Annotated in this window: 53 protein-coding genes and 1 tRNA gene (1 of these 54 running past the window's edge); 7 read left to right on the forward strand and 47 right to left on the reverse strand. The window is 48.8% G+C overall.

Annotation, left to right across the window (positions count from 1 at the left end; all coding sequences use genetic code 11):
• Window positions 1-58 precede the first annotated feature (58 nt).
• The 3 genes from DW826_RS03840 to DW826_RS03850 form a co-directional block, all read right to left on the reverse strand.
• The gene (locus DW826_RS03840) at window positions 59-802 is read right to left on the reverse strand and encodes a lysophospholipid acyltransferase family protein (RefSeq protein ID WP_015553585.1); all 744 of its coding nucleotides are present in this window, start codon (window positions 800-802) and stop codon (window positions 59-61) included.
• A gap of 197 nt (window positions 803-999) precedes the next feature.
• Complete coding sequence (locus DW826_RS03845; protein ID WP_117552080.1) at window positions 1,000-1,545, reverse strand: hypothetical protein; 546 nt, start codon at window positions 1,543-1,545, stop codon at window positions 1,000-1,002.
• Between the two features lie 113 nt (window positions 1,546-1,658).
• A complete protein-coding gene (locus tag DW826_RS03850) occupies window positions 1,659-1,838 on the reverse strand; it encodes a DUF4250 domain-containing protein (protein ID WP_117503544.1) in 180 nt (59 codons plus the stop codon).
• Window positions 1,839-1,962: 124 nt separating this feature from the next.
• Here DW826_RS03850 and DW826_RS03855 point away from each other — a divergent pair, with 124 nt between their 5' ends.
• Window positions 1,963-2,976: an asparaginase gene (locus DW826_RS03855; RefSeq protein ID WP_117470791.1), complete on the forward strand. Its 1,014-nt coding sequence runs from the start codon at window positions 1,963-1,965 to the stop codon at window positions 2,974-2,976.
• Window positions 2,977-3,055: 79 nt separating this feature from the next.
• Here DW826_RS03855 and DW826_RS03860 read toward each other — a convergent pair whose 3' ends face one another.
• The 5 genes from DW826_RS03860 to DW826_RS03880 all read right to left on the reverse strand — a co-directional run bounded on the left by DW826_RS03860 (window position 3,056) and on the right by DW826_RS03880 (window position 9,121).
• Window positions 3,056-4,027, reverse strand: a complete 972-nt coding sequence (locus tag DW826_RS03860) for an oligopeptide/dipeptide ABC transporter ATP-binding protein (RefSeq protein WP_015553589.1) — start codon at window positions 4,025-4,027, stop codon at window positions 3,056-3,058.
• The gene (locus DW826_RS03865; protein WP_117552081.1) at window positions 4,020-5,057 is read right to left on the reverse strand and encodes an ABC transporter ATP-binding protein; all 1,038 of its coding nucleotides are present in this window, start codon (window positions 5,055-5,057) and stop codon (window positions 4,020-4,022) included. Before DW826_RS03865 ends, DW826_RS03860 begins: the two co-directional genes overlap by 8 nt.
• A gap of 17 nt (window positions 5,058-5,074) precedes the next feature.
• Window positions 5,075-6,223, reverse strand: coding sequence for an ABC transporter permease (locus DW826_RS03870; protein ID WP_117515454.1), 1,149 nt, complete (start codon window positions 6,221-6,223; stop codon window positions 5,075-5,077).
• Window positions 6,223-7,173, reverse strand: coding sequence for an ABC transporter permease (locus tag DW826_RS03875; protein ID WP_117470807.1), 951 nt, complete (start codon window positions 7,171-7,173; stop codon window positions 6,223-6,225). The genes DW826_RS03870 and DW826_RS03875 overlap by 1 nt, the downstream gene beginning before the upstream one ends.
• Window positions 7,174-7,324: 151 nt before the next feature.
• Entirely contained in the window at window positions 7,325-9,121 is a 1,797-nt protein-coding gene (locus DW826_RS03880; RefSeq protein ID WP_117552082.1) for an ABC transporter substrate-binding protein, read from the reverse strand.
• An 887-nt stretch (window positions 9,122-10,008) separates the two neighbouring features.
• Here DW826_RS03880 and DW826_RS03890 point away from each other — a divergent pair.
• Genes DW826_RS03890 through DW826_RS03900 form a run of 3 tightly spaced genes read left to right on the forward strand, consistent with a single transcriptional unit; the run spans window position 10,009 to window position 13,420 of the window.
• Window positions 10,009-11,061 carry an amidohydrolase family protein gene (locus DW826_RS03890; protein WP_181967985.1) on the forward strand — a complete coding sequence of 351 codons (1,053 nt, stop codon included), beginning with the start codon at window positions 10,009-10,011 and terminating at the stop codon, window positions 11,059-11,061.
• Entirely contained in the window at window positions 11,039-12,196 is a 1,158-nt protein-coding gene (locus DW826_RS03895) for an amidohydrolase family protein (RefSeq protein ID WP_117552145.1), read from the forward strand. The genes DW826_RS03890 and DW826_RS03895 overlap by 23 nt, the downstream gene beginning before the upstream one ends.
• A gap of 27 nt (window positions 12,197-12,223) precedes the next feature.
• Window positions 12,224-13,420, forward strand: a complete 1,197-nt coding sequence (locus DW826_RS03900; protein WP_117552085.1) for a M20 family metallopeptidase — start codon at window positions 12,224-12,226, stop codon at window positions 13,418-13,420.
• Between the two features lie 136 nt (window positions 13,421-13,556).
• Here DW826_RS03900 and metA read toward each other — a convergent pair whose 3' ends face one another.
• The 5 genes from metA to DW826_RS03925 all read right to left on the reverse strand — a co-directional run bounded on the left by metA (window position 13,557) and on the right by DW826_RS03925 (window position 18,472).
• Window positions 13,557-14,477, reverse strand: a complete 921-nt coding sequence (gene metA / locus DW826_RS03905; RefSeq protein ID WP_117552086.1) for a homoserine O-succinyltransferase — start codon at window positions 14,475-14,477, stop codon at window positions 13,557-13,559.
• Window positions 14,467-16,437, reverse strand: coding sequence for an NAD-dependent DNA ligase LigA (gene ligA / locus DW826_RS03910; protein ID WP_117552087.1), 1,971 nt, complete (start codon window positions 16,435-16,437; stop codon window positions 14,467-14,469). Before ligA ends, metA begins: the two co-directional genes overlap by 11 nt.
• The gene (locus tag DW826_RS03915) at window positions 16,413-17,426 is read right to left on the reverse strand and encodes a pseudouridine synthase (protein ID WP_347472273.1); all 1,014 of its coding nucleotides are present in this window, start codon (window positions 17,424-17,426) and stop codon (window positions 16,413-16,415) included. The genes ligA and DW826_RS03915 overlap by 25 nt, the downstream gene beginning before the upstream one ends.
• 171 nt (window positions 17,427-17,597) lie before the next feature.
• A tRNA-Arg gene (locus DW826_RS03920) sits at window positions 17,598-17,669 on the reverse strand.
• Between the two features lie 221 nt (window positions 17,670-17,890).
• A complete protein-coding gene (locus DW826_RS03925) occupies window positions 17,891-18,472 on the reverse strand; it encodes a hypothetical protein (RefSeq protein WP_117552089.1) in 582 nt (193 codons plus the stop codon).
• A gap of 234 nt (window positions 18,473-18,706) precedes the next feature.
• Here DW826_RS03925 and queA point away from each other — a divergent pair, with 234 nt between their 5' ends.
• Complete coding sequence (gene queA, locus DW826_RS03930; RefSeq protein ID WP_021904860.1) at window positions 18,707-19,732, forward strand: tRNA preQ1(34) S-adenosylmethionine ribosyltransferase-isomerase QueA; 1,026 nt, start codon at window positions 18,707-18,709, stop codon at window positions 19,730-19,732.
• A gap of 195 nt (window positions 19,733-19,927) precedes the next feature.
• Here queA and DW826_RS03935 read toward each other — a convergent pair whose 3' ends face one another.
• Window positions 19,928-20,266: a cupin domain-containing protein gene (locus DW826_RS03935; RefSeq protein ID WP_117470782.1), complete on the reverse strand. Its 339-nt coding sequence runs from the start codon at window positions 20,264-20,266 to the stop codon at window positions 19,928-19,930.
• A 349-nt stretch (window positions 20,267-20,615) separates the two neighbouring features.
• Between DW826_RS03935 and DW826_RS03940 the strand changes: the two genes are divergently transcribed.
• Window positions 20,616-21,563, forward strand: coding sequence for a DUF5688 family protein (locus DW826_RS03940; protein WP_117552090.1), 948 nt, complete (start codon window positions 20,616-20,618; stop codon window positions 21,561-21,563).
• 41 nt (window positions 21,564-21,604) lie between these two features.
• Here the strand turns inward: DW826_RS03940 and DW826_RS03945 are convergent, their stop codons facing one another.
• The 11 genes from DW826_RS03945 to DW826_RS03995 all read right to left on the reverse strand — a co-directional run bounded on the left by DW826_RS03945 (window position 21,605) and on the right by DW826_RS03995 (window position 33,041).
• Window positions 21,605-22,051, reverse strand: coding sequence for a threonine/serine exporter family protein (locus tag DW826_RS03945; protein WP_117552091.1), 447 nt, complete (start codon window positions 22,049-22,051; stop codon window positions 21,605-21,607).
• Window positions 22,048-22,824, reverse strand: coding sequence for a threonine/serine exporter family protein (locus DW826_RS03950; protein WP_117552092.1), 777 nt, complete (start codon window positions 22,822-22,824; stop codon window positions 22,048-22,050). Before DW826_RS03950 ends, DW826_RS03945 begins: the two co-directional genes overlap by 4 nt.
• Window positions 22,825-22,948: 124 nt before the next feature.
• Window positions 22,949-24,946: a ferrous iron transport protein B gene (gene feoB, locus DW826_RS03955; protein ID WP_117552093.1), complete on the reverse strand. Its 1,998-nt coding sequence runs from the start codon at window positions 24,944-24,946 to the stop codon at window positions 22,949-22,951.
• A complete protein-coding gene (locus DW826_RS03960) occupies window positions 24,943-25,173 on the reverse strand; it encodes a FeoA family protein (protein ID WP_117552094.1) in 231 nt (76 codons plus the stop codon). Before DW826_RS03960 ends, feoB begins: the two co-directional genes overlap by 4 nt.
• 140 nt (window positions 25,174-25,313) lie before the next feature.
• Window positions 25,314-27,305, reverse strand: a complete 1,992-nt coding sequence (uvrB, locus tag DW826_RS03965) for an excinuclease ABC subunit UvrB (RefSeq protein WP_117470776.1) — start codon at window positions 27,303-27,305, stop codon at window positions 25,314-25,316.
• 209 nt (window positions 27,306-27,514) lie between these two features.
• Complete coding sequence (bioA, locus tag DW826_RS03970; protein WP_117513677.1) at window positions 27,515-28,714, reverse strand: adenosylmethionine--8-amino-7-oxononanoate transaminase; 1,200 nt, start codon at window positions 28,712-28,714, stop codon at window positions 27,515-27,517.
• Window positions 28,715-28,838: 124 nt separating this feature from the next.
• Window positions 28,839-29,534, reverse strand: coding sequence for a dethiobiotin synthase (gene bioD, locus DW826_RS03975; protein WP_117552095.1), 696 nt, complete (start codon window positions 29,532-29,534; stop codon window positions 28,839-28,841).
• Window positions 29,535-29,537: 3 nt separating this feature from the next.
• Window positions 29,538-30,086, reverse strand: a complete 549-nt coding sequence (locus tag DW826_RS03980; protein WP_117484658.1) for a biotin transporter BioY — start codon at window positions 30,084-30,086, stop codon at window positions 29,538-29,540.
• 285 nt (window positions 30,087-30,371) lie between these two features.
• Entirely contained in the window at window positions 30,372-30,872 is a 501-nt protein-coding gene (locus DW826_RS03985) for an N-acetyltransferase (protein WP_117552096.1), read from the reverse strand.
• A gap of 79 nt (window positions 30,873-30,951) precedes the next feature.
• The gene (locus DW826_RS03990; RefSeq protein ID WP_117552097.1) at window positions 30,952-32,130 is read right to left on the reverse strand and encodes an AI-2E family transporter; all 1,179 of its coding nucleotides are present in this window, start codon (window positions 32,128-32,130) and stop codon (window positions 30,952-30,954) included.
• A 110-nt stretch (window positions 32,131-32,240) separates the two neighbouring features.
• Window positions 32,241-33,041, reverse strand: coding sequence for an RluA family pseudouridine synthase (locus tag DW826_RS03995; protein ID WP_117552098.1), 801 nt, complete (start codon window positions 33,039-33,041; stop codon window positions 32,241-32,243).
• Between the two features lie 276 nt (window positions 33,042-33,317).
• Here DW826_RS03995 and DW826_RS04000 point away from each other — a divergent pair, with 276 nt between their 5' ends.
• Window positions 33,318-33,974: a hemolysin III family protein gene (locus tag DW826_RS04000; RefSeq protein ID WP_117552099.1), complete on the forward strand. Its 657-nt coding sequence runs from the start codon at window positions 33,318-33,320 to the stop codon at window positions 33,972-33,974.
• 144 nt (window positions 33,975-34,118) lie between these two features.
• Here DW826_RS04000 and DW826_RS04005 read toward each other — a convergent pair whose 3' ends face one another.
• From DW826_RS04005 to nusA, 22 genes are all read right to left on the reverse strand, one after another.
• Window positions 34,119-34,790 (reverse strand): hypothetical protein, encoded by a 672-nt coding sequence (locus tag DW826_RS04005; protein ID WP_117513636.1) that lies wholly within the window; start codon window positions 34,788-34,790, stop codon window positions 34,119-34,121.
• 1 nt (window position 34,791) lies between these two features.
• Window positions 34,792-35,193, reverse strand: a complete 402-nt coding sequence (locus DW826_RS04010; protein ID WP_117513638.1) for an ATPase — start codon at window positions 35,191-35,193, stop codon at window positions 34,792-34,794.
• Window positions 35,183-35,635: a DUF4869 domain-containing protein gene (locus DW826_RS04015; protein WP_117552146.1), complete on the reverse strand. Its 453-nt coding sequence runs from the start codon at window positions 35,633-35,635 to the stop codon at window positions 35,183-35,185. The genes DW826_RS04010 and DW826_RS04015 overlap by 11 nt, the downstream gene beginning before the upstream one ends.
• A 50-nt stretch (window positions 35,636-35,685) precedes the next feature.
• Window positions 35,686-38,436, reverse strand: coding sequence for an ATP-dependent RecD-like DNA helicase (locus DW826_RS04020; protein ID WP_181967986.1), 2,751 nt, complete (start codon window positions 38,434-38,436; stop codon window positions 35,686-35,688).
• Between the two features lie 163 nt (window positions 38,437-38,599).
• Window positions 38,600-38,821: a helix-turn-helix transcriptional regulator gene (locus DW826_RS04025; protein ID WP_117552147.1), complete on the reverse strand. Its 222-nt coding sequence runs from the start codon at window positions 38,819-38,821 to the stop codon at window positions 38,600-38,602.
• 185 nt (window positions 38,822-39,006) lie between these two features.
• Window positions 39,007-40,593, reverse strand: coding sequence for a D-alanyl-D-alanine carboxypeptidase family protein (locus DW826_RS04030; RefSeq protein WP_117552101.1), 1,587 nt, complete (start codon window positions 40,591-40,593; stop codon window positions 39,007-39,009).
• Window positions 40,594-40,746: 153 nt separating this feature from the next.
• Window positions 40,747-41,010: a GIY-YIG nuclease family protein gene (locus DW826_RS04035; RefSeq protein ID WP_015553617.1), complete on the reverse strand. Its 264-nt coding sequence runs from the start codon at window positions 41,008-41,010 to the stop codon at window positions 40,747-40,749.
• 442 nt (window positions 41,011-41,452) lie between these two features.
• Window positions 41,453-43,009 carry an SPOCS domain-containing protein gene (locus tag DW826_RS04040; protein ID WP_117552102.1) on the reverse strand — a complete coding sequence of 519 codons (1,557 nt, stop codon included), beginning with the start codon at window positions 43,007-43,009 and terminating at the stop codon, window positions 41,453-41,455.
• A 318-nt stretch (window positions 43,010-43,327) separates the two neighbouring features.
• Window positions 43,328-43,999, reverse strand: a complete 672-nt coding sequence (gene cysE, locus DW826_RS04045) for a serine O-acetyltransferase (protein ID WP_181967987.1) — start codon at window positions 43,997-43,999, stop codon at window positions 43,328-43,330.
• 291 nt (window positions 44,000-44,290) lie between these two features.
• Window positions 44,291-44,734, reverse strand: a complete 444-nt coding sequence (locus tag DW826_RS04050) for a protease complex subunit PrcB family protein (protein WP_015553620.1) — start codon at window positions 44,732-44,734, stop codon at window positions 44,291-44,293.
• A gap of 145 nt (window positions 44,735-44,879) precedes the next feature.
• Window positions 44,880-45,158: a type II toxin-antitoxin system HicB family antitoxin gene (locus tag DW826_RS04055; protein WP_015553621.1), complete on the reverse strand. Its 279-nt coding sequence runs from the start codon at window positions 45,156-45,158 to the stop codon at window positions 44,880-44,882.
• 149 nt (window positions 45,159-45,307) lie between these two features.
• Window positions 45,308-47,527: a polyribonucleotide nucleotidyltransferase gene (locus DW826_RS04060; protein WP_117552103.1), complete on the reverse strand. Its 2,220-nt coding sequence runs from the start codon at window positions 47,525-47,527 to the stop codon at window positions 45,308-45,310.
• 203 nt (window positions 47,528-47,730) lie between these two features.
• Window positions 47,731-47,997 carry a 30S ribosomal protein S15 gene (gene rpsO / locus DW826_RS04065; protein WP_117552104.1) on the reverse strand — a complete coding sequence of 89 codons (267 nt, stop codon included), beginning with the start codon at window positions 47,995-47,997 and terminating at the stop codon, window positions 47,731-47,733.
• A gap of 229 nt (window positions 47,998-48,226) precedes the next feature.
• Entirely contained in the window at window positions 48,227-50,092 is a 1,866-nt protein-coding gene (locus tag DW826_RS04070; RefSeq protein ID WP_117513648.1) for a L,D-transpeptidase family protein, read from the reverse strand.
• 115 nt (window positions 50,093-50,207) lie between these two features.
• Window positions 50,208-51,137 carry a bifunctional riboflavin kinase/FAD synthetase gene (locus tag DW826_RS04075; protein ID WP_117470762.1) on the reverse strand — a complete coding sequence of 310 codons (930 nt, stop codon included), beginning with the start codon at window positions 51,135-51,137 and terminating at the stop codon, window positions 50,208-50,210.
• 1 nt (window position 51,138) lies between these two features.
• Entirely contained in the window at window positions 51,139-52,041 is a 903-nt protein-coding gene (truB, locus tag DW826_RS04080) for a tRNA pseudouridine(55) synthase TruB (RefSeq protein WP_117470761.1), read from the reverse strand.
• Between the two features lie 18 nt (window positions 52,042-52,059).
• Entirely contained in the window at window positions 52,060-53,022 is a 963-nt protein-coding gene (locus DW826_RS04085; RefSeq protein ID WP_181967988.1) for a bifunctional oligoribonuclease/PAP phosphatase NrnA, read from the reverse strand.
• A 145-nt stretch (window positions 53,023-53,167) separates the two neighbouring features.
• Window positions 53,168-53,563, reverse strand: coding sequence for a 30S ribosome-binding factor RbfA (gene rbfA / locus DW826_RS04090; protein ID WP_117470760.1), 396 nt, complete (start codon window positions 53,561-53,563; stop codon window positions 53,168-53,170).
• A gap of 83 nt (window positions 53,564-53,646) precedes the next feature.
• A complete protein-coding gene (infB, locus tag DW826_RS04095; RefSeq protein WP_242994036.1) occupies window positions 53,647-56,472 on the reverse strand; it encodes a translation initiation factor IF-2 in 2,826 nt (941 codons plus the stop codon).
• A gap of 88 nt (window positions 56,473-56,560) precedes the next feature.
• Window positions 56,561-56,872, reverse strand: a complete 312-nt coding sequence (locus tag DW826_RS04100) for a ribosomal L7Ae/L30e/S12e/Gadd45 family protein (protein WP_117552106.1) — start codon at window positions 56,870-56,872, stop codon at window positions 56,561-56,563.
• Complete coding sequence (locus tag DW826_RS04105; RefSeq protein WP_117470801.1) at window positions 56,859-57,089, reverse strand: YlxR family protein; 231 nt, start codon at window positions 57,087-57,089, stop codon at window positions 56,859-56,861. The genes DW826_RS04100 and DW826_RS04105 overlap by 14 nt, the downstream gene beginning before the upstream one ends.
• Before the next feature lie 71 nt (window positions 57,090-57,160).
• On the reverse strand, window positions 57,161-57,671 hold the 3' portion of the coding sequence (nusA, locus tag DW826_RS04110) for a transcription termination factor NusA (RefSeq protein WP_015553629.1). The gene runs 656 nt beyond the window's last position; only the last 511 of its 1,167 coding nucleotides appear in the window; its start codon lies off the right edge, out of view — the gene reads right to left on this strand; it ends in the stop codon at window positions 57,161-57,163.

Consider the following 57,671-nt stretch of genomic DNA (forward strand, 5'->3'; position numbering starts at 1 on the left):
ATACAGTAACTATGTGGCTTTCAGCCACTTTCACGGCTGATTCGTGAATAATCTAGGCTTATTGTTTTTCTTCCTGCATTTCTTTCAGCATTCTGATCAATACATTTCTAGTGTAAGCACCCGGATGTTTCCGATCTTCGGCTTCCAATTCTTTTACATAGAACGGTTTTCCGTAGTAGATCGTAATATGGGACGGGGTGATAAACGGGAAGTGTTTTTCCAGCACCTCCGCCGTTCCTGTCATCGCCACCGGGACCACCGGACAGCCGGATTTCTCCGCAATCTTTAAGCTCCCCTCTTTAAACGGGAGGAGCTCCGTGATATCTTCGTTCGGATTTCTCGTTCCCTCCGGGAAAATCCAGATGGAAACGCCGTTTTTTACCTTCTCGATTCCCTGAAGGATCATCTTTAAGCCTTCTTTGATGTTCTTTCTGTCTAAGAACAGGCAGTTCACGTTCACCATCCAGGTGCGTAAGAGTGGGATCTTTTCCATCTCCTTTTTTGCGACGAAACCGAGCAGTGTCGGAACTGTCGTGTAGCCCGCAAGAATATCAAAATAGCTTCTGTGGTTTCCAACATAGAGGACCGCTGTGTCTTCCGGTATATTTTCCGCGCCCTTCACCGTCACGGTCACCCCCGCCAGCTTTAAGAGTACCTTGAACACGGACCGGACGACCTTGATCGTCTCCAGATCCCGCGCGTGGGGATCTTTCTTTCCAAGCGATACCTGTGCCACAAGGAACGGATAGCTGAAGATCAAAAATCCCACCAGTGTGAACAGGACAAGTAATAATCTTATCATAAGTAACAAACCTCCCATATTTTCTTTAACAGTAACGGTGCTCTCTTACGGTCAGCACAGCAGGTGTGCCCACCTATTGAACAATTGCCTTTCATACACTTTAAAGAGTTACAGCAATGAGGTTCATAAGTTATATTATATTAAATAAACCTCTTATTTGCAACTCAAATGCACCTCGAATCCAGCTAAAATCCAGCTCAAATCTGTCTATATATTGGCTTTTCTGTTGCCGGATCTCTGGAAAGGATTTCCTCTTTTCCTCCTGTCAGATATTCAAAGAGAAGTCCTGTCATGAACCAGAACGGAGCAAAATCCAGCCGGATCACGCCGTCGACGCTCAGCATCCGCCCGGTGTAATCCCACGGACATATACCAAGGCTTTTCAAGAATGTTCCCGTGAGGTATTCTGCGAAAAAGATCAGGACCATGTCCAGGATCCCATGGCGGAAGATCCTGTCCTTTACCGCGATCTGTCCCCGGTCTCCGATCCAACTGTCCACCCATTTCCCGATGGGCCCCAAAAGGATTCCCATTCCATATATCGGGAACATGTATATTGATGTCTTTCCCATGAATTTCATATCTCCAGCCGCAAAGCCTTCCACGGAAGTCAAAAGGATCTCAAGTCCCCATCCCGTCAGACCGCAGAGCATAAAATTCCTGACCCATTGTCTCCATCCGCCGCTGGAGCTTTTTTTTACTGCAATTTTCTGATTTCTGTTTTTCTGCTTCCATCTGTTCATGAAACCAGTATCTGTGATTCTCCGATCCGCTATGCAGCCTTTTCCACGGTGCTTTTTTCCACTTTTATTTTTCTGCGGCTCATGCCCTGAAAAGCCAGGATCGGCCGCTTACTCTATACATACTGATTTTTTTCCGGATCGTACTCATAATCGATCGACGCGAGTTTCTCATCCACGTCTTTCCTGTCTAGACAAAGCGACCTGCACAACTCGTCCATGTCCGGGTAATTGTCCCGCAACTGCGTGTTGATATAGCTTAACAGCATGACCGGATCTTTCGGTATATTCACCATCTCTCCCCTTTCCCGGATGATTCTTTCTTTCCAAACCATCCGCCGTCTTTACTTTCTGAAGCCTCCTATGTTATACTATAAACCATATGTGAGATGATTGCAAACGAAAGGGGATTTTTAAATCATGAAACACCTTCTGCTGCTCGGAACGGGAGGAACGATTGCCTGCAAGCGCGGCGAAAATGGTCTGACACCGCTCCTCACCGGCGATGAACTGTTGTCTTATGTACCGGACGCGAAAAAATTCTGCGAGGTGGAGACAGTGCAGGTCTTAAACATCGACAGCACAAATATGCACCCGAAGCACTGGCTGAAACTGGCTCAGGTTCTGGAAGAGAATTATGACGATTATGACGGCTTCGTAATCTGCCACGGCACCGATACCATGGCCTACACAGCTGCTGCCATGTCCTATCTTGTCCAGCATTCCAGCAAGCCCATCGTGATCACAGGCGCGCAGAAGCCCATCGACCTCGATGTGACGGACGCAAGAACAAACCTTCTGGACAGCCTGCGTTTTGCTGCCTCCGAACGCGCCCACGGCGTGACCATCGTATTTGACGGAAAAGTCATTGCGGGAACTCGCGGAAAGAAAGAGCGCAGCAAGAGCTACAACGCATTCTCCAGCATCAATTTCCCGTATCTCGCCGTGATCCAGGACGAGCACATTTTATACTATATCGACGATAAATGGCAGGACCGCGAGAGCGTCCGCTTCTACCACGAGATGGACAGCCAGGTCAGCCTCTTAAAGCTGATCCCGTCCATGGACTCCAGCCTCCTCGACTATATGGCAGAGCATTATGACGCAGTCGTCATCGAATCCTTCGGCGTCGGCGGTCTTCCGTCCTATGAATCCGGCGATTTCTATAGCTCCATCGAAAAATGGATCTCTATGGGAAAAGTCGTTGTCATGACCACCCAGGTCACTCAGGAAGGCAGCAATATGTCTGTCTATGAAGTCGGCCAGAAGATCAAAAACGCCTTCGGTCTCATCGAATCCTACGATATGACCCTGGAGGCCACCGTGACAAAGCTCATGTGGATCCTCGGGCAGACGAGGGATCATGATAAGGTGCGGGAGATGTTCTATGAGACCATCAACCATGATATTTTGTGGAACACGGGAAGACGGTAATACGATTGAAACATTTTAAAAGACTGCATACCAGCAAACGGATATGCAGTCTTTTTGGCTTCTTAAATAACGTCCGGAATTACGCTTTCCACTCTTTTTTATACTCTTCAAACTCTTCGTCCGAACAATAGATCGTATGTCCCGGACTTACTTCGTGATAGGACGGCTGTTTTCCTTCACCGTAATGATGAATCTCCGGATCGTAATGGATTTTTACGCGTTTTTTCTCATTGAGCGGATCCGGCTCCGGAATGGCAGAAAGCAGTGCCTTGGTGTACGGATGAAGCGGATTCTTAAATAGCTCATTGGAATCCGCCATCTCAACCAGCTTTCCGAAATACATCACACCGATTCGGTCGGAAAAATATTTGACGACGGAAAGATTATGCGCAATAAACAGGATTGTCAGTCCCATTTCCTGTTTCAGCTTATTTAGCAGATTGATCACCTGTGCCTGCACAGAGACATCGAGAGCTGAAACCGGCTCATCTGCGATCACCAGCTGCGGTTCCACGATCAGCGCCCTTGCAATTCCAATGCGCTGGCGCTGTCCTCCTGAAAATTCATGGGGGTATCGGGATGCATGTTCTGCCTGAAGCCCCACATGTTCCAGCATCGCGATCACCCTTTTCTGCAGTTCTTCCGGGTCTTTCACCCCTCGAATTTTCAATCCTTCCGCTATAATCTCCTGTACTGTCATTCTCGGATTTAAAGATGCGATCGGATCTTGGAAAATCATGGCAATATGATCGGTAATATATTTATGAAGCTCCCTGTCCATTTTTCCGGAGATTTCTATGCCGTTAAATTTCACAGTTCCCCAGGTGGGATCATACAGCCGAATAATCGTGCGGCCTGTCGTTGTTTTTCCGCAGCCGGACTCACCAACCAGTCCGAACGTCTCCCCGCGTTTCACATAAAAGGATACATCATCCACCGCTTTCACTGTAGACTTTTTTCCTCTGTTTTTTGTTGTAAAATACATGCTGAGGTGTTCCACATCCAGAATATGATCCTCAACACCTGTCGAATTCATCTTTTTATTATCCATGTTCCGCCTCCTCCTTCATCCTGGCGATGCGGTGCTGCAAAATCTCCGGCATCTCTACCTTTGGCGCATCCGGATGTAAAAGCCATGTAGCAGCATAGTGGGTGTCGGAAATTTTAAAATACGGCGGTTCTTTTTCAAAATCAATCTTCATCGCGTATTTATTTCTCGCTGCAAATGCATCCCCTTTCGGCGGATGAAGCATATTCGGCGGAGCACCCGGAATTGCATATAGGGTCTCTTCCGTGTGCAGATCCGGCATTGCAGACAACAGTGCCCAGGTATACGGATGCGCCGGATGGTAGAAAATATCTTCACAGGTTCCCACTTCCACGATCCGTCCGGCATACATAACGCATACACGATCTGCAATATTGGCAACCACGCCGAGGTCATGAGTGATGAAAATTACCGACAGATCGTGCTCTCTTTTCATATCATTGATCAGCTCCAGGATTCTCGCCTGAATCGTCACATCGAGAGCTGTCGTCGGCTCATCGCAGATCAGGATCTCCGGATTGCATGCAAGGGCAATTGCAATGACAATGCGCTGCCTCATACCGCCGGAGAACTGGAACGGATATGCCTCATACCGCTCTGCCGCGTTCGGAATTCCAACGACTTCCATCAATTCGATGGCCCTCTGCTTCGCCTTTGACTTTTCAATGGATCCGCTTAAGATCAGCGCCTCTGAGATCTGTTTTCCTATTTTCATGATCGGATTCAGTGCTGACAGAGGATCCTGGAACACCAGTGAGATCCGTTTTCCTCTGATCTTATAAAAGTCTTTTTCCTTATATTTCGCCATATCTTCGCCCTGATACAGAATCGAGCCGCTGTCGATATGGCCGTTCTTTGCAAGAATTCCAAGAATTGCTTTGATCGTAACCGATTTTCCGGAACCGGATTCTCCTACAATCGCCAGTGTCTCACCTTTCATCAAGTCAAAGTTGACATCACGAACCGCATGAACCGTACCTGCGAACGCATGAAAGGAAACAGAAAGATCTTTTACACTTAAAATAGGTTCCATACCATTCGCTCCTTTCCTTATGCACCGCGCTGGGTTGGATCAAATGCGTCACGCAGACCATTTGACAGCATGTTGAATGCGATCATCAGCAGAGAAATCACAACTGCCGGGAAAAACACCTGGTTCGGATACTGCTGCATGATCTTCTGTCCCTGGGATAAAAGGACACCGATCGAGCTTTCCGGTGCACGGATGCCAAGTCCGATATATGCCAGGAAAGACTCGGTAAAAATAGCACCCGGAATTGCAATCATGGCACGTGTAATGATTGGCCCAATGGAATTCGGCAGAATATGCCGGAAGATCAGTGCCATATCTTTCACGCCGAGTGTTCTGGCCGCAAGCACATATTCGCTGCCTTTATAACGGTAAAACTGGGAGCGAATCATTCGGGCTGTGCCAATCCAGTTCTGTACGACAAGGCAAAGAATAATTGACAGCATGCCGGTTCCGAAAAAGAGGATAAATAATGTTACCACTACAATCTCCGGGAATGCACCGATAATCTCGGTAATGCGCATCATAACCATATCGATCTTTCCGCCGTAATATCCCGCAATGGAGCCATAGACAATACCGATAAAAACATTGCAGATTACCGAGATGAACGCAATTACCAGGGAAACACGGGCACCTCGCCACATTCGTACCCACAGATCACGGCCGAGATAATCCGTCCCCATCCAGAAATATGTTCCATCCTCAAGACCGCAGTACTTGTAGTAATCCACTTTGATATCACACATATCCACGCCCTGGACCTTCCGGTAGTTGATGACTTTCAGAATGCTGCCTTCCGGATAACGTGTTGTATCTTCCAGGCTGTCCACACGTCGATTCGTCAGCCATCGGGTTCCATCCAGAATTCCAACATTCTCGAGAACCGGCATTTTGGGCGGAAGATTGATTCGGTTCAGATCCTGGTCATTGTAGTGCCAGTGGCTCATCATTGGCATAAAGATTGCCATGAACAGAATGATCACGATTCCTACAAACGCTACAATGGAGACCTTGCTCCGGCAGAAACGCAGCATTGCATCCTTAAAAAAGCCAATCGGCTTATCCTGGAATGTCGCATCCGCAATGTCATCCTTCATCTGGACAAATTCAAATTGTTCTTTGTCAGCCTGATATTCCGGTACAGCGGAAGAGTAAAATTTTGCCATTATTTCTTCCCTCCCATCCTTACACGCGGATCAACAATCCCGTAAGAAAGATCCACGATGAGTACAGTCACAAGAGATACCACAGAATAAAAGATCAGGGCCGCCAGCGTTACCGTATAGTCCGGCGCATTGATGGACTTTACCATAATACCGCCCATACCGGGAATCGAGAAAATGGTCTCGATTACAAGACTTCCGCCCATAATGCTTGTGAACATCGGCACAATGATATTCATAAGAGGAAGCATGGAGTTTCGGATTCCATGGTTGATCGTTGCCTGACGTTCCGTGAGTCCCTTCGTCTTTGCCAAAAGCATAAAATCTGAGTTGATGGTCTCTGCCAGTTCCGCTCTCAGATATCTTGTCACACGGGCGATCGGTCCGAGAGACAGGGCCATGATCGGAAGAAACAGGCAATAAAATTTATCCCAACCGGATGCCGTAGCATCGTAAATGATCGGAAATAATCCCGCTTTAAATGCCACAAAATACTGAAGCAGGGTGGCGAAGATAAAGGATGGAACTGAGATAAATATGACGACCAGAAACGATATCAGATAGTCTGTCATCGTATTTTTCCGGATTGCCGCCACAATTCCGAGGATAATCCCCAATGGAAGCGATATGATCAGTGAAAAAAAGTTAATATAGAGTGTGACCGGAATCTTTGTCTTGATCACATCCCACACCGGAACATTGACATACATCTTCAGAGATGTTCCCCAGTCGCCTTCCAGAACAAGTCCCTTTAAGAACATTGCATACTGGATCGGGATCGGCTTATCAAGATTATATTTTGCTTCCAGAGCTGTCCTCTGCTCATATGTCATATCTACGGCATCATCGAAGATTCCGCCCGGCATCAGGCGGATCACCATGAAGCCGATGGTAATGATAATAAACAGAGTTACTAACATTGCCAGAATTCGCTGCATAATGTATTTTGCCATATCATTCCCTCCGAGTTTCCTTTTGCGCTTCCTGTAAAGCCCATCGGTTCCTTTTCGCCGCCCGATCACTTCCGTCAGCATAAAATCCGCCTGCCGGCTCGCAGTATCCGGCAGGCAGATGTTTGCAGGTTCATTCAGTTCCCGTCATCGGTTATACTTCTTTATCACTGATCGTGAAACCAAATCCGTAACCCGGAATGTATACATCCGATGGGAGAATGACTTTCGGATTGATCAGATAGTAGCTCGGTGCCTCGTATACCGGGCAGGCTGCTACTTCATCAAGCACGATCTTTTCGATTTCCCTTGTCAGTTCCAGACGGTATGCCGAATCCATTTTTGCTTCCAGATCATAATTGGCTTTTTCCCAAAGTGCATCCACTTCATCATTGTAATATGGTTCGTTCTTGTTCGAATACATGCCGGTGTAAACTTTAAGTCCGTTCCACGGTGCCGCTGTACTGGTATTCCATCCTCTCCACTGAAGTTCAAAGCTGTTCGGATCTCCATCTTTCCATCCCTTGATGTAGGAGTTTAAGACACCGCTCGGAGCTGCCATCAGCTCCAGAGTAAAGCTGTCTCCAAAGATCTCCGGGAAAGATTTATGTAAGAACTCAGATGCCGCCTTATTGTTGGCACTCGTCTCATTGTACTGCAGGGTCAGGGTCAGACTGGTAAGTCCACATTCTTCCATCGCCTTGTCGTAATACTCCTTGGCAAGTTTCGGATCATACCCGAGATTTTCGGTCAGATATTCCTGTGATTCAGGCATTTCCCGGAATGTCTTGCCGTCAAGACCAAGGCACTTGCTCGCAACGAGATAATTAGCCGGAATTCCATTTGTCATTTTTGCAATGCTCTGACGGTCCACTGCATAGAACAACGCTTTTCTGAAGTTCAGATTTCCAAGGATTCCATTGTTATTAGTATTTCCGTGGTTAATCGTAAGGGTCTGGATGGAGGTTGCCGGTGCTACCTTGATGCTCGGATCATCCACATACTGTTCAATCGCCTCCGGGCTTAATGCGACTTCGTCCAGTTCTCCGTTTAAGTAAAGCTCAAGCGCTGTATTTCTGTCTGCTACAACTTTATAAACATATTCATCCAATTTGATATGGTCTGCAAGAACATAATCCGGATTTTTCTTCATTTTGAAAACGGAACCCGGTACCCATTCTGTCAAAATATAAGCTCCGCAGCTCTTATAAGTGTCTCCCGTGGAACCATATGAAGTCTTCGTCCGGTCTTCATTCATACCGGCCTCATACGTCGGTTTATGTACCAGGTTGGTCCATACATAGTTGAAATGACTCTTGATATCGGCTGCTGTAACTGGAGCATCTAACTCGAGGCCAAGCATATAATCGCCATTTCTCTTGATTCCCACTTCGTCCCAGGAGACTTTGTTTTCTGTCCCCTGAAGATAATAATCTGTAGCCTTTGTGATCGTAATATAATCACTTGCAAGCTGGGATGCACGGTTATTTACCATAAGGGGATCCAGACACATCTGGAAGGAATAGATCACATCATCCACATTGATTGAATCTCCATTCTCCCATTTCGCATTTTCACGGATCTTGATCTGCCAGATTTTTCCATCCGCATCTACCTGCTCTGGTTCACTTTCTGCCAACTCCGGAATATACTCAAATGATTTTCCGTCCGCGGTCGGATACTGTCGATACAGCAGAAGTGTTGTTGGTTTGATCACATCCGCACTTGCACTTAACGTGTAGATATGGCTGTTTAATGTATCAATATCCGTCGTCATATAGTCGTTAAATACTTTCGGTCCTGTCTGTGCAGCTGCCGTTGTCTCTGCCGCCGTTGTCTCAGTAACCGTTGTATCGGAGTCTCCCGGGTTCTTCGGTTCGCTGCTGCACCCTGCAAGGGTTCCGATCACCATCGTGCATGCTAACAATGCTGCAATTGTCCTTCTCTTCATATCGTTTCCTCCTTTTTTATTTCAGGACCTCCAAACAGGCCTTCCATCTCGCCCATTTTCATTCCATTGGAATTTCTCCCAGCTGTTGACATTTATATGAATCTCATTATAATAAATTCCATATGCACGACATCAATTCAGCGAAAGGATGGTCCCTTATGTCATCATCGTTCCGGAAAAGTTTTCTGACTCATCTTCTAATTGGAGGAGTCATTGGAATTCTCTATTTTATTTTCAGTCACAGTTCTTTTTTTATGAACCGACTCATCAACTCCTTGTTTCTTGCCAGTTTCTTTCCCCTTATCTTTGGAGGTCTCCGATTTGTTAAAAATCTCGGAACCTTTGACCTGTTTATTTACAGCCATCGAAAACTCTGGAAGTACGGGAAACACCATGAAAAATTTGAAGAAGAAAATAAGAAGATTGCCCCGGCTTCCACACCTGAACTCGGATCCTACTACGAATACCGCAATTCCAGGAACGTATTTCCATCCTGTGCGGGACCGGTTCTGGCCGGCAGCTTATATCTCATTCTGTCGCTGTTTTTGACACTCTGTACCTTGTAGAAAGCTTTGCATATTTTTGTGTTTTCACGAATTATCAAACAATTTACATGGATTATCATTGTTTTAAATTTATTTCTGCATTCATTATAACTTTTCAGAATATGGCTGGCAAGGTAATTTCCGCATTTCCGAAGTCTCATTTCTATTTTCCGGCACAAAAAAATCGATTAGGTTGATTCACCCGTTTTTTTTTCTGTAAATCAACCTAATCGAAATCTGCGTTCTTTGCCAGCCCGATGTTCGCTGTGCAGCTCTTTTTTAATCGAAAACGGAAAAATATCCCGGGTAGGAAACGTAGGTCCTGTTCCCGCGGACTGCGAAGTGATCGATGCTGCCGGAAGAGTGGTGACTCCAGGCCTCGTGGACGCCCACTGCCATATCGGACTCTGGGGAACCGCCAGTTCCGCGGAAATGGACGGAAATGAAAATACCAGTCCAGCTCTTCCCGGACTCCGCGGAATTGACGCTCTGAAATGGAATGACGCCACCTTCGACGTTGCAGTTCGTCACGGCGTTACTACGGTCGTTACCGGCCCCGGAAGTTCCAATATTATAGGAGGAACGTTCACAGCCGTAAAAACCGCCGGAAAAAATCCCGACTCCCGCGTCATCTGTCAGGAAATCTGTATGAAGATGGCCCTCGGTGAAAACCCAAAAGTCAATTACGGCAGGAGGAACATGGCACCAAAAACGAGAATGATGAGTGCTGCCATTATGAGGGAACAACTCTTCCGAGCGAAGGAATACTATAGAAACTATCAGGAACACGGAGAGGACCCTGATTTTCCATTCGATTTTCATATGCATTCTTTAATGCGGGTCTTCGACGGTATGCGTGTCAAGATCCATGCACACCAGGCGGATGATATCCAAACTGCGATCCGGATCGCCAATGAATTCCATCTTCGTTTTTCCATTGAACACTGCACCGACGGCTATCTGATCATCGATGACCTTGTGAGAAATCATGTTCAATGCCTTCTCGGTCCTACCGTAGGAGGAAAAGGAAAAATCGAAGCCAGAAATAAAACTTTTGAAGCAGGGCAGATTCTGGAGAACGCCGGAATCACGTTCGGCTTGATCACTGATGCGCCTTTCGTTCCGATTGAAGGTCAGCTTCTGCAGGCTGCTCTCTATGTCAAGAACGGACTTTCCCGGGAAATGGCTTTAAAATGTCTCACCATCAATAACGCCATCATTACCGACATTGACTCCCGTGTCGGCAGTCTGGAACCTGGAAAAGATGCGGATGTCGTGATCTGGGACGTAGAACCATTGGCAACTCTGAGTCAGGTCGGTATCGTTATCATCGACGGTCAGATTGCATACAGGAGAAAGGCAGGTGAAAGCAATGTTGATTATCAGAAACTGTAATCTGATCAATATGGCCGGAATCTACGAAGAAAAAAAAGATCTGGTTGTGGAGAATGGAAAGATTCTCGATATCTGTGATAACGCCGTGAGCAAATATAATGTAGGACATGTCAGTATCGATGCCTGCGGACACTATGTGACTCCGGGGTTTGTAGAACCTCACTGTCAATTAGGAGTGCGCGAACAGGTCTTTCGTTTTGAGGGAGATGATTCCGATGAGTCCACGGATCCAATTCTTCCGCAGCTCCGTGCGTTAGACGCCATCAATCCTGCCGATGAGGGCTTTCAAATGGCACTTGCCGGCGGAGTCACCACGGCAGTCACCTGCCCCGGAGATGCAAATCTCATCGGCGGAACATGTGCCGCTATCAAGACCTCCGGTAAAACAGTCTCCGAAATGACGATGGTGCCTGAGCTTGCTTTTCACATGTGCCTAACGGATGATGTCAGAACGACCTATTCCAGCAAACGTGCCCCAAAAACAAGGCTTGCCAGTGCCGCTCTGATCCGTGAAGCATTGATGAAAGCAAAAAATTACCACACGCTCTGGAAACTGTCCGAAGCGGATCCATCCAGGAAAGCGCCGAAATTCGACATGAAGCTTCATTCCCTCATGCGCGTGTTTGATGGGATGCCTGTCAAGATCACCGCAAAGAGAAGCCATGATATGACCACCGCCATTCGCATTGCCGAGGAATTCGAACTCAATTATATCTTGGAAGACTGTACCGAAAGCTGGCTGATTCCGGATATTCTAAAAAAACATCAGGTGAACTGCGTGGTTGGCCCATCTTATGGACAAAAAAGTAATGAAAGCCGCTACCGTGACCCTATCGTTGGTTCTGTACTTGAGGAACACGGCATTACCTTTGCCTCATCCACCGCTCATCCGCGAATGAATATTGAGCTGGCTGCGATTCATCTGACACTCATGTACAAAAAAGGGCTTACTGCTATGGCAGCTCTGGAATCTGCCACCATCAACGCAGCCCGTTTCTGTGGACTTGACCAGAGAGTCGGCAGTCTGGAACCTGGAAAAGATGCCGATATCGTCATCTGGGACGGCTATCCGCTAGACTACTATTCCTCCGCCTCTACGGTTCTGATCGAAGGAAAAGTCGTATACCAAAAATAGCTCTTACCCTACAGGAGGTATTTCCCTATGAATCAGAATAAGTTAAAAATTATTGAGACCATTGACAAGATGCAAAATGAACTTCTGACACTTTCCCATCAGATCCATGATCATCCGGAACTGGGATTCCAGGAACATCAGGCTGTAGGATTTATCCGCACATTTTTAAAAGGCCATGGGTTCGAGGTTGAAACCCCTTATTGCGGACTTGACACATCTTTCAAAGCAGTAAAAAAAGGAAAGCATGCAGGACCGAGAATCGCGTTTCTCGCAGAATATGATGCCCTTCGCGGAATCGGCCACGGTTGCGGTCACAATATTATTGCGACCTGTGCTGTCGGTGCATTTTCCGGTCTTGCCGCTCTCATGGACAACTATGATGGGGAAATCTCCATTATTGGCACCCCTGCGGAGGAAGGCGGTGCCGGTAAAGTGATTCTTTTAGAGCGCGGCGGTTTTCATGATACCGATTATGCGCTTATGATGCATCCGTCAGGAGGCGGATCGAATCTTGTAGGAAGAGGGGGACGCGCTGCCACAACCATCCGCGTCGCTTTCCACGGAAAAGCAGCCCACTCTTCTGCACCTTCGAACGGGATTAACGCGCTCAGTGCTGCAATCCATGTATTCAACCAGATTGATCTGATGCGTCCCACATTCCAGATTCAGGATAATATCAACGGTGTTATTTTAGAAGGTGGAACAGCTGCCAATGTCATTCCTGCACTCGTCCGGTGTGAATTTAATCTCCGAGCGGAAACCATGATACGAATTGAGTTTCTTATTGATCTCGTGAAATCCAGCATTGAACGGGCAGAATCCCTGACCGGAGCCAAGGCAGAGGTGGTTGTAGAACCGATCTACGCGGAACGCTACCCGAATAAGCCTATGTGCGAAGCTTTCAAAAATAATATGGAGTCTCTCGGAATTCACATGACCTGGCCAACACCGGGAAAACTGTACGGTTCTTCCGATATCGGAAATGTTTCGATTAAAATTCCGGCAATCCACGATTATCTGTCGATCACTGATGATAAAACGATTCAAAGTCACTCAAAAGCTTATGCAGACGCAGCCGCCTCACCGCAAGCCGATGAAATCTGCCTGAAGGGAGCCAAGGGTCTGGCCATGACTGCCCTGGATATCCTGGAAGACAGCAAATTCCGTGATGAGATCAACGCTTTCCATGATGCACAGGTGCCGGAACGATATCATGAAAAGTAACGAATCCCATCCCAGTAATTGAAAGAAAGACAGAAAGGCAAAATAAGTCCTCTATCTGCGGATTTCTCCGTGAATAGGGGACTTATTGAAACTTTAAGATCCTAAATCCCGCATAAAATAAGGGATTTCGAACCTTCTACTCCGTGTCCTCCTCCAGCGTATACGGAGTCACCTGATATACGTAGTAGTTCAGCCAGTTCGTATACAGCGTGTTCGCCATATTTCTCCACATAAGCGGAGGAACGGAGAACGGGTCATCATGCTCATAGTAGTGGACCGGAAGCGCCGGATTTAAGCCTTTGTTGAGGTCGCGGTGATACTCGTTGTTTAAGGTCATACGGTCGTACTCCGGGTGGCCCTGAACGAAGATCTGGCTTCCGTCCTGGTTCATGACAAGGAAGACACCTGCCTCATCGGATTTAGCGAGGAGCCGGAGTTCCGGGTGCTTTAAAATATCCTCCTCGCGGACTTCCGTGTAGCGGGAATGCGGGCACTTGAAATAATCATCAAAGCTTCTTAAGAGCGGAACACGCTTATCCAGCGCTTTCTGTGTATACACACCGGAAAGCTTTTCTTTTCTTAAGTGTTTCGGGATCCCGTAATGGTAATAGAGTCCCGCCTGGGCACCCCAGCAGAGGTGCATGGTGGATGTCACATGGGTCTTGCTCCACTCCATGATCCGGGTCAGCTCTTCCCAGTAGTTGACCTCCTCAAACTCCATCAGTTCCACCGGTGCGCCGGTGATGATCATTCCGTCGAAATGTTTCTTCTTGATCTCCGGGAATGTCACATAAAACTTATTTAAGTGGCTGGCGGAGGTGTGGGTGGACTCATGGGTGGACATGGTCATGTAAGTGCACTCCACCTGCAGAGGTGTATTGGACAGAGCTCTTAAAAGCTGGGTCTCCGTGTCCTCCTTCAACGGCATGAGATTTAAGATCAGGATCTCTAATGGACGGATATCCTGGCTCTCCGCGCGGTCCTCGTCCATAATGAATACATTTTCGCTCTCAAGGATCGCTCTTGCCGGCAATCCATTCTGTATTTTAATCGGCATTTTCTTCTTCTCCTATCATCTTCAGAAAATCCGCTTCGGAAAGGATCGGAATGCCAAGTTCTCTTGCTTTCTTATTCTTTGACGAATTGGATGTCACATCATTATTGATCAGATAACTTGTCTTTGCTGATACGGAACCGGCAGCCTTTCCGCCCAGAGATTCTATTTTTTCCTGAAGCTCCTTCCTGTTCGCGAAACGCTCCACGGAACCGGTGATCACAAATGTCTTCCCGGCTAATGTCTGCTCCTCGTTCCTGACTTCCTTTTCGAACGTAAGGTCTGCCAGCAAATGATCCAGTGTCTCGTTGTTCCTGTCATTCTTAAAGTACGTCACCCACGCATCCGCAAGCACGCCGCCGATTCCATCAATAGAGTACAGCTCTTCCGCGCCAGCCTTCCGCATGGCATCCAGATTGAAATCGAAATGCCGGCAGATCACCTTCGCGTTGGCGAGACCGATCCCTGCGATTCCGAGACCAAAGATCAGCCGCGGCAGTGTGGTGTGGGACGCAGTCTTTGCGGCCTCGATGAGGTTCTCGTAGGACTTCTCGCCGAATCCCTCCATAGTCACGATGGCATCCCGGTGACGGTCCAGATGGAAGATATCATCGAATTCATGGATGAATCCCGCCGCGATGAACTTCTCAAGCGTCATCTCGGAGAGACCATCGATATTTAAAGCGTCACGGCTCACAAACAGATCAAAGCTCTTGATCTTCTTCGCCTGGCATTCCGGGTTCGTACAGTAGAGGGATTTCACATCGTTCAGGCTGCGGATCTCCGTCTTTCCGCCGCAGACCGGGCAGATCTTCGGGATATCCCGGACACCGCTTCTTGTGAGGTCATCCGCGATCTGCGGGATGATCATGTTCGCCTTGTAGACTGTGATCCGATCCCCGGCCCCAAGCTCCAGACCTTCCATGATGCTGATGTTGTGGACGCTGGCCCGGCTCACCGTCGTTCCTTCCAGCTCCACGGGCTCAAACACGGCAACCGGGTTGATGAGTCCTGTTCGCGACGCGCTCCACTCGATATAGGAGAGCGTCGTCTCCTGGATCTCATCGGCCCACTTGAAGGCGATGGAATCTCTCGGGAATTTCGCAGTGCGCCCCAGGGACTGACCGTAGGCGATATCGTCATATAACAGCACGAGGCCGTCGGACGGGATATCGTAGTGCTCGATCTTTTCCGCGAATCCATGGACCGCCCCGGAAAGAGTCTCCGCGGTGACTTCCACGAATTCCACGGTCTCAAATCCAAGTCTGGACAGCCATAAGAACTGCTCTTTTCTTGAATTCTTAAAGTCCACGCCGTCCGCCCGCACCAGGGCAAATGCCATAAACTGGACATTTCTCGATGCTGTGATCCCGCTGTTTAACTGGCGGACGGAACCGCTGCAGAGATTTCGCGGATTCTTATACTTTGCGTCCACGTCGGCGATGGAATCGTTCAGCTTTTCGAAATCAGAATAGCTGATCACCGCCTCACCGCGTAGGATCAGCTGCCCCTTGTAGGGGATCGTTGTCGGGATATTGATGAATGTCCGGGCGTTCGGCGTGATGACCTCGCCGATCTCGCCGTTTCCCCGGGTAACTGCCTTTGCGAGAACGCCGTCCTCATATGTCAGCACCACGGTGAGTCCGTCCATCTTCCAGGATAAAAGTCCCGTCTGTCCGCCGAGCCACTCCCTGAGCTCGTCGACGCTTTTCGTCTTATTTAAGGAAAGCATCGGCCGCTCATGGCGCTCTTTCGGGAGTTCGCTTAAGACCTCATATCCGACTTTCTGGGTCGGACTTCCCGCAAACACGGTTCCCGTCTCCTGTTCCAGCTTCAGGAGCTCGTCGTAAAGCCTGTCATATTCGAAGTTGCTCATGATCTCGCGGCTCTCCTGGTAGTAGGCCTTCGCAGCCTCGGAGAGAATCGGGATCAGCTCCTTCATCCTCTTGATCTTGTCGTCCATATTTTATGCTCCTTGCGCTCCGGCGCACCCGGTTTCCAGCTTTCCGGGGATGCGGGGGCTTTCTTTTCCGGCTTTATTTCACCGTCCTGACGGACATTTCTCCATATTTTTCCGGTTCCGGTCTTTTTCTCGAACGTTTTTCCCTCGTTATTTTTATCTGACGGCTTTCTTCCGCCAGGCTTTCCCTGATATCCTGAGCTTCCCGGCTTTCTTTCTCTCTTCGCCGGATCCACAATCTTTCCAAGTTTTGCGGCTTCCCTCGCCGGAAGGTTTGTGGAACCTTCCACCATACGCATCAGGTCACCCAGTTCTTTTTCCGTCAGTTCCCGGTATTCTCCGCGCTTTAATGTACCCAGCTGGAGATTCATGATACGCACGCGCTTTAAATTCATTACATGATAATCCAGCGCACGGCACATTCGGCGGATCTGGCGGTTTAAGCCCTGGGTCAGGACGATATGGAAGGTGTGGCTTCCGGTCTTCCAGGCGCGGCACGGCTTCGTGGTCACATCCAGGTCCTCGATCCGGACGCCCTCGCACATCTGTTTTAAAAATTCTTCCGTCACCGGGTGGTTGACAGCTACCGCGTACTCTTTCTCATGAGCATTTCCACCGCGGAGGATCTTGTTGACGATGTCGCCCTGATTTGTCATGAGGAGAAGTCCCTCGGAGTCCTTATCGAGACGTCCGACCGGGTAGATCCTCTGTGGGTAATTTAAAAATTCCACGATGTTTTCTGCATGATCCTTGTCGGAAGTCGTACAGACGATTCCCCTCGGCTTATTCACGATCAGAAATACCGGTTTTTCCTTCTCGCCCACCGGCTTTCCATCACAGACCACCTTCTGTCCCGGCCGTATCTGCATTCCCATCACGGCGATCTCGCCGTCCACACGAACCTTCCCTTCCTCCACAAGTCTGTCTGCCTCTCTTCTCGAACAGACTCCAGCGTCACTCAGATATTTATTTAAACGAATCGTTCCTTCCAATCTACTTCTCCCTTTTATTCATAATTTATGATCCAAAATTTATCCTTTCGCCCATTATATCGTTTCTGAGGGGCGAATGCAAGAAAAAAACGCCTGTCAATCCGGGACATTTCCCAGATCTGGCAGACGCTTTCCTGTCTCACTGCCCCGGTATCCCGGGACATCAAAAAATGCATCTGATAGGAATCGAACCTACGCACGCGGCTCCGGAGGCCACTGCTCTATCCACTGAGCTACAGATGCATCTCTAATAGTATACAATAATTTTCTGATTCATGCAAGAGGATGAGAATTATTTTTTTGTATATTTTTTCACTCAATTTTTCTAAACTAAGGATGCATGCGTCCTGGCACCTTCCGGAGTCCCGCGCGGTCGCTTGCGATGATCTGCATCTTCGCATAAATGCGCGGCAGTTCCAGGGGCACTGCTTTTCCATTTCCCGGCTGCCGCGCTTTTCATATTTTTAATGCTTTCTTGAAAACAGATAGTAGGACGGAGTACGGTTTGCGCAGTCCTCTGCAAGAACTTTCAGGCTGCAGTAAACAAAACCATCTACGGCTCTCGCTTTTCCATCCCTGCCCGGCTCCTCATATTTTCCTTCTTTATAGGACGGATCCAGAATGCACGCCTCATTGTCATCGGCCGATACAACGAGGATGTAATGTCCTCCATGAGTGAACACCCCGGTATACCCTTCCCGGCCTCCGCCGGAATTTGCGATGGCGAGTCCGCCTTTTGCCAGGTGCGCCTTCAGTTCATTCAGATCACTCGTTTCCCCATAATTCAGGTTAAACTTTTCCGCAACGACGGGGCCCAGGATCTTCAGGCTCGTTCCGATCTCACGGTTCGCGCCAACCTCATTGGATAATTTCAGGCAGTCTGTGAGTTCATAGGTTGACAGAGTCAGCGCATCCACCATCATGCACAGACAGCTCGGTCCGCAGCCTGCTGCAGCCACATTCCGCTTCTCCTCCGGCACTCCGCCGTGGTCTAAATTATGTTCATAGGGGATATCTCTGTGTTCTAACTGATTGATATATTTCATTACAACTGCTCCTTCCGATTGCCGCATGTACCATGCTTTTGATTTTCCTATCGTACCACCGGAATCTTAAAACAACAAGATGTATTTTTTATTTCCCGGCTGCTGTCCGAGCCTTTTGCAGATGATCACCGATTTTCCCCATATTCCTGCGCGCCTCATTGATTTTTCTTCCCGATTCTGCTACAATGGCATGGAACTTTTTGATAAGAGCGCACAAACAGGAGATATAGAAAAATGAATGTAACAGATTTTAATTTTGAACTGCCGCCGGAACTGATCGCGCAGGATCCGCTTGAGGACCGCGCTGCTTCCAGGCTGCTTGTATTAGATAAAAAGACCGGCGAGATGGAACACCGCCATTTCCGCGATATTTTACAATACCTGAAAAAGGGTGACTGCCTCGTTATCAACGATACAAAAGTTATCCCGGCACGTCTCATGGGACATAAGATCGGGACAGACGCAGGAATCGAAGTTCTCCTTTTAAAGAGAAAATCCGACAATGTCTGGGAGACCCTTGTAAAACCGGGTAAGAAGATGAAAGTCGGCGCGGAAGTTTCCTTCGGTGACGGACTTTTAAAGGGAAAGGTTATCGATGTGGTCGATGAGGGAAACCGACTGATCCAGTTTGAGTATGATGGAATTTTCGAGGAGATCCTCGATAAGCTTGGCCAGATGCCGCTGCCGCCATATATCACTCACCAGTTAAAGGATAAGAACCGTTATCAGACTGTATATGCCAAGAACGAGGGTTCTGCGGCTGCTCCGACAGCAGGTCTGCATTTCACCAAAGAACTTTTACAGGAGATCGAGGAGATGGGCGTTAAAATCGCTCATGTAACTCTCCATGTCGGTCTCGGAACCTTCCGCCCGGTAAAGGTCGATACCATCGAAGAGCACCATATGCACTCTGAATTCTATATGGTAGAAGAATCCGAGGCGAAGAAGATCAACGATACAAAGGCAAACGGCGGACGTGTGATCTGCGTTGGAACCACAAGCTGCCGTACCCTGGAATCCGCAACCGGTGATGACGGGATCTTAAAGGCTGGAAGCGGCTGGACCGAGATCTTTATCTATCCGGGATACAAATTCAAGATCCTGGACTGCCTGATCACAAACTTCCATCTTCCGGAATCCACACTCGTCATGCTCGTGTCCGCACTCGCAGGACGGGAACATATCCTGAATGCATATCAGGAGGCGATCAAGGAGCGGTACCGGTTTTTTAGTTTTGGAGACGCGATGTTTATTCGCTGATGTATGTTAAATTTACGTTCTGCATATCATATCATGCCATAGGCTAAAGAGATGTGACTCCTTTATTCGAGTGACAAAGCAAAACCCCCGGTGCAGCCACACCGGGGGTTTTCCATCTTCCTGTCACCAGTATAGAAGGCGGTAACATCTCGCATTTATAGCATGTTAAGAATATTTATCATAAATACTCAAGTATCAATCTAACGGAAATACCACCGTAAGAAGCATCTTAAAATCTTCCTTCGCGAATACCGCATGCGGCTTCTTCGCCGGCATTACGAGAACATCTCCGGCTTTGCAGATATGCTCTGCACCGTCTACGGTAAACTGACCGACGCCATCGATCACATGTACCATGGCATCGCCGATGGAATCGTGGGTGCTGATCTCCTCGCCTTTGGAGAACGCGAATAATGTCAGGCTGACCGCCTTGTTCTGGGCGAGAGTCTTGCTGACGATCTGACCCGGTTCTGCGTGGATCTGGTCCGCGAGATTTAAAACTGTTTCATGATCGATATTTTTGATAAAAGCCATTTTTCTTTTTCCTTTCCACCTGGATCTTCCCATGATCTATCTCATTATTTTACCACGATATTTCCCTTTTGTATGTTGTAAATACAACTATTTTTTGCCTGCATGTCAATTTCAGAGGGCGATTCTTGTGAATCATCACGATTGATTTTCGAACAGGATTTCGTTAGAATACACCTATCCTTTCATTTTACATCCCATGGCTGTCCGGCATCCTGATTTTTAGCCGAATCAATCTAAGCAGTATGAATATCTGCTTCCCGCCGGGCGGCCGCAAAAAACATTCTAATTTCTATTGTTCAAGTCATGAAAACAAATCTATCGATCTAAAAACACATCAGGAGGTATTACAATGAACTACGAAGAATTCTGTGCCGCACTGCAGGAGGAACTTTTTAACAGGCTGGACACCAGCTGCTCGATCCACAGAGAACGTGTGCTCAAAAACAACGGCGTTGTGCTTGATTCCCTGGCTATCTTAAGATTGGAAAAACACTGTTCCCCCGTGATCTCCCTGGAGATGCTGTATGAACAGTTTGAAAAAGGCCGCACGCTGGCAGAACTCTGTGAATATATGATATCGATCACTGACACACAGCTTCCTGTTTCCGTGACAAGTCTCACTTCCTTAAGCAGTTTTGAGGAATTCCGTGACCAGATCACCTGGCGGCTTATCTCCCGCGATAAAAATAAGGAGCTGTTAAAGACAATTCCCTGGATCCCTTTCCTGGATCTCGCGGTGATCTTCTCCCTGATCATCGAATCTGAAGGTGAGACCCAGATCAGCTCTGTCGTCACGAACACGGTATCTGCTTCCTGGAATGTGACAGCAGGAGAACTTTTTGTGCTCGCAAAAGAAAATACACCTCGGATCTTTCCTGCAAGTTTCCGCCGCCTTGAAACAGTGATCGAGGAATATTTCCCAGGAGCTACTGACTTTGTGCACGAAGACTGCCCTGTTCCGACGCTCTATGTCCTCACAAACGATGCCGCGCACAACGGTGCCGCCTGCGTCCTCTATCCTGATAAATTAAAAGACCTCGCGGACGAGTTTGGAAGTGATCTTCTCATCCTTCCATCCAGTATCCACGAGGTCCTGATCATCGCTGATTCAGAAAATTTTACGGAACCTGATTATCATGTTTTCTGCAATACGATCAAAAATGTCAACCGCGAATCGATCCAGCCGGAAGACTTTCTCTCTGATAACATGTACCTGTATCGCAGGGAAACGGATAACCTGCAGATCTTTACGGAAGTTCCTTGTGATTCTTCCGTAGACTCGGCTACATGTGTTTAAGTGCAGGCAAACGTTGCTGCACAGCACACATTCTACCGCCTTCAATTTCGTCTCGCATGACTTCCTTCATGATAAAGATGTACAAGGTTGACAACAGAATCTGTGATAAAGATTGCCAGAGCGATCGCGCCTGCCGTGTGAAGCGTCGAGATTAGGTAATGGGTTGAAAGTGTCTGGTCTCCCTGGATCAGGTAATATACTGTACGGTAGATTCCTGCTCCGGGCACAGACGGAAGGATTCCTGCGATGAGGAATACCGTCACCGGTGCTTTCATGATCCTGGCAAGAATATGGCTCAAAAATGCTACCGCGAGGATCGAAAAGAACGCGGCCTGGAGTGTTGAATGAGTCAGATTATTGATCATTAAATATGCCCACCAGGCAAATCCGCCGGAAAAAGCCGCGTACGGAAGAAACTTTTTCGGAGTCTCCGTCAGAATGGAGAACATCGCGACCGCCCAGAACGCGCTGAATACCTGTATGATCATAAGAGTCCTCCTTCCATGCTGCGGGCTACAAGAAGTCCCGCACCAACTCCAAACGCAACTGCAAGTCCCACAACGATCGCTTCCAGAATTCTGGCGGATCCGGCTGCGTAGTCCCCGTTTAAGGTATCACGGATCGCCGTTGTAAACGTTACTCCCGGGACAAGCGGCATGACAGCGCTGACGATAATCGTATCTGAATTCAGTACCGGATAAGAATGGCAGATCGTCATAGCTGAAAACGCAAGCACAAACGCTCCAAACGCGTTAAAGCAGAAATCGTTGAATTTCAAGGTTTTTCCAATCCATACGGCTACTGCAAGACAGACACCAACTACCGTTGCCGCCAGAAAGTCTCCCAGGGAGCCGCCGAACATAGGCGCAAAGAACGCCGAAACACCAACATATCCCAGTCCCTGAGTCAGCCAGTCATACTGGACCGTCTTTGGTGCCTGGATCTCCTGCAGTTGTCTTAGCGCCTCCTCCACCGTGATCTTTCCCTCACAGAAATGGCGCGATACATCGTTTACCAGGCAGATCCGGTTGATGCTGGTGCATCTGGCCGCAACACGCTTGACGCGGGTCAGCGGTTCCTTATTTGGATCGCTCAGCGTGACAAAGATTCCCGTTCCATATACGATCGTTTCCGTCTGTTCGTACTCCGATCGTTTCAGCATATGATTCATGGTGTCTTCCACCCTGTAGATCTCCGCTCCGCTGACAAGCATGAGCTCACCCGCCAGCACCACAGCTTCCAGCAGTGTTTTTTCGTTCATTTATTACCCCTTTTTTTAACCCCTTTTGTTTTTATAACCGCTATATAACCCATTTGCTGCAGGATCCACTATTATAAATCTTCTGCCAGGCATGGCAGCAGTTATAGTTTCAAGATTTTTTTGATCAGAACAGGCGGCTTCCGATCTGGAATACAAGAAATGCCGCCGACCAGGCAAGCACAAGCTGGAACATGACCATCCCCAGTGTCCATCTCCAGGACTGTGTTTCCCTCTTGATCGTCGCGATCGTCGCAATACACGGTGTATAGAGAAGGCAGAATACCATGAGCGCATAAGCGTTCACTGCTGTGAATCCTGTTCCCCCAAGGATTCCTGAGAGTTCCGCCATTCCCGCTGCAGAATTGATATTGCCGATCCCATAAAGAACAGACATACTCGAAACAACGACCTCCTTTGCGGAGATTCCGGAGATCAATGCTACCGCGATCTGCCAGCTTCCAAGACCAACCGGCTTTAGTACCGGCACAAGGATCTGTCCGAATTTTGCCGCAAAGCTGTCCGCCACATCAGAAATAAATCCCGCCGGTCCAACATTCATGACAAACCACAGGATGATCGATGCCAGAAAGATCGTTGTCCCCGCCTTTGTCAGGTAATCTTTTATTTTTTCCCAGACATAGATCGCCACAGTTCTGAGATTCGGAATCTTATATTCCGGAAGTTCGATCAGAAGAGCATTCTCAGTTTTATCGTCTGTCGTTCTATGTACAATAAGCGCGATGAGGATCGCCATGGCAATCCCCACCAGATAAAGGGAATATGCCACTAACATTGCCGATTTCGGGAAGAACATATCCGCCAGCAAAACATAGATCGTAAGTCTCGCTGAGCAGGACATAAACGGTGTGATAAGGATCGTCTTCAAGCGGTCTCTCTGATTCTCCAGCGCCCTGGTCGCCATGACCGCGGGAACTGTACAGCCAAATCCCAGCAGCATCGGCAGAAACGCACGACCGGAAAGTCCGACCATCCCCATAGTCTCATTCATGACATAGGCGACTCTTGCCATGTATCCGCTGTCCTCCAGGAACGCAAGCGCAAGGAAAAGGATAAAGATGTTTGGAAGAAATGTCAGGATTCCTCCAACTCCCGCCAACGCACCATCAACGACCAGGGAGATCACCCAGTCGGAAGCTCCCGCTGAATGAAGCCCGGACAAAACACCGAGCGACAGCAGTTCCAGTCCCTGTTCAAAGTATCCTTTCAGAAAATCCCCGACTGTGAATGTCAGGAAAAAGACTAATGCCATAATTCCAAAGAACGCTGGAATTCCCAGGATCGGATGAGTCAGGATCTTATCCACCTGATCTGTCATATGAGATTTTTCTTCTTTATTAAACAGACATTCCTTGATTACCGATTCCACGTAATCGTATTTTTCATTGATAACCTCTTTTTCGAAGCTTCTCGGCACGATCTGTTTCAGTTCGACCGGATGGTCCTTCAGGACTTCCTTGTCATATTCGAGCATCTTGATCGCATGCCAGCGCAGATTTGTGAGATCCGGATACTTCTCCCGCAGAAGGTCTTCTACCCGCTGGATCCGATCCTCGATCTCCCTGTCATAGCGGACGATCACGCCCTGGGGACCTTCCTCATAATGATGTACCACAGCGTGCATCAGCACGTCAAGTCCTGTGCGCTTTCTCGCGGAGACTGGAACCACAGGGATCCCGCCAAGCATCTCAGGAAGTCTGTGAAGGTCAATCTCCATTCCACGCTCTTCGATGATATCCATCATATTGAGAGCCAGAATGACTGGTTTCTTTAATTCTAAAAGCTGCATCGTCAGATAAAGGTTCCTCTCCAGAGATGATGCATCTACAACGTTGACAATTACGTCCACGTCATCTTCTTCAATGCACCTTCTTGTGACGAGTTCCTCCATTGTATATGAAGTAAGACTGTAGATTCCAGGCGTATCGATCACACGGATTTTCCGCCCTTTATAGCTCGTCTCTCCTTCCATCCGCTCGACCGTAACGCCGGGCCAGTTTGCGACCTTTAATTTTGCTCCCGTAAATGCATTGAACAGCGTAGTCTTTCCACAGTTCGGATTTCCTACAAAACAGACTGTGATCGGTCTCTCTCCTGTGCTCATGATGCCGCCTCCTCTTTTACCTCAATTCCACCGGTAATTCTTCTTCCCAGTGCAAGGCGGGTTCCACGGACTTTGATGATCATGGTTCCGCTGTTTTTCTTATTCATCACAAGAAGAGGCGTATTCTCATTTACCCCCAGCGCCTCTAAACGCCGGTTAATTGCCTCATCCACATGGACTGACTCGACCATATATGTCGCGCCAATATTTCCTTCATATAGTTTCATCCTGTGTCCATCCTTCATTATCATAATTGACAGAGCCGACTCTGTCATCTGGAAATATTGTATTCTTGTTGAGAATAATTGTCAATAAGTGTATCCTGGCACATTCGTCCGCCCGGTGCGGGCAGTAGTTACCAATCATCTTAATTTTTCTCCAGTTCCAGCAGCATCTGCTTCACTTCCTTCATCCGGTCACGCAGCTTTGCGGCCTCTTCGAAATTCAGTTCTGCTGCCGCCTGGCGCATCTTCTTTGTGAGTTCCTTTGCAAGCTTCTCCAGTTCCCTTGCGTCCATGGATTCCGGATCTTTCCTGAACTCTTCTTCGCCGGCACTGGCAGCCTTGGAGATTGCGATCAGATCACGGACCGCTTTCTTTATGGTCTGCGGAGTGATTCCGTGCTCCTCATTGTACTTCTGCTGGATCTCACGTCGGCGGTTCGTCTCGTCGATGGCGGCCCGCATGGAATCAGTAATGGAATCCGCATACATGATCACATGGCCTTCGGCGTTTCGCGCGGCACGTCCGATCGTCTGTATCAAGGATGTCTCCGAACGGAGGAATCCTTCCTTATCCGCATCCAGGATCGCCACAAGTGTGATCTCCGGGATATCGAGTCCCTCTCTGAGGAGGTTGATTCCCACAAGAACATCAAAGACATCCAGACGCATATCGCGGATGATCTCGGCGCGCTCCAATGTGTCGATATCCGAGTGCAGATATTTTACGCGGATCCCGGCTTCCCTGATATAATCCGTAAGATCTTCCGCCATACGCTTTGTAAGCGTTGTGATCAGGACCTTGTTGTGTTTTTCTACTTCTTTATTGATCTCTCCCACAAGATCATCGATCTGTCCCTCCACTGGTCGCACGGAGATCTCCGGATCAAGAAGTCCTGTCGGGCGGATGATCTGCTCCGCGCGGAGAAGTTCATGGTCCGCCTCGTAAGTGGACGGGGTTGCGGACACGAACATCATCTGATTGATATGGGTCTCAAACTCCTCAAAATTCAATGGGCGGTTATCCAGGGCAGACGGCAGGCGGAATCCATAATCCACCAGTGTCTTCTTTCTCGACCGGTCACCGAAATACATGCCGCGGACCTGCGGAAGCGTGATATGGGACTCGTCCACGATAATCAGGAAATCATCAGGGAAATAGTCGAGCAGCGTACACGGCGGCTGTCCCGGTGCAGATCCCACAAGATGACGGGAATAGTTCTCGATTCCCGAACAGAAGCCTGTCTCTCTCATCATCTCCACATCAAAATTTGTCCGTTCCGCGATTCTCTGTGCCTCCAGAAGCTTGTCCTCACTCTTAAAAAAGGTTACCTGTTCTTTCATTTCCGCAAGGATATTTTCCGTTGCCCGCATCATCTTTTCTTTCGGTACAACATAGTGGGACGCCGGGAAGATCGCCACATGTTCCAGCTGCGCTTTCACCTCTCCGGTCAGCGCCTCGATCTCCATGATCCTGTCCACCTCGTCCCCGAAGAACTCGATCCGGTACGCCTCGCTTCCAGAATAAGCCGGAAATACTTCCAGCACATCACCTCTTACCCGGAAGCTTCCGCGCTTGAAATCCATCTCATTTCTCGTGTACTGGATATCGATCAGCTTATGGATCACCTCATCCCTGTCCTTCTCCATTCCCGGGCGCAGGGAGATCACCATGTTCTTATAATCGATCGGGCTTCCTAAGCCGTAAATACAGGACACGGAGGCCACGATGATCACATCGTTTCTCTCCGACAGGGCCGCCGTTGCAGAGTGACGCAGCTTATCGATCTCATCGTTGATCGCGGAATCCTTTTCAATATAAGTATCCGTAGACGGCACATATGCCTCCGGCTGATAGTAATCATAATAGGAGACAAAGTACTCCACCGCATTATTCGGGAAAAACTCTTTCATCTCCGAATAAAGCTGCGCCGCCAGTGTCTTATTGTGGGCGATCACCAACGTCGGCTTATTGAGCTGCTGGATCACATTCGCCATCGTAAACGTCTTACCGGATCCGGTCACTCCAAGCAGCGTCTCAAACTGATTCCCCTCTTTAAATCCCTTCACCAGCTGCTCGATTGCCTGCGGCTGATCTCCGGTGGGCTGGTATTCTGATACTAATTCAAAATGATCCATATGATTTCTCCTGACCTATCCATGATATTATTAGAAGCAGTGCAAAAATCCCAACGGCGAAGCCGATCTGGAATATCTCTCCGCCCAGGCTATGAATGTGCGGAATCGTTTCATTCTTAGTATATTACCTGTCCAGTATAGCATTCAAGCTAAAAAAAGTACAGAACAAACCGAATGTTTGTTCTGTACTGTATTTACTGTCCGCATTCCTATCTCGCAAACCAATCCTTCATACACTGAAGCACCTGCACCAGCTCGTCCTCCTGGATCACATACGGCACCATTGCATAGAGGTAGTTTAAGAACGGACGGCTGAACACACCTCTCTTGCAGGCATACTCCTGATATCCTTTTAATACGGCCGGATCGTAGACTTCGACGCAGACGCAGCCGCCCAGGATCCGGACTTCGCGGATCCTGGGGTCTGTGAAGCCCTTCATCTCGCGGCGGGTCACAGCTTCGATCCTCTTGATCTTTTCCATGTAGTTCTGGGTCTCGAACAGTTCGATCGATGCCAGGGCCGCGCTGCACGCCAGCGCATTTCCCATGAATGTCGGTCCATGCATCAGGGCATGTTCCGGAACATCATCGTAGAAGCCCTCAAATACTTTCCGGTTTGCCACGGTGGCAGCATGACCGATATATCCGCCTGTCAGTGCCTTTCCGAGAACCAGAATATCCGGGAGGACCAGATCCGCCACGAAACGATTGCCGGTCCGGCCAAATCCAGTCGCCACCTCATCGAAGACCAGAAGGACACCATACTGGTCACAAAGCTCTCTCGCCTTCTTTAAGAAGGAAACGTCATACATCCGCATGCCGCCCGCCCCCTGTAAAAGCGGTTCCACCAGCACACAGTTCAGTCTGTCATGATACTTTTCAAAGGCCTCTTCCAGGGCCGTGATCTCCGTCGGAATATGGACCACATACGGGCTTGCCCCGTAAGCTTTCAGCACGAAATGGTAATCCTCATCGTCTCCCGCTTCCATCGTCTTAAAGGTGTCGCCGTGGTAGGCATGCTCCAGGGCCAGGATCATGGTCCGCTTCTCATCTCCCCGGTTCATATAATACTGCAGCGCCATTTTTAACGCCACTTCCACCGCCACACTGCCGGAATCGGAAAAGAAGCAGTAATCCAGATCCCCCGGCAGCCAGGACGCCAGTTTCTCTGACAGCTTTCTCGCCGGTTCGTGGGTCAGCCCGCCCAGCATGACATGGGAAAACTTCTCCACCTGGGAGATGATCGCCTGGTTGATCACCGGGTGCTTATATCCGTGGATCACGCTCCACCAGGATGAAACCGAATCGATCATCTTCTGATCTTTCGTATAGAGATATACCCCGTTCGCGTCCACGATCTCGTAGGGCGCCTTCATTGTTTTTAACTGTTCATATGGATACCAGATCATCGTTTTCTTCTCCTTCATCTTAACATGGACTCCCCGGTCCCTTTCCTGCCCCGCTGCTGCGGGTGGGATTCCCGGGAGTACGTCAGCACTTATCGCTTCCTATATAATCTCGGCATATTCACGATCATTTTTCCGCAGTCTCATACAGCGCTTTCAAATCCTCCGCGTCCATGGAAAGCTCCGTGTCACCGTCCGCCACACAGGCAACCACAGGAACTCCTGTATAATACTCGCACATTTTCCGGTTGTCCTCATGGAGCACATCTCCCGGCTTATAGTGATTGAAAATGATCCCCTTCAACGGGATTCCCTGCTCTTTGAGGTAGTACGCGGTCAGCGCCACACCGTTGATCGTGCCGAGTCCCGCGTCCGCGATCATCAGACACCCAAGGCCGCAGGCTTTGACTACCTCCGGCAGGCGGATATCCGTCTCATCAAAGCAGAGCGGACAGAGGATTCCACCGCTTCCCTCCATCGTCACGTACTCGTACTCCTCACAGACCTTCTGAAATCCCGCCAACACAGTCTCCATCCGGACCGGATTTCCTTCGATCCGTGATGCCAGGTGCGGGGAGACAGCTGTCTCGTAGACATATGGACACATTTCCTCAAGGGACTGGCGGATTCCGGACATGTTTTTTACCTGGAGCGCGTCCCCCGGGATCAGGCTGCCATCCGGCCGTCTCTCGTTGCCGCTCATGGCGGCCTTATAGTAAGCCGCGTCCGCACCGCTCTCTCTCAGTTTTTTCACGATCAATCCTGTCACATACGTTTTTCCGACATCCGTTCCCGTTCCTGTGATAAAAATATTTCTGCTCATTTCCTATCCCAGTCTCCCCTCTTTAATCATCGGGATCATCCGTTTCCCGATGACTGCCGCCAGAATGCACAGCGCTATATCTCCCGGAACCGCCAGTAAAAAGCAGTATAAAAATAATGGCCAGAGACCGATCGGCGTATTTATGACGAAATTGCTGATCGCATAATAGTAAACCATTCCAAATGCGTACACGATAAAGAGTCCGATGAAATTTGCCGCCAGCAGGCGTCTGTAACCAGGATGGCTCTTTTCATTCGCGATCCGGCCTGTCACATAGGCTGCCACAGCGAATCCGATGATGTAACCAAAGCTCGGCTGAAAAATATAGCCCGGTCCGCCGCCCTGGGTGAAGATCGGAAGTCCCACAAGTCCCAGAACAATATAAACCACGACCGCCAGCGCCCCGTTCACAGGACCCAGCAGCAGCCCCGCCAGCATCGTAAATAAAAACTGAAGTGTAAACGGAACCACCGGAACAGGAACTTTGATAAATGCCCCTACCGCGATCAATGCCACAAACATTGCGCACAGCACAAGGTCTTTCGTTTTCATATGTTTCAAAATTATTTCCTCCTGAATTTTCTGGTTGCTCAAGAAATCTGAAGCATTTCCCTTTTCCTGTACATGCGCATCACTCTTCCGTTCTTTCCATACCTTCTGAAACAGCGGCTGCTGTCTTCAGAACCCGGGGGGTATTGCAAAGATGGACTTGTAGGAGCATAACATAGAATTTTCGAATTGTCAACCTGTTATATTTATATAGTTAACAATTGTTTGTACAAAAAAGACACCTCAAAAACCAAATGGTCTATTCGGTGTCTTTCATCTGCATCATGATTACCTGCCCCACTCAAACGCGATCCGCGGCGTTCCGTCCGGGACATAGATAATTCCGCATCTCTCAAATCCCTGTTTTTCAAGCGCTCTCTGCATAACCTTGTTGTTTTCGTGGGTGTCGATCCGGATGTGGGATATTTTCGACTTGGCGAAGTCCATGATCCGGCCCAGGATGTTGTGGACCGTACCGTCGCTTGCGACGCGGTGGACGGCAGCGTACGGGGTGTCTGCCTTCCAGGCGCCCTGCTCGATCACAGCGTAGCATGGGTCAGCGCCGATGATGAAGGCGAAGGCGGCATGGATCACGCCGTTTTCTTCCAGAACATATAAATTTCCTGCCTCGATGTCCCCCGGGAGCAGATGCTCCGGGGCGTCCTCGCCGTCCCACTGGCTGAAGTTCCCATGGTCACGCATGAACTGGCGGGCAGCGGCGTAGATCCCGTGGATCCGTGGGAGATCGGCTGGGGATGCTTTTCTTACTGTAAAGTTATCTTCTGTCATAGATGTTCTCCTCTTTTACGGGTAAACTGATTGCTGTTCCCATTGTATCATAGTGTTTTTCACAAGACAATCTGTCTTTTCAGCTCCCCTGTTCCTCATACATCCGCACCAGATCCCCGATCAGCAGCACTCCCACCGGTCCCAGGATCAGCCCCGACAATCCAAACAATTTAAGTCCCACATACATGGATACCAGCGATCCCAGCGGCGAAAGCCCCACCTGCTTCCCCATCAGTCTCGCCTCTGAGATCTGACGCAGAAAGTAGCAGACCACATAGATGCCGAAGATCACCGCAGCCTTTTTCCACGCCTTCTGAAACAGCAGCGCGACTCCCCACGGAATCAGCACAGTCCCGGCCCCCAATACCGGCAGTGCGTCCAGGATCCCGATCCCGCAGCCAAACAAAAACGAATAGGGATTTCCGATCACTGCCAGTCCGAAGATACACACGGCACTTGTTAGGAACAGAATAAACGCCTGGGTCTTCAGCCACGCGCTCACCACGGATGCGATCCGCTCTCCCACTACGAGAAATTCCCGCCGGAATGCGGACCTGCTCCGCTTTTCCCTGATGTCATCCATCTCCTGCAGTGTCAGGAGTACTGCGACAAAATAGATAAAGAAAAGGACGATCCCGGCGACTGCCACGCGGAGCGCAGACACGGAGCGGTCCATGAGCACTGGCATCGTGGAGTTCTTAAACATCTGCCGGACCTCTTCCACTGCTCTCCCCGCAAGCTCCACCAGCGCGTCCGCCTTAAGCCCCATCTTCTGCTCCAGGAGGCGGCAGGTATCCGTAAGCCGCAGATCAAGGGCGGAAAGCCAGTCTGGAAATCTCCGGATAAAAAGCCCCGTCTGGCTCACCACCATGCTGCCGCCCGCGTAGAGGAATCCAAAAACAAGGCATGACATCACCAGAAGTTCGATCCCGCCGACAAGCGACACCGGCAGATGGTGCATCTCCCCACGAAACGGCACCGCAATGCGGTTCGAGAGGAACCTGACCGACGGACGCAGAAACAGCGCCGTCCCATACGCACATAAAAAGGGAACCACGAGGGGTAAAAGATAACGAAACGCTCCGTATACCGCACCCGTGATTCCCAGAATCAGTAGAAATTTCTTCAGTTTTTTCTCAGGACTTACCATGGAATCACCCGTTTTCTGATTTGTACTTCCTTTGTACTGCTCATAGTATGGGCGGAAATTCCTGCGATATGCGCGCCGCGGGACGATTCCATAATCTGTTTTTTCCATGGTTCTTAGCAGAACATGATCATTTACAAGCCTCGACCTTTGAATCTAAAGATATTCACCTCCACAGTTGCCAATGTCACAACCTGTAGCCGAAAACAGCCCAACCAGGATCAAACTTGAAACAACTGAAATGCCCCTCCGACCGGTTCTATCTCAAACGTCATTTCTTTCTTCGTCACCGGATGAAAAAAAGTCAGCGCTGAAGCGCAGAGTGCGATCGACTCTCTTCCACTTCCCATATTTCCTGCTGTTCTGATACCCGGCATATTTCTATTTCCTGCTGCCTTCATGGTTCCCTGGTCTGCATTCTCTTTCTTATCAAGTTTGTCAGTTCCCACAGGCACTCCATATTTCATATCCCCATACAACGGCGTCCCATGATACGCCATCTGTACACGGATCTGGTGATGGCGTCCAGTCTTCAATGAAATTCTCACCAGGCTCAGCTCCGTTTCCGGCATTCCGGCTATTTTCCCGTCGATCGTCTTTAAGACTTCATAGGACAGCTCCGCCTTTTTCGCACCGGTTATCCCCTTATCCACAACCTGTGAATAATTCCCGTCCGGTGTTTTCACCATATAATCCACATAGTTATCCACCATATTCACAGGTCTTCCGTGGACAACTGCTGTGTAGATTTTTTTCATCTTATGGCTCTGAACCTGCTCACTTAAAGCCGCTGCCGCCCGTTTCGTTTTCGCGTACACCATCACGCCGGACACAGGCTTGTCCAGTCTGTGGATAACTCCCACATAAGGTTCCTTCCCCGGTGTGCATGATTTGTTGATAACCAGGTGTTTTTTCACCTCGCTGACCATATCCGGTGCGAACCGCTTCGCAGCCTGGGATTCCACGCCCGCAGGCTTTATGACCACCAGGATCTCGTCGTCCTCATATAATACTTTTAACATCAAAATATTTCCCCTTGCATATTTTTATCGTAAGTGGTATAGTATATCCAAGCGTGATAAGTAGTTTTTAAAACTACATGTCGTATTTTAAATATTCACTTTAACTTTGAAACCAGACCCTGCGTTCATTTGCTGCAATGATCTGAAATTTGTCCACCACAACCTATTATCGCAGATCCATATCGGACTAATTCATTTCATACAGTCACGCACATTCTGATTTCCAATATTTTCCCTGTTCAACACAGGCTATCCCGCATGATTGGAGGAATGATTATGGAACTGAAAATAAAAGATCCCGGAAGCGCGCTGACTCACTTTATCGCAATGCTGACCGCAATGGTTGCCGCGACGCCGCTTTTAATCAAGGCCGCATCCGCCCCCGGAACCATGCACCTAAAGGCCCTGAGCGTCTTCATCGTCAGCATGATCCTGCTCTACGCCGCAAGCACGGTCTACCACACCTTCGACATTTCTGAGCATGTCAATAAGATCCTTCGGAAAATCGACCACATGATGATCTTCATCCTGATCGCCGGAACCTACACGCCGGTGTGCCTGATCGTCCTCGGAAATAAGTCCGGCTACCGGATGCTGTCCCTTGTCTGGGGCATCGCCATCGTAGGCATCATCATCAATGCCCTCTGGATCAACTGCCCGAAGTGGTTCTCCTCCGTGATCTACATCGCGATGGGCTGGGTATGCATCATGGCGATCCGCCAGATCGTTGCCGCTCTCACACCTGCCGCTTTCGCATGGCTTCTCGCCGGCGGCATCATCTATACCATCGGCGGTGTGATCTATGCACTGAAATTACCGATCTTCAACTCAAAGCATAAAAATTTCGGCTCCCACGAGATCTTCCATCTCTTCGTCATGGGCGGAAGCTTCTGCCATTACATGATGATGTACGGATATGTGGCTGCCGCGTAAGATGATCTGCAACGACATCATCTATCATATTTTCATTCTCCGGCGCGGTGTAAAAGCCGCGCCATCTTTAGCATATCAGACTTCCCCGCCCTCGTCCTTCTGAACAATCTTATTTTCCCGATAAAAATGAGTCTATTATATAACTTATATTATCTTTAATATTTGCTGTATTGCCTCCGAATGTATAAGCTCTTTCATCTTCTCTTCCCCACCTTCAACCTCAGGCTTTCCACACCTAAGACTACCCGGATTTTCTGACACGCAGCAATCCTTATACCAACACTCACCCATAAGCGGGCCCTTGACCGACCATTTCTCGTTTTGTGTAAGTTCACCTACCAAAGATTTCATCACCCGCTCTGTCGAGTATCTCTTAAATCCAGCTATGTACTGTAATGTCTTCTCATCATCAATCTTTGATAAATTAATTCTGTGATCTTCAACTGCCGCTAAAACTTCTTCACGAATTTTAATTTTATCTGTCTTACCTGTGCCTGTCCACTCCACAATTTTATCAAATGCAAGAATCAGGTATTCGAAGCAGATCATATCCAGAATTACAAGCTTTCCCCTTGAACTTCTTTCTATTGATTTCAACATACGATATTTATTACGAATATCCTGATTATCTACCACATAATCAAACGCAATATAATATTTATCATCATCTTTCATCTCTAAATCTAATACTGCATCCAATAATCCCTGATTACTCCCCTTGCTCTCAACGCTTAATTTATCATCAAAGAAAAGTTGATCAACCAATTTCCAGAAATGAAGCCCAGCACCGGTGTCTTCTGTCCATAAATACTTCATGTCACAGCTCCTCTTCCAGTGTTATCTTATTATTATCGAACTTCAAAACCTTAAAACTCTTATCTGAAACATTCAATCCATCGCAATTTCGTAAGAAAAGCATATATTGATTTGATGTTTCAAAATTAATAAATTTTCTAACTTCATCATTCATCAGATTATCCGCATTATCTACCACAATAAAACTATCTCTGCAGCGCTTTATTGCTTCCGAAAAATTATCTGACCTGTAATTAAATAATCTGATCGCCCTGTACTCATCTGTAAGCCTTACATCTTCCAGCATCTCATATAGCACTGTTTTTCCAACTCCGCTATCGCCCCCAACAAGTGTTATTCTGTCATCGAATTCTAAGTCATATGAAAATGGAGCTGCCTTAAATGCAATCCTCTTATAAATCATCCGCCTCTCTCCTTTCATACTCCTTACTCCACCAGGCATTGTATCCCCTTCCGCCAATGACTATATCCGAATTATTGAATCTAATCTCTGCATCATCTGGTATGTCAAACAGGGTTGGTCTTGACATGTATATCTTTATATTATCCATTGTGAAAATAACTTTAAGTACATTCGGACCACATTCCTCTACATTTACTACTTTATCAGGATGTTTAACAATGTTGAGTAACGTCTTGCAGCCGGATGACAGGTTACGGATCGTACCTAAGCCATATTTTGTTTCTATGTGTTTATCCGGAGTCAGCTTTGCCTTATCTATCTGTTGGATCAAATCAACTTCATTTTTTGACATTTCTTCATTAGCTGTATTCAAATTGAAATACAGGTCGTTCTGAAGGATCCAATCCTTTGAGTTCTTTTTTTCTGTATATATATCAATCATTCGGTGTCGCTCCCTTAACAAGATTTTCATAATTATTTGCAAACGCTCTCCTATGAGGACAATTTATTTTTCAATTTTAATCCAGCATGGCCTGCAAATAATTGTGCTTGCTGTAATCCAACATTACTTTTTACAAACTTTTCTGCAAGTTTCCTCTGCGTATCTTTACTCATATATATTTTAAGCTTATCTGTTGTCCTTGTAATTGCAGTATAGAAAATATTATGTGATATTCTTTCATCAACATCCTCTGTAATTACTACCTTCACAGACTCATATTCCAATCCCTGTGCTTTATGTATAGATACTGCATAAGCAATTTGAAACGGTACAATTTCTTCAGAATAATCACCATCCGAATCCCGTTCAACTCGTTTTTTTACTCCAAACTCGACAATAGATTTCCCCTCATACTCGCAATCAATAAGCTTAATACCAGAAAAAAGAGCATCTCTTTTATCAACTGCGTTATCAACAAGTATTTGAAATACTATTTCATCCGTTTTCTTATCAATTGATAATATGCGTCCCTTTAAATTATTATATAAAACATTTCCAAATCTTTTATTCTCATTGAACAAAACTTTATCTCCAACCTTATATGTCCAATTTCCCCACTCAATCGGTTTAGACGGATTGATTTTTTGCATATATCTATTAATATTATTGACTCCATACAATCCATCATATCCTAAACATAAAATGATCTCTTCTTCGTTCTTTTCAAAAATAGATTCATTTAAAGTTGATATAAATCCATTTGCTTGTAATCTTTCAAACATATTTTCATCAAATTCTCTTACGCGAGTCCACATTTCAAGCAAAATTGCTTTATCCTTTGCCCGGTACGGAGTTGATAGCTCATACACAGATTTCTTATCAACAAAATATCTTGCGAAATTAAACCAATTTCCAAACTTTATTGCTTCTATCTGGTATATATCTCCAATCAATAAATATGCTTTCGCATTACACTTTTCAAACAGGTTCAAAACCTCTTCATTACACACCGTACTACACTCATCCAAAATAACCAGATCATACTTCTTCCAACTATATCCATTTTTCAAATAGTCGTATACCGTGTAGCAATCACAAGAAGCGTTTATTCTTCGCTCTAAATTATTTTTTGCGGCATTTGTATTCGCAAGCAAAAGAATATTTTTATTCTCAAATATTTTTGCAATATATTCTGCTACTCTTGTTTTACCTGTTCCTGCTGCACCGTAAACCATTCCCAATCTAGAATTCATAAATATATTTTTTACTATTTTTTGCTTTGCAACATCATCAATTTTATTGATAAATTCGTTTTTATCTATAAGCATATCAGAATAACCTTCAACGCCTTCTGATGTATATTGCTGCAACTTTTCCATAACAGATTTAGTTACATCATAATATCCCTTAACATACAAATGGTTTGTAAATGTTTCTATTTTTCTAAGTTGCTGTTTTTTGCTTTTATACAAATTTTGATTAAATACTTCCAACTCATACCGAAAATAATCTAACTTACTATCATCCACAGTTACATATAATGTATTACTATCATAAGCTTCTTTATTCACCATTGCAGACACATATTGATGTTCACAATCATATACCTCTAAACATTTATGCAATCTTGATTTCGGCAAATTATGTCCGTATAAACTTGAGGCATATGGCATTTCATCAAATGGTATTGCTTCATTTTTCAGATATAGATACGATACTCGGTTGTTTGATCGATCCGACAACTGGTCTCTAACTACATCATTCTTTAAATAGGCAGTGATATATCTTAAAATATTACTTCCTGGTTTTTCACCAATGATAATATCTCTCACTTTTTCAAAAGTGTTTTTCAATTTAATATTTTTATCCAATTCCAATTGTTGAATATAAATCTCATAATCCTCGTTATCCGCCAAAATAATATCCAACAAATTCATTCCAGATCTACTGAGAAATCTCATCAATGCTTTGTAATACGCGCTATCAGATCTCACCCTATCATCATATCCACAGATTGCAGCCAACTTTTCCAATTCGCACGGACGTATAGAAATATTCCAAGCTATGATACACTTTATATCAATATCCACTCCATTGAAATCTACATTGGCCTGGTCAAAATCACATTGAATTGAATAATTATCTGGAATGTCATTAAACGAATATGCAACAAATCTATCAAATTTGGTTATTTCTTCCTGTGCATATGACAGTGTATATTCAAAAAAGCCTTTTCTATTTACTGTTCGATATTTTTTTCTTGTAATGTAGTACCTATCATTAGTATGTTTTGTTCCATCTTCCAAATGCATTCCCTTTAGAGCAATATAGATTTTTTCATAATATGGATCCAATTCAGAATTCTTCTCCTGCGGATATTCTTCTAGATTACGCATCAGAGTTAATTCAAACTTCTCTCTCATCTGATCTCTCAACTGATATAATCGAGACAAATACCCCTCCATTAAACGAACAGCCCCATCCTCTGCAGGTACATAATGAGATATCGTAATCTGAAGTGAATGATGTAACCTCCATATATATCCATATTCATTGCTCTCTTTAAGTGGTTTCATATATTGGGTATACCACTTATCTTTTCCCCCAATTGGTACTTGCTTATTAGGATTTTCATAAGCGTATATACGTGCTGCAATATGTTCTAAATAAGTGCGAAGAAATTGGATTACATAGTCTGCAACCTTTTGAGAATCTTGCAATACTGTATAGTCATCAATTATTCCACAAATTTTTGAATCAATATTATATATACTCTTTTCAATAATATCTATATAATCCAATTTAGTCCTTTCTAGAAGCATACTTCATTTATTTCCGTATTTTGCTGACTCTTCCGTAACCTTCATCACATCATGCTCTGGCTCATATTGATAAATTTATGCAGTAATAGCTGCTCCATTTCCTGTTTCATAGCTTTCTTAAACAATTATCTTCTTCACCATGTTATTTCTCTTCCCTTACCTCATCTGGAACAAATTCCGCAATGTCCTGTATATTGCAATGCAATACATTACATATTTTTTCCAAAACCTGTGTATTTACATGCTCATTCTTTCCCAGTTTAGCCAATGCATTTGTGGTAATTCCAGCCTTGTCTCTAAGATCTGTCTTCATCATATTTTCATCTATTAATTTTTTCCACAGTTTGCTGTATCTGATTGCCATTGCTGATCCCTTTCGTATCATCACAACTATTTATCATTCCTTTATCGTTTATTGTATCATTTACGTTATTTTATTTCAATCTTAAATTGATTTTTTCAATCTGTGTTTGAAGAAAAATAAGCGGCCAGACCAATCGGTCCAACCGCTTTTCATCACAAAATCCATATTGGGATCTTATCTGTTTTTTATCTCTTCCGTCTCTCCTCGTTCCTCTTCCGCTTCTCTTCAAGCAGTCTGTTAAACTCGGCCTCAGCGTCGCCGCCTTCGGCCACGAGACGCTGTCTTCTCTTTTCGCGGCGAAGTGCTTCTGCTTCCGCCTCTTTCCTGTTGTTCTGGATCATGAACCAGATACCACCGCCGGTCAGGGCTGCTGCCGCGAGGATTCCGATCACGATCAGGAGGATCTTCGCAGGGAATCCGGTCTTCACATCATTGCTGCCGGCTTGATCCGACGCATTGTCCGCGTCATCTGCCGCCGTGGTCACCTCTGCCTCGACCATGGTCTCCATCTCATCCTCAGTGCTCTCGTCATCTGCTGACGGATCCGCAGCGTCTGTGCTCTCCCCGGACGTTTCTTCCGCTGCAGTGGTCTCTGTCTCTCCTGCTGCCTCAGCAGCCGCAAGTGCTTCCGCCCCCGCCTTCGTCATCAGGTACGCTGAACCGATCTTTCTCTCATTGTAAATATAGTTGAGCACTCCGACCGTTCCCTCCGGCGCTCCGTCCGGAACTGCGCCGAGACTTAATTCCGCGTCCGCGAATGTGGCATCCTTCGGAAGTGTGATCTTCTTTCCTGTCTGGATCGCCAGGTCGGACGGCGCATAGCTTGTCCCGTTTGCATCCACCTGGTCCTCTCCTGTGACATATCTCGTCTCATTCTCCGCGATATCCACATTCTGGAACCGGTTCAGGCCAAACTGCAGCAACGATTTTCCATCAATGAAATACTGTCTCGGACTTCCCTTTAAGATGACGGATACAACACGTCTTCCGTCCTTCTCACCGTATGTAACAAGCGTGTTTCCTGCTTTTAAGAGATATCCGGTCTTTCCTGCCACCGCCTCCGGGCAGTAATACTCGCTGGAAGTGTCCTCCGTGATCACGAGACGGTGCTCATTCCGCACACTGGCCCCGTCCGGGTTGTTTGTCGTCGGTCCCACCTTCCATGACTTCGCGGAGCTGATCTCCAGAAGCTTCGGGTTACTGTAGGCCGCAGCCGCGATCTTCGTCATATCGTACGCTGTAACCACCTGGTCATCGTTGTTGAGGCCCGACGGGTTCGCGAAATGGCTCTCCGTGCATCCAAGCTCCGCGATCTTCGCGTTCATCATGTCAACAAAGTCCGGAATACTGCCTGCCACATGTTCCGCCAGGGCGTTTGCCGCCTGGTTGACGGATGCAAGAAGCAGCGCGTACAGGCAGTCCTCAACGGTCATAGTGTCTCCCGCCACGAGACTCAGCTTATTTCCGCTGTCCACCTCCACGGAGTTCATGGCCTTGTCCGAGTAAGTGACCGTGTCAGTGAGGTCCGCATGTTCCAGGACCACGAGGGCTGTGAGGATCTTTGTGATACTCGCCGGATAGTATTCCACATGGCTGTTCTGTCCGAAAAGCATCGTTCCGGTGTCCACGTCCATGACAGCTCCCGCCTCCGCCTCGATTCCCGTGTCGGATGGCCAGTCGGGTCTCGCGAAAGCCTGCATCGTTCCCAGCTGGGCAAACACGAGCACGCCGCAGAGCACCTTTGCCAGTTTCTTTTTAAAAGTACAAATCATAAATATTTTCTCCCTGTATTCCGTATCTGTTCGGTTTTCTCACAGATACTAGCAAAAATCCATTTCAAAAATCGATGCATTTCTGCCTTATATGTGATGTTTTCCTGCGGCCAGCGCAATAAACAATGCTCTGCCGCACGCTTACGGGGCTTTTCAGGAAATCGGCCTTTCAACCGGCCCATGGGCCACCAGTTCATCCTTCTGATTCCGGGAAAGCTGTTTTACCTTCACTTCCCGGCTCATCGCCTCTTCCTTCGTCTCGAAAGTCTCATACCACACAAGCCGCACCGGCCGTCTGGACTTCGTGTACTTCGCCCCGCGCCCGGAATTGTGCGCCTTCACCCTTTTTTCCAGGTCATTCGTCCAGCCGCAGTAGAGGGTCCCGTCCGAACATTCCAGAAGATATGTATAGTTCATGTTTTCTCCATTTCACGGCGATACCGGCACCCGCCTGTATCCTGCCCCGACATTCCCTGCTCTCTGACACTTTACATGTTATGTAAACGGCAATGGGACCATGGAATCCATCACCGTTCTCCGAAAGCCTGAGCCCGCGGAATCTATATGAAAGCATCGGGATGCCTTAGATGTGATTTTCTGTGGTACTGTTATTTTATGCCGCAGTTTTCAGAACGTTACAGGAGCATTCTTCTGTTTCCGATTCTGGCATATTCCATAACATTCTGTCGCTCCTGACCAATGTCATTTTGCTGCGAGCAGAAAATCCCACTCATACCATTATATAAAATTTTCCCCGAATTGCAACCAGACATTCGGGGAAAATCACACATTGCCGCATTTTGCACTTGTTTTTTCAATAAAAAGCAGCACCAGACAACAGTCACACGCGGAACCAGCTCTATCCCTGCACCGTTTTCACCAAAATCAGCCTGTCGCCCGGCCGGATCGTGCTGTCTGACAGGTGGTTTAGCTCCATGATCCGTTCTACGCTTGTGTGGAACATCCTGGCGATCTTCCAGAGACTGTCCCCCGGCTTCACCACATACCCGATGATCCCCGGCATTTTTTTGAGCCGCTCCGTATCCAAAGGTTCCTCCGCCACGCTCAGGACCGTCTGCTCGCAGACAGGCTTTAACACCAGCACATCCGCCGTGATCTGAGCCTTCACCTCCACGGCGTCCCCGCCTGCCATGACAGCTGTAAGCCCGGAGATTCCCGGTTCAATCTCATATACCACATCCTGCGTCAGACCATCCGCGGCTGCCATCAGATGGAACGGCAGCACTTCCGACGCTGCCCCCACAGGTGCCTGGTCATCCGCCGTCAGGTATAAAAGCCGGATCTCCAGGACCCCGTCCATGTGGATTCCGTCCTCCTTGATCTGGACCTCATCGATCTTCACGTCCCCGTCGCTGTGGCATACCTGCAGGATCCGCTGCCTTCCGGTGAGCTGGACCTTCTCCTGGATCTTCGTCTTCACCTGGTTCCGCACTGCCAGCGTATCAAAGCACACCGTCCCTGTCTCCGGAACCGCCTCCCGGTCCAGGGCATAGAGGTCCCCGAGAAGCTCCACCTGCTCTTCCTCGTAGAGCCTGATGTCCAGTTCCATGACCGCGTCCACGGATATCTCCCGCATCTCGCCGTCGGAATCCGGCTGCAGTTCCATATCCCGGTGCACTAACTTCACCGTGATAAACGGGATCATGTCCTCCGCTGATTCTGTGAGCTCCACATTCCCGGAAAACGGCACAGTCTCCTCGAAACACTGCACCGGCATCTGCCCGCCGCCCGCAGAGTAGACTGCAAATACCAGAAGATCGCCGCTGATATGGATCTTCCCGTCGAGGGGCTTTGTCTCCACATCCTGAAGCCGCATATCCTGCCACAAAAGCGTCTCCGCGTCCGGGTCGTTTCCAGGGATCGTAAGGACTTCCCGCACCCGGAACGTGTCCCGCCGCCGAACGGCGATGGCAGCCACGGTCAGCGTCTTCTTCAATACCTCCACCTCACCGTCGAATTTCACGTCCGACGCCGTCTCCATGTCCCGGATCTCGTCCGCCTTGAGTTCCAGGGTCACTAACGCCTTGACATTCAGTTTTCTCGAGTTGATGAGACTCACATTCAGGTCATCCAGCTCCCAGCCCGCCTGCACGTAGTCATTCTCCGCAAGCCCCGGCATATGTACGGTCTCCGTAAACGGGATGCTGCCGGCAAGAGCTGTGAGTTCTCCGCCGGGCCGCCGGTACAGGATCCGGAATTCCAGTTTTCCACTGATCTCCGCCTTCTCGCCGGGGTTCTTCACCGACTCAATTTTTACCTCCCCGTTCTCCATGATCAGTTCTTCCACATCATCCATAGAATCCGGCACATTGAAATCGTCATCCAGGGTCATCTGGGACGTGACGTTCCCCCTGCGACGGTTCATGTGGATATGTTTCTTCAAAAGTTCCATCATAAAAACGCCACCATACCTTTCCAAAGCCATGCTTTAGGAAATTGTATGATGGCAGTTATTATTTTATGCCCGTTGGTAACTATTCAGTACCTTCATAGTTACACGCAAAAATCCATTCCAGATCAGCTTCGCTGATGGGATTTTTGCCCTCCAGCCTATGTTTTCTTACGGTCAGCGCAGCAAGTGCGCAGACCTACTGAACAGTTACGCCCGTTGTTACTTTCGGTCTGGCAGCCTGAGCTTCTTTTCGCTCAATGCAGCACCTCCGCAGGTCTGCTTAAAGGTCCTCCGGTTGTACTGCTGCTTAGATCTATTCTGCTACAGCTCCTCCTTCGCCTTTTCCAGCTCCTTCTCCAGCTCTTTCACCCGGCGCTCCAGCTCGTCGATGGTCTCCTGCATCTTGCAGATGTGTTCCGTGTTGATCTTCTTTGACGGGTCTTTCACCGGCACGCCGTCCTTTTTGACCTGTCTCGCGGGGATTCCGGCTGCGGTGCTGTTCTCCTCCAGGGGCTTTAAGAGGACCGCGTTCGCCGCGATCTGGCAGTTGTCACCCACCTCGAAGGCGCCGAGGATCTTCGCTCCGGCTCCGATGAGGACATTGTTTCCGATGGTCGGATGGCGTTTTCCCTTCTTTGTTCCGACACCGCCCAACGTCACGCCCTGGTAGATCGTGCAGTTATCCCCCACCACCGTGGTCTCGCCGATGACGATGCCGCAGCCGTGGTCGATGAGGATCCCATGTCCCAGGACCGCGCCCGGATGGATCTCGATCAGAGTGAAAAATCTGGCGATCTGGGAGATCAGACGACCGAGGAACCGCATATTGTGGGTCCAGAACCAGTGGGCGATCCGGTGCCAGATCAGGGCATGGACTCCCTGGTATAAAAGCAGGACCTCCAGCGCGCTTCTCGCCGCCGGATCTCTCTCCTGAACCGCCTTTACATCAAGCCAGATATCTTTCAACAACATGTTTTTCCTCTCCTCTGCCATCCCGTTGTAATCTTTTAAGACATATTTTCTCTGTCTATCATACGTATTCTGCCCATATTGTGTGTCCGAATTTCTTCACATCAGATCATTTTGGTCAATCGGTCACGTTCCACATCTGCCGTCAGGACATTTATGGCTGATTACATGTATTCTATCAGAAATGATTATCAAAGTAAAGCGTTAACTCAATACATCAGTGCAAAATATCGAGTCTGTCTTACCTATATAAAGTAATTTCCGATTACACAATATAAGGAAACGCATTTGTAAGCAAAACACGACAGTCAGGCTTTACTGAAATACCACCGGCTTATCCCGATATTCTGTCTTCACGATCAGCACCGGATACGAGTTCTCTGTCCCCCTCGCCTCACCAGCCTCCGGTCCCGTAAGTTCCGTGCGGATCACGATGGAATTATCCGTCTCATAGAGTTCCTTCACCGCCACGCTGTAGCCGCCGCCTTTCTGCGGACCCTCGCCGATGACGATATACATTTCCAGCCCGTCCGCGTATGTAAGCTTGAATGGTTTTTCCCGCTTTTTGTCGATCAGCTCCTTTAATGCCGCCGGGATATCCGCCTCCCCGGTGACTGTAAATTCCAGGTCTTCTCCCTGCTTCTCCTCAGAATTTCCGGACTGACATCCGGTAAATGCCGCAATCCCGCCCAAGATCACCATCAGGACTCCCAGCACCGTAAGCACCTTTCTCGCGCGCCTTGGCAAACGTCTGAACATAAAATAAGATCCCCATCATGGATTTTGTTACAATCCTATTCCGGGGATCCCATTTATATGAGTTTCTTATTCGTAACTGTTCAGCAGATCTGCCCACTTGCTGCGCTGACCGTAAGAAAACTTAAGCTGGAAAGCAAAAATCCCATCAGTCGCTGTCCGGTAAAAACTTGATCTTTACCATGATCTGCTTCGCAACCTGATTCTCTGCAAGCTCAATATCGTCTACATGAGTCGCGAAAGGCAGGTCGCCCTCGAATTCTTCCAGCTCCACGCTGATCCAGTTCTGGGCTGCATCTCTGGCGTTTTCGATAGCGTCCTCTAAATCGGCACCGTCCGCCTCACACATCTCCAGATCCGGAAAGAATGCGTGATAACCGGTTCCATCTTCTTTCTCTGTAAATACGGCAGGATATGTAAATGTCATAGTTTTCTCCTCTCCGATCTTTTTTTAATCAACATGAGCCGCAGGCTGCAAAGCAAACGCTGCAGGCTGCGGCCCATGTATTTATCGTAAGCAGCACCGTTCAGTCATGCAGTAACCAAAACTGGCACATAACCGGACTCTGACATGTCTTACTCGTTATCTTCCTTCTTCTCAGAACGCTCGCGTCTGTCGTCGCGGCGTCCGCCTCTTCTGTCATCGCGTCTCTCCGGGCGGTCGCTTCTCTCGCGTCTTTCCGGACGTGTTAACTTCTCAAGGTCTGCTGTCATATCTTCCGGTCTCATGGTCAGGTTGATCCTTCCCATGCGGTCTACCTCAACGACTCTTACCGTAACCTCATCGCCGATGTTGACAACATCCTCAACCTTAGCGACACGCTTGTCGGAAAGCTTGGAGATGTGAACCATACCATCCTTATTCGGAGCAAGCTCAACAAATGCGCCGAATTCCATGATGCGGACAACCTTACCTGTGTAGATCATGCCCGGCTCAACATCTGTCACGATGTTCTTGATCGTAGCGATCGCCTTGTCGATCATCTCCTGATCAGTACCGCAGACATTGACAGCACCGTCGTCTGTGATGTCGATCTTAACTCCTGTCTCCTCGATGATCTTATTGATCACTTTACCCTGCTTGCCGACTACATCGCCAATCTTAGCCGGATCGATGGTGATCTGTGTGATCTTCGGAGCGTACTTGGACAGAGTCTTTCTCGGCTCGCTGATAACCGGAGCCATAATGTTATCCATGATGTAAAGTCTTGCTTCACGGCAGCGTCTGATCGCCTCCTCGATGATCGGGCGTGTTAAACCGTGGATCTTGATATCCATCTGGATCGCAGTGATACCTTCGTGAGTACCGCCTACCTTGAAGTCCATGTCTCCGAAGAAGTCCTCAAGACCCTGGATATCGGTAAGAACGATGTAATCGTCGTCTGTCTCGCCTGTTACAAGACCGCAGGAGATACCGGCTACCATAGTCTTGATCGGAACACCTGCTGCCATAAGGGACAGGGTAGATGCACAGATGCTGGCCTGGGATGTGGAACCGTTGGACTCCATTGTCTCAGATACAGTACGGATCGCGTACGGGAACTCTTCCTCGCTCGGAAGTACCGGTACAAGGGCACGCTCAGCAAGAGCGCCATGACCGATTTCACGGCGTCCCGGTCCTCTGGACGGCTTTGTCTCACCTACGGAGAAGGACGGGAAGTTGTAATGGTGCATATATCTCTTTGTTGTCTCATTCTCATCAAGACCGTCAAGACGCTGTGCCTCGGAAAGCGGAGCAAGTGTGCATGCGTTTAAGATCTGAGTCTGTCCACGGGTGAACATACCGGAACCATGTACGCGCGGAAGGATATCGATCTCAGCAGCTAACGGACGGATCTCGTCGATGCGGCGGCCATCCGGGCGCTTGTGGTCTTTTAAGATCATCTTTCTTACGGTCTTCTTCTGATACTGGTAAACAGCCTGTCCGATAAGCGGAAGCCACTCTTCGTTTTCAGCAAATGCCTCTTCGAGACGCTCTGTGATCTGGCGGATGTTCTCCTCACGTTTCTGCTTCTCGTCTGTAAATACTGCCTCTTCCATCTCAGCCGGCGGAACGATCTCTTTGATCGCAGCGAACAGCTCATCCGGAATTGCGCAGCTCTCGTAAGTGTGCTTTTCTTTACCGCACTCAGCAACGATGCGGTCGATGAATTTAATGATCTCCTGGTTTACTTCGTGTGCCTTGAAGATCGCGGCGATCATGGTCTGCTCCGGAACTTCCTTCGCGCCAGCCTCAATCATGATAACTTTCTCTCTTGTGGACGCAACGGTAAGAGCAAGGTCAGAAACTTTCTTCTGAGCAGCGGTCGGGTTGATAATGAACTCGCCGTCAATAAGACCTACCTGGGTCATTGCACACGGACCGTCGAACGGGATATCGGAAATGCATGTAGCGATCGCGGAACCGAGCATAGCTGTGAGCTCCGGGCTGCACTCCGGGTCAACGGACATAACAATGTTGTCAAGTGTTACGTCGTTTCTGTAGTCCTTCGGGAATAATGGACGCATCGGACGGTCGATAACACGGGAAGTAAGGGTCGCGTTCTCGGATGCCTTTCCCTCTCTCTTTGTGAATCCGCCCGGGATTTTTCCTACGGAGTATAATTTTTCTTCATATTCTACGCTTAACGGGAAGAAATCGATCCCGTCTCTCGGCTTGTCAGATGCAGTTGCGGTAGAAAGAACAACTGTATCGCCGTAGTGCATGAATGCTGCACCATTTGCCTGCTTTGCAACACGGCCTACCTCAACGGTAAGGGTACGTCCTGCAAGTTCCATGGAAAAACTCTTAAACATGGCTTCGTCTCCTTTTCTTAAATGTTGCGACAGAAGAAGCCGAAACTACTAAACTAAACATGATCCACGCATTGGTTAACACGCGAACCCGTAAGCTCCGGATCACTCATGCCTACTTTAGCGGTCTCGGAAGTTTCTTCCGTCTGTCAATTACAACAAAGGTGGAGTACACGAAATCATGCGCTCCACCCATAAGTCTGCTATTACTTTCTGATGCCTAACTTCTCAATAAGAGCACGGTATCCTTCAAGATCAGATTTCTTAAGGTATGCAAGAAGACCACGTCTCTGACCTACCATCATAAGAAGACCACGTCTGGAGTGATGATCTTTCGGGTTAACTTTTAAATGCTCTGTGAGCTCTGCGATTCTTGCTGTAAGAATTGCGATCTGAACCTCCGGTGAACCTGTGTCTCCCGGTTTTCTGCCGTACTCAGCGATAATAGCTGCTTTCTTTTCCTTTGAAATCATTGTGATTTCCTCCTTAAAATTCTTTAAACTTACCGATCACCAGGTCCCGGTTGGAGTTATCCGCTGACCGAGTGTCGGCGCTTTCACATACTCTGACAGTATAGCATACCTGTCTTTAAAAGTAAATATGTTTTTTCATAAAAAGCCCCAGAATCGTTACAGTTCAAAAAAGCAGTTCAAATCGTGTTTAAACGTCACGGAATTGAACTGCTTTTCTTTTAAACCGATTTTAAAATCCAGGTCCGACTTCCTGCTCTGTCATGCCTTCCGTCTCCTGCACGAATCCCGGTCCGAAGCTCTCGTTGTCCCCGCCCGCCGTAACTGCAGGTGTCGTCTCAGGTGCCGCGGTTGTCTCCGGCACGGACGGTCCCGCCGCGGTCGTTTCCGGCGCTGCCGTGGTCGCCGGTGCTGCCGTCGTCTCAGGTGCCGCGGCTGTCGGCACTGCCGTCGTAGCTGCCGTTGTCTCCGCCGTTCCGTCCTTCTTCGTTCCGCTGGTCTTGGAGCTCTCCGTGCCGTCTAAATGGTAGCACAGGACCGGATCTCCCGCGGAGATGTTCTCGTAGATGGTCTTCGCCACTGCCGGCGGCAGGTTGACGCAGCCGTGGGATCCGCCATTCTTGTAGATCGTTCCGCCAAATGTCTTTCTCCAATTCGCGTCATGCAGACCGATTCCGCCGTTAAACGGCATCCAGTAGGAAACAGGAGTCGCGTATCCCTGGCCTTTCAGGGTCGCATTTCTCTGCTTATACGTGATGGAATAAGCACCCGCCGGGGTACTCCAGCCCTTCGCAGCATTTCCGGACACGAAATCCGACTCCACAAGAAGCTTTCCATTCGCATAGAAGTAAAGATGCTGCGCCGTCAGGTTGATTTCCACGTATGTATTTCCATAATCATTTCCCGAATGGCTCGCGGCCTTCTGGGAATATTCCGGCTCTCTGGATGTCTGCTCCCCATTTTTGATGAGGCTCACGAGAGCTGCCGTCTCCTTCGCCTGGTCGATCTTCCATCCGTAATTTCCGGTGGTAATGGTCACCGTCTTTCCGTAGGATGTCTTCAATGTCTTCGGCTTATACGCGGTGTTACAGGTGGATGCCAGGTTCTTGACATACTCCGCCGCCTTCGACTCGCTGACACTGACGCTCGTCCCGTTGACCGTGAGCCAGTTATGGATCTCATTTCCGTTCAGCGTCTCCGCTTTATCTCCAAACTTATATGTGATCTTCGCCCCCACATACTTGTTCATGGTCTCGCAGGCCGTCTTAAGTGCCTCGTCCTCGGAGGTCACCGAAGGAGCCAGATAACATCCCTGCTCCTCGAGGTCCACGCTCTCCGCCAGGGACATGATCGCAGTGGCGACCGCCTCTTTCACCTTGTCCTCCTGGAGCTCCGTTCCCTCATCCTCTTTTATGATCGAGTAAGAGCCTGTTGCGGAATCATAATCAGAGATCTTCGCGTCCTCCGGCTCTCTCATATTTTCCTCGTCCATGCAGGAGAGACCTTCTAATGCCTCATTCAGCATATCGTCGCTGTAGCGGAGCAGGGCATCCGTATTTACCTCATTCACCGCTTTTCCAAACCGGTATTTTCCCCAGTCCATCGGCTTCTGGGAGGCGATGGCCTTATCTAACGTATCATCAAACTCCGCGTAAAGTCCCACACTCTCCCCGGTGATGGACTCAGAGAGATCCTCGCGCCCATTGATGGTCAGCGTATATCCCTTTAACTGCTCCATGATGGCGTCTTCCACTTCCGATGCCGTCTTTCCCGTCACATCCATGCCGTCAACGATGGTTCCGGGCAGAAAACATGTCTTGTATTTTGAGGATTCATGCCAGTAGAGGCCGCCGCCAACGGCACCAACGAGAACGACCACGCCGCCGCACACAGCCGCGATCTTTACCGCCAGGTCCTTATTCATTCCGGTCCCACGGTTTTTCCCCCGTTTTCTCCCTTTCTGGGCCTTAAATTCCGCATATGTCATCGCCGGCTTCTGTTCCGGCGCCTGCTTTTCTTTTCCCACGCCTTCCGGCTTATTTTCTAACTCCAATTCTTCCTTCTCCATGTATAACTGTCCGTCAGATCCGCACTGCATGGGCAAAGCTTTTCCAGACAGTTACCTTCTCTTTTTAGATACGCCCGTCTCCCATCCTTTTGCGGGAAACGGATGATGTTCTTTTTTATGATACTTTTCTGAAATTTATGAATATTTACGCAAACTCCAGATACCGTCTCTGGCACTCCTTGATATCATGGTCCAGCTGTGCCTTCAGCGCGCCGATAGACTCAAACTTCATCTCCGGTCTCACAAAGTCGAGAAGCTCCACTTTCATCTCTTTTCCGTAGAGATCTCCCGCAAAATTATAGAGATAAGTCTCCACTCCCACCGGATTTTCCCCGGAGATCGTAGGCTTTGCCCCCACATTTGTCAGTCCGCCGTAAGTTTTTCCGTCCACGGTCACCCTCGTCACATAGACGCCGAACTTCGGCAGGTGTTTCACCGCCGGCGGGATCAGGTTCGCCGTCGGATATAATTTTGTGTGTCCGATGGCGTTTCCATGCTGCACCGTTCCGGTGACAAAGTAATAATACCCCAAAAGCTTGTTTGCCTTTATGATATTTCCGTCCGCCAGCATCTCACGGATGTAGGTGCTGCTGATGATCTTTCCTTCCTCGTCCCGCTCCTTGTCAACAACAAAATAGCGGTATCCGTACTCAGACGACAGGCGCTCCAGCATCGCGCAGTCCCCGGCTGCCTTGTATCCAAAGTGGCAGTCCGGACCGGAAACGATGACCCCGGCGTTCATGTGTCCCACCAGGATGTCGGAGACGAACTTCTCCGGTGCCATATGGCATACTTCCTCATCAAACGGGTATTCTACGATGTAGTCAACACCGGCTTTCTCCAAAAGCATCTCACGCTCCGGGTTCGTCATGATCATGGTCTGCATCTTTCCCTTTACCAGGGTTCCCGGAGGCGTCGCGAAGGTGAACACGGCGATCTTAAAGCCTTGTTCCTTCCATTTTAACATCTCATGCATCAGCTTCTGGTGTCCCCTGTGGAGACCGTCGAATTTACCGATGCTGACGACTGTCTTCTCTTTGATCTGAAACTCTCTGGTTTCCGCGATGTACTGCATGTCAATTTCCTCCCAGAAAGATTTTTTCCGGATAGTACATGTGTTTCCCTTCGTCGTACCTAAACACCCCGATAAAGGTTCCATCCGAATGATAAACCCGGAACATGTCCCCGCCCCTTATATCTTTTACCGCGCGGCTGCGGAACGGATTTCCGTTCTTTAAGAGCTTATCGAGCTCCTCCGTATCCGAGCGGATCTCCGGAAGCTCCTTGAAAACTTCCTCCACCGGAAGTACGACCTCCGCCAACCGGTCTTCCTCTTTTAACTTCTGAAGCTCGTCCAGTGTCAGGCTCTCCGAGAGTTCAAACCGGCCCACCTTTGTCCGAAGCAGCTCCTTCATACAGCCGCCGACGGAGAGCTTCGCGCCTATATCATGGCACAAGGTTCGGATATAAGTTCCCTTTGAACAGGACACGGTCATCGTAACTTCCGGGAGCTCCATCTTCTCGATCTTGATATCGAAGATCTTAACCGGGCGCGCCTTCCGCTCCACGTTTTTCCCCTCTCTCGCAAGCTCATAGAGCTTCTTTCCATCGACCTTGAGTGCCGAGTACATCGGCGGAATCTGGGCGTAATCCCCGATAAAGGAGAGGACCGCGTCCTGCACTTCTTTTTCAGTGAGGCCCGATGTTTCTTTCGTCTCCAGCACCGTACCCGTCGTGTCCTCCGTGTCCGTCTCGGTTCCCAGAAGAAGAACAGCCCTGTATGTCTTGTCGTGATCGGTCAGCATATCGCAGAGCTTCGTGCCTTTTCCTGCGCACACCGGAAGAACACCTTCCGCCGCCGGATCCAGAGTCCCCGTATGACCGATCTTTCTCTGACCCAGGATCCCCCGCATTTTCGCCACCACATCGTGGGAGGTGAATCCTTTTTCTTTATATACGTTAATAATTCCGTCGTACATTCTTTCCTCCGGTGTTCGTTACTTGAGCTCTTCCCACTGCTCGCGGATCTTTCCGCTGATCTTCTCCACGATCTCCTGCGGCTCCCCCGTCATCGTGCAGCCTGCGGCCTTCACATGTCCGCCGCCGCCGAAGCTCAGGGCGATCCGGCTCACATCCACTGCGGAGTTCGTTCTGAGGCTCACCTTGTACTCGTCAGGATTTCCCGTCTGGTAGAGCAGAAACGCGATCTCGATGCCTTCAATGATCCGAAGCTGGTCCACGATTCCGTCCGTGGCCTTTACGGTGCAGCCATATTCCCTTAACTCATCCGTCGTGACAACCGTGTATACACAACGGTTATCCAGAATCCGGACACTTTCGAGAACAGCCCGGCCGTGAATCTTCGCCTGACCATATGTCTTCGCAAAAAAGCTGTCGTCGATGATCTTTGGGAAATCGATGCCCTTTTCCATTAAAAACCCGGCGATCTCCATGGTCTGTCTCGATGTGTTTGAGAACTTGAAGATACCGGTGTCATGGGCGATCCCCGTGTACAGGCACTCTGCGACCGCTTTGCTGATCTTTCCCCTATCGAGAAGGCGGAACACCACCTCACTTGCGGAGCTTGCCCAGCTCTCGATCACGTTGACCCTGCACATTCCCTTGTTCGTGATGTGGTGGTCAACGCAGAATGTATCTTTTGCTGTCTCCCGGTACGGGGCGAAGACGCCCAGGCGTGGAACGTCGCTGGCATCCGATGTGATGCAAAGGTCAAATGTTTTTGTGTCGTCGTATTCTGTGTGTACATCCTCAAAACCGGAAAGAAAGGAAAATTTCACTCCCATTTTCTCCAGATACACCGAGACCTCAAGCCCCTCATAATTTTCCTTCAGATAATTATAGAGTCCCAGACAGGAACCGATACAGTCCCCGTCAGGATTTACATGGCCCAGGATCACAATGCTCTTCTTTCCTTCCAGCATCTCATCAAGAATTCCCAAAAGTTCCGCCTCCCTTAATGTGTATTGTAATATAAAAAACAGAAAAATCCGGCAGAATCCGCGTTACGCGTGTCCGACCGGATTCCTCTATATGATTTCAGTACGCTCCTGTCCGCGTATTTTCCACGCAGACCGGTTCCTTCGTTTAATTTTCGCTCTCAGTTCCGTCGTCTTCCTGCTCCTCCGGCATATCCTTTGTCACCTCATCGATGAGCTTGGACATGCGGACGCCGTACTCGATAGACTGGTCCAGCACAAAGAAGATCTGCGGAGTGTTCCGAAGATTTACTTTTTTTGCCAGCTGGGTTCTGATAAAGCCCTCCGCACTCTTTAAGCCGCGGATCGTATCTTTCTCCTGCTCCTCGTCCGCAAGGACGCTGATGTAGGCCTTACAGATCTTAAGGTCCGGTGTGACCGAGACCTGAACCACGCTTGTCATCGGATGAACACGCGGGTCCTTGAGCTCGGAACGGATAATCTCGCTCAGGGCTTTCTGGACTTCGCCGTTGATCCGGATATTTTTTACACTGTTTTTTCTCATGATATTACCTCTTTTTTTACGACTATCCCGGACATAGCCGCGAAACGAAACTCTCCGCGGCTATGCACAGACCTGACAGACAACTATCTCGGCACCTCTACCATGATATAAACTTCGATCATATCGTCTTCCTGAAGATCGTTGAAGCCCTCGAATACAAGACCGCACTCGTAGCCTGCGTTGACTTCCTTCACGTCGTCCTTGAAACGCTTTAAGGATGCAAGCGGTCCCTCGAAGATCTGCTCTCCGTCTCTCGTGATGCGGGCTTTGCTTCCGCGGGTGATCTTACCGTCAAGCACATAGGAACCGGCGATGGTGCCGACTCCGGATGCCTTGAACGTCTGGCGGACAACTGCATGACCGGTTACCTGCTCCTCGTATACCGGATCCAGCATACCCTTCATGGCAGCCTCTACATCCTCGATCGCCTGGTAGATGACGCGGTACAGACGCATGTCGACTTTCTCGCGGTCCGCGATGGACTTCGCCTGTGCGTCCGGACGAACGTTGAAACCGATGATGATCGCATTGGAAGCGGATGCAAGTGTAACGTCGGACTCGTTGATCGCGCCAACGCCGCCGTGGATGACTTTGACAACAACTTCCTCGTTGGAAAGCTTTACGAGACTCTGTTTTACAGCCTCTACAGAACCCTGTACATCGGCTTTTACGATGATCGGAAGTTCCTTGACATTTCCGGCCTTGATCTGGGAGAACAGGTCGTCTAAGGAGAGTTTTGCCTTTGTATCTTCGATAAGCTTATTCTTGCTCTCTGCGATGAATGTCTCTGCGAAGCTTCTTGCCTCTTTCTCGTTCTGGTGCGCGATGAATACCTCACCTGCGTTCGGAACATCGTTGAGACCGAGGATCTCAACCGGAGTGGACGGACCAGCCTCTTTGACACGGTTACCCTTATCGTCCATCATGGCGCGGACTTTACCGTAGCAGCAGCCAGCGGCGATAGCGTCACCGACCTTTAAGGTACCTTTCTGTACAAGTACCGTTGCCACCGGTCCTCTTCCCTTATCAAGCTGCGCCTCGATCACGAGACCTCTTGCGCGGCGGTTCGGGTTTGCCTTTAACTCTTTTACCTCTGCTGTTAAGAGGATCATCTCGAGAAGTTCCGGGATTCCCTCTTTTGTATGTGCGGAAACCGGTACGAATACGGTGCTTCCGCCCCAGTCCTCAGGAATCAGCTCATACTCGGATAACTCCTGTTTTACTCTCTCTACATTTGCGCTCGGCTTATCGATCTTGTTGACAGCAACGATGATCTCAACGCCTGCTGCCTTCGCGTGGTTGATGGCCTCAACGGTCTGTGGCATAACACCGTCGTCCGCTGCGACAACGAGGATCGCGATATCTGTTGCCTGGGCACCACGCATACGCATTGCCGTGAACGCCTCATGACCCGGTGTATCGAGGAATGTGATCTTCTGTCCGTTGTATTCAACAACATAGGCACCGATGTGCTGTGTGATACCGCCTGCCTCTCTGGAGGTTACATTTGTCTGGCGGATCGCGTCAAGAAGGGAAGTTTTACCGTGGTCAACATGCCCCATTACGCAGATGACCGGCGGTCTCGGAACCATGTCATTCTCGTCCTCTTCTTCCTCTTTCAAGAGTTCCTCGATGACGTTGACCTTCTTCTCCTTCTCGCAGAGAACATCATACTCCATAGCGATCTCTTCGGCTTTCTCGAAGTCGATCTCCTGGTTGATCGTAACGATGGTGCCCTGTAAGAAGAGCTTCTTAACGATCGCGGACGGCTGTAATTTCATCTTGTCCGCGAGTTCTTTGATCGTGATAACCTCCGGGATTACGATGGTCTTGATCTCCTCGACCTTCGCCTCCTCCTTCTTCGGCTGCGGCGGCATAACCGGAGCTTTTACGCCCTTCTGGCCCTTTCCTGCCTTGCCTTTCATCTCGATATCGCGGTCTTTCTTTGCGTCATGCTCTTTCTTGTAAGCGTTCTTGCTCTGCTTTGTGTTCTGCTGCTTCTGTGCAAGCGGTGTATCGAAGGACGGCTTCGGAATGCCCATGCCGCTTCTGTTTCCACCCTGACGGCTGTCGTTTCTGCCCTGGTAACCGCCCTGACGATTGTTGTCACGGTTGCCCTGGTAGCCACCCTGGCGGTTTCCGTCTCTGTTGCCCTGGTAGCCGCCCTGGCGATTGTTATCTCTGTTACCCTGATAACCACCCTGGCGGTTTCCGTCTCTGTTGCCCTGGTAGCCGCCCTGACGGTTGTTATCGCGGTTGCCCTGGTAGCCACCCTGGCGGTTTCCGTCTCTGTTGCCCTGATAGCCGCCCTGGCGGTTTCCGTCTCGGTTGCCCTGGTAGCCACCCTGGCGGTTTCCATCTCTGTTACCCTGGTAGCCGCCCTGACGATTATTATCTCTGTTGCCCTGATAGCCGCCCTGGCGGTTATCTCTTCCGCTCTCGCGGTTTCCGTCGCGTCCCGGGAACGGACGGCTCTCTCTGGACTGGAAGCCCTGGCGTCCTTCCGGACGGCTCTGGTTCGGAAGCGGACGGACATTCTCACGAAGATCCTGTGCCGGTGCCTCTGTCTTAACTGTCTCCGCCTTTTTCTCCGGTGCCGGTGCTGCTGAAGTCTCAGCTGCCTTTGCCGGTGCTGCCGGCGCGCTGTTTGTCGTCGGTCTCACCTGCATGCCGGAACCGTTGTTCGGTCTTGCCGGTCTCTGACCGCCCTGCTGGCGGTTTCCTGCCGGACGTTTCTGTGTGCTGTTCTGCGGACGGTAAACTGCCGCAATACGCTTCTTTGCCGGTGCTGCCGGCGCATTATTTTCTCCTTCAGCCGGAACTGTCGGCTTTGTGGAATTCTCCTGATTCTGATTCAATGTATCTGTTCCCTCTTTTTTCTTTCTTAAATCCTTTTCAAACTCACTCACGCTCGCCACCTCCAAAATAGTCCCTGCAAACCATCGCCAATGTACATGACCCGCCGCATGCAGGCATGCGCTCCTCATGTCCGCAGGACTACGCTTTTGCAGTAAAATGCTTCAACAACGCATTGGAAAAATTCTCGTCGATCACGGCCAGGGACGCTCTCATCTGCTTTCCCAGGATGTGTCCGAGCTCTTCCTTGCTTCCGAACTCAAAGTACGGGACCTTATAGTAAGTACACATGTTCCGGAACATTTTCTTTGTGTTGTCCGAAGATTCTTCCGATACGATCACCAGTCCGGATTTTCCGGACTTTACCGCCTTCTCTGTGGAGAACTCGCCACTTCTTACCTTGCCGGCTTTCTCCGCCAGGCCCAGCAGGCCCAGGACCTTATTTCTGTTCATCGATCTGTTCCATCTCCTTTTTCAGACTTTCGTAAACCTCTTTTGGAATTGCCATTTTAAAGGAGCGTTCCAGTCCCCGGCTCTTCACTGCCTTTTCAAAGCATGCCATGGATGGGCAGATATATGCGCCGCGTCCGTTTTTTCTTCCGGTCGCGTCAATGGAAATCACGTCGTCAGTACCTTTTAAGACACGGATCAGCTCCCGCTTGTTTTTCATTTCACCGCAGCCAATGCACTGTCTCTGCGGAACCTTCTTTACTGTACTCACTGTGGTCGTTCCCTTCTCTCCTATTCTTCTGTCTCAGCCTGTGCTTCGGAAGTTTCCTCTGCCGGAACTTCGTCCTCTGCCGGCTCTACATCTTTCTCGTACTCGCCCTCAAAGCCTTCCTCGCCGAAATCCATATCGTCGAAGAGGCCAAGCTCTCTCGCCTGTGTCTCACTCTTGATATCGATCTTGTAGGTGGTAAGTCTTGCGGCAAGTCTTGCATTCTGTCCTTCTTTACCGATCGCTAAGGATAACTGGTAGTCCGGAACGATGACCTGTGCCTCTTTCTCGTCCTCATCCGCAACGACGGAGATGACCTTCGCCGGACTTAACGCGTTTTCAATTAAGAACGCCGGGTTGTCGTCCCAGTTGATGATATCGATCTTCTCACCGCGGAGCTCGTTGACGATCGCGTTGACTCTCGCGCCGTTTAAACCGACACATGCACCTACCGGATCAACGTTCGGGTCTGTGGAGCTTACAGCGATCTTTGTTCTGGAACCTGCCTCACGGGCGATGGCGCGAATCTCAACG

It is taken from the genome of Clostridium sp. AM34-11AC, from assembly GCF_003435375.1.
GTDB classification, from domain to species: Bacteria; Bacillota; Clostridia; order Lachnospirales; family Lachnospiraceae; genus Pilosibacter; species Pilosibacter fragilis.

Coding starts and splice junctions, on each gene's coding strand:
- feoB (WP_117552093.1), bottom strand. CDS start 24,946: ATGAGCACAGGAGAGAGACCGATCACAGTCTGTTTTGTAGGAAATCCG.
- DW826_RS04025 (WP_117552147.1), bottom strand. CDS start 38,821: ATGGCAATCAGATACAGCAAACTGTGGAAAAAATTAATAGATGAAAAT.
- DW826_RS03880 (WP_117552082.1), bottom strand. CDS start 9,121: ATGAAGAGAAGGACAATTGCAGCATTGTTAGCATGCACGATGGTGATC.
- DW826_RS03925 (WP_117552089.1), bottom strand. CDS start 18,472: ATGAAATATATCAATCAGTTAGAACACAGAGATATCCCCTATGAACAT.
- DW826_RS04040 (WP_117552102.1), bottom strand. CDS start 43,009: ATGATGGAACTTTTGAAGAAACATATCCACATGAACCGTCGCAGGGGG.
- rbfA (WP_117470760.1), bottom strand. CDS start 53,563: ATGAGAAAAAACAGTGTAAAAAATATCCGGATCAACGGCGAAGTCCAG.
- DW826_RS03855 (WP_117470791.1), top strand. CDS start 1,963: ATGAAACACCTTCTGCTGCTCGGAACGGGAGGAACGATTGCCTGCAAG.
- DW826_RS03850 (WP_117503544.1), bottom strand. CDS start 1,838: ATGGTGAATATACCGAAAGATCCGGTCATGCTGTTAAGCTATATCAAC.
- DW826_RS03960 (WP_117552094.1), bottom strand. CDS start 25,173: ATGAAACTATATGAAGGAAATATTGGCGCGACATATATGGTCGAGTCA.
- DW826_RS03840 (WP_015553585.1), bottom strand. CDS start 802: ATGATAAGATTATTACTTGTCCTGTTCACACTGGTGGGATTTTTGATC.
- DW826_RS03950 (WP_117552092.1), bottom strand. CDS start 22,824: ATGAACGAAAAAACACTGCTGGAAGCTGTGGTGCTGGCGGGTGAGCTC.
- truB (WP_117470761.1), bottom strand. CDS start 52,041: ATGTACGACGGAATTATTAACGTATATAAAGAAAAAGGATTCACCTCC.
- DW826_RS04010 (WP_117513638.1), bottom strand. CDS start 35,193: ATGATTTATAAGAGGATTGCATTTAAGGCAGCTCCATTTTCATATGAC.
- ligA (WP_117552087.1), bottom strand. CDS start 16,437: ATGGACGACAAGATCAAGAGGATGAAGGAGCTGATCCCGATTCTCTCC.
- DW826_RS03990 (WP_117552097.1), bottom strand. CDS start 32,130: ATGGAAAAAACAGATTATGGAATCGTCCCGCGGCGCGCATATCGCAGG.
- DW826_RS04035 (WP_015553617.1), bottom strand. CDS start 41,010: ATGAACTATACATATCTTCTGGAATGTTCGGACGGGACCCTCTACTGC.
- DW826_RS04105 (WP_117470801.1), bottom strand. CDS start 57,089: ATGAAAAACAAGCGGGAGCTGATCCGTGTCTTAAAAGGTACTGACGAC.
- DW826_RS04060 (WP_117552103.1), bottom strand. CDS start 47,527: ATGTTTAAGAGTTTTTCCATGGAACTTGCAGGACGTACCCTTACCGTT.
- DW826_RS03860 (WP_015553589.1), bottom strand. CDS start 4,027: ATGGATAATAAAAAGATGAATTCGACAGGTGTTGAGGATCATATTCTG.
- DW826_RS03980 (WP_117484658.1), bottom strand. CDS start 30,086: ATGAAAACGAAAGACCTTGTGCTGTGCGCAATGTTTGTGGCATTGATC.
- DW826_RS04030 (WP_117552101.1), bottom strand. CDS start 40,593: ATGATTTGTACTTTTAAAAAGAAACTGGCAAAGGTGCTCTGCGGCGTG.
- DW826_RS03870 (WP_117515454.1), bottom strand. CDS start 6,223: ATGGCAAAATTTTACTCTTCCGCTGTACCGGAATATCAGGCTGACAAA.
- DW826_RS04075 (WP_117470762.1), bottom strand. CDS start 51,137: ATGCAGTACATCGCGGAAACCAGAGAGTTTCAGATCAAAGAGAAGACA.
- DW826_RS04055 (WP_015553621.1), bottom strand. CDS start 45,158: ATGACATTTACATATCCTGCCGTATTTACAGAGAAAGAAGATGGAACC.
- bioA (WP_117513677.1), bottom strand. CDS start 28,714: ATGATCTGGTATCCATATGAACAGTTAAAAACAATGAAGGCGCCCTAC.
- bioD (WP_117552095.1), bottom strand. CDS start 29,534: ATGAGCAGAAATATTTTTATCACAGGAACGGGAACGGATGTCGGAAAA.
- DW826_RS03875 (WP_117470807.1), bottom strand. CDS start 7,173: ATGGCAAAATACATTATGCAGCGAATTCTGGCAATGTTAGTAACTCTG.
- DW826_RS03985 (WP_117552096.1), bottom strand. CDS start 30,872: ATGACAGAAGATAACTTTACAGTAAGAAAAGCATCCCCAGCCGATCTC.
- DW826_RS03995 (WP_117552098.1), bottom strand. CDS start 33,041: ATGTTAAAAGTATTATATGAGGACGACGAGATCCTGGTGGTCATAAAG.
- DW826_RS03865 (WP_117552081.1), bottom strand. CDS start 5,057: ATGGAACCTATTTTAAGTGTAAAAGATCTTTCTGTTTCCTTTCATGCG.
- DW826_RS03935 (WP_117470782.1), bottom strand. CDS start 20,266: ATGGCTTTTATCAAAAATATCGATCATGAAACAGTTTTAAATCTCGCG.
- DW826_RS03900 (WP_117552085.1), top strand. CDS start 12,224: ATGAATCAGAATAAGTTAAAAATTATTGAGACCATTGACAAGATGCAA.
- DW826_RS03845 (WP_117552080.1), bottom strand. CDS start 1,545: ATGAACAGATGGAAGCAGAAAAACAGAAATCAGAAAATTGCAGTAAAA.
- rpsO (WP_117552104.1), bottom strand. CDS start 47,997: ATGATTTCAAAGGAAAAGAAAGCAGCTATTATCGCTGAGTACGGCAGA.
- DW826_RS04050 (WP_015553620.1), bottom strand. CDS start 44,734: ATGTTCAGACGTTTGCCAAGGCGCGCGAGAAAGGTGCTTACGGTGCTG.
- DW826_RS04015 (WP_117552146.1), bottom strand. CDS start 35,635: ATGATTGATATATATACAGAAAAAAAGAACTCAAAGGATTGGATCCTT.
- metA (WP_117552086.1), bottom strand. CDS start 14,477: ATGCCGATTAAAATACAGAATGGATTGCCGGCAAGAGCGATCCTTGAG.
- queA (WP_021904860.1), top strand. CDS start 18,707: ATGAATGTAACAGATTTTAATTTTGAACTGCCGCCGGAACTGATCGCG.
- DW826_RS03895 (WP_117552145.1), top strand. CDS start 11,039: ATGTTGATTATCAGAAACTGTAATCTGATCAATATGGCCGGAATCTAC.
- DW826_RS03940 (WP_117552090.1), top strand. CDS start 20,616: ATGAACTACGAAGAATTCTGTGCCGCACTGCAGGAGGAACTTTTTAAC.
- DW826_RS03945 (WP_117552091.1), bottom strand. CDS start 22,051: ATGATCATACAGGTATTCAGCGCGTTCTGGGCGGTCGCGATGTTCTCC.
- DW826_RS04000 (WP_117552099.1), top strand. CDS start 33,318: ATGGAACTGAAAATAAAAGATCCCGGAAGCGCGCTGACTCACTTTATC.
- DW826_RS04070 (WP_117513648.1), bottom strand. CDS start 50,092: ATGCAGTGCGGATCTGACGGACAGTTATACATGGAGAAGGAAGAATTG.
- uvrB (WP_117470776.1), bottom strand. CDS start 27,305: ATGGATCATTTTGAATTAGTATCAGAATACCAGCCCACCGGAGATCAG.
- DW826_RS04100 (WP_117552106.1), bottom strand. CDS start 56,872: ATGAACAGAAATAAGGTCCTGGGCCTGCTGGGCCTGGCGGAGAAAGCC.
- DW826_RS04005 (WP_117513636.1), bottom strand. CDS start 34,790: ATGAAGTATTTATGGACAGAAGACACCGGTGCTGGGCTTCATTTCTGG.
- cysE (WP_181967987.1), bottom strand. CDS start 43,999: ATGGCAGAGGAGAGGAAAAACATGTTGTTGAAAGATATCTGGCTTGAT.